This window comes from Paracoccus laeviglucosivorans (assembly GCF_900182695.1).
GTDB classification, from domain to species: domain Bacteria; phylum Pseudomonadota; class Alphaproteobacteria; order Rhodobacterales; family Rhodobacteraceae; genus Paracoccus; species Paracoccus laeviglucosivorans.
This window is the reverse complement of the sequence record NZ_FXTK01000013.1, coordinates 1-55,019: the sequence shown is the minus strand read 5'-3', so window position 1 is coordinate 55,019 and position 55,019 is coordinate 1. Positions and strand designations below refer to the sequence as shown.

59 protein-coding genes and 1 pseudogene (1 of these 60 running past the window's edge) are annotated in these 55,019 nt (G+C 64.4%); 28 read left to right on the top strand and 32 right to left on the bottom strand.

Annotated elements, in window-relative coordinates:
* The 8 genes from FN835_RS13795 to FN835_RS13760 all read left to right on the top strand — a co-directional run.
* Positions 1 to 33, top strand: the final stretch of a protein-coding gene (locus tag FN835_RS13795; RefSeq protein WP_142663814.1) for a ribonuclease D. It extends 582 nt beyond the left edge of the window; the window shows 33 of its 615 coding nt (coding positions 583-615); the start codon falls outside the window, past its left edge; it ends in the stop codon at positions 31 to 33.
* Between the two features lie 9 nt (positions 34 to 42).
* Positions 43 to 987 (top strand): KpsF/GutQ family sugar-phosphate isomerase, encoded by a 945-nt coding sequence (locus FN835_RS13790; RefSeq protein WP_142663813.1) that lies wholly within the window; start codon positions 43 to 45, stop codon positions 985 to 987.
* 3 nt (positions 988 to 990) lie between these two features.
* Positions 991 to 1,569 carry an LPS export ABC transporter periplasmic protein LptC gene (locus FN835_RS13785; RefSeq protein WP_142663812.1) on the top strand — a complete coding sequence of 193 codons (579 nt, stop codon included), beginning with the start codon at positions 991 to 993 and terminating at the stop codon, positions 1,567 to 1,569.
* A 58-nt stretch (positions 1,570 to 1,627) separates the two neighbouring features.
* Positions 1,628 to 2,113 carry a lipopolysaccharide transport periplasmic protein LptA gene (gene lptA, locus FN835_RS13780; protein ID WP_142663811.1) on the top strand — a complete coding sequence of 162 codons (486 nt, stop codon included), beginning with the start codon at positions 1,628 to 1,630 and terminating at the stop codon, positions 2,111 to 2,113.
* Entirely contained in the window at positions 2,113 to 2,856 is a 744-nt protein-coding gene (gene lptB, locus FN835_RS13775; protein WP_142663810.1) for an LPS export ABC transporter ATP-binding protein, read from the top strand. Before lptA ends, lptB begins: the two co-directional genes overlap by 1 nt.
* A gap of 150 nt (positions 2,857 to 3,006) precedes the next feature.
* Positions 3,007 to 3,582, top strand: a complete 576-nt coding sequence (hpf, locus tag FN835_RS13770; RefSeq protein WP_142663809.1) for a ribosome hibernation-promoting factor, HPF/YfiA family — start codon at positions 3,007 to 3,009, stop codon at positions 3,580 to 3,582.
* A gap of 80 nt (positions 3,583 to 3,662) precedes the next feature.
* A complete protein-coding gene (locus tag FN835_RS13765; protein WP_142663808.1) occupies positions 3,663 to 4,127 on the top strand; it encodes a PTS sugar transporter subunit IIA in 465 nt (154 codons plus the stop codon).
* 58 nt (positions 4,128 to 4,185) lie between these two features.
* Positions 4,186 to 4,374, top strand: coding sequence for a hypothetical protein (locus FN835_RS13760; protein ID WP_142663807.1), 189 nt, complete (start codon positions 4,186 to 4,188; stop codon positions 4,372 to 4,374).
* Between the two features lie 73 nt (positions 4,375 to 4,447).
* On the opposite strand, the gene FN835_RS13755 is transcribed toward FN835_RS13760, so the two are convergent.
* Positions 4,448 to 5,320 carry a branched-chain amino acid aminotransferase gene (locus FN835_RS13755; protein WP_142663806.1) on the bottom strand — a complete coding sequence of 291 codons (873 nt, stop codon included), beginning with the start codon at positions 5,318 to 5,320 and terminating at the stop codon, positions 4,448 to 4,450.
* 151 nt (positions 5,321 to 5,471) lie between these two features.
* On the opposite strand from FN835_RS13755, the gene FN835_RS13750 reads away from it, so the two are divergent.
* Both FN835_RS13750 and FN835_RS13745 read left to right on the top strand, forming a co-directional pair.
* On the top strand, positions 5,472 to 5,990 hold the full coding sequence (locus FN835_RS13750) for a MarR family winged helix-turn-helix transcriptional regulator (protein ID WP_142663805.1): 519 nt from the start codon (positions 5,472 to 5,474) through the stop codon (positions 5,988 to 5,990).
* Positions 5,987 to 6,700 (top strand): response regulator, encoded by a 714-nt coding sequence (locus FN835_RS13745; RefSeq protein ID WP_142663804.1) that lies wholly within the window; start codon positions 5,987 to 5,989, stop codon positions 6,698 to 6,700. Before FN835_RS13750 ends, FN835_RS13745 begins: the two co-directional genes overlap by 4 nt.
* Positions 6,701 to 6,839: 139 nt before the next feature.
* Here FN835_RS13745 and secA read toward each other — a convergent pair whose 3' ends face one another.
* On the bottom strand, positions 6,840 to 9,545 hold the full coding sequence (gene secA, locus FN835_RS13740; protein ID WP_142663803.1) for a preprotein translocase subunit SecA: 2,706 nt from the start codon (positions 9,543 to 9,545) through the stop codon (positions 6,840 to 6,842).
* Positions 9,546 to 9,761: 216 nt separating this feature from the next.
* Between secA and FN835_RS13735 the strand changes: the two genes are divergently transcribed.
* The 4 genes from FN835_RS13735 (at position 9,762) to FN835_RS21775 (ending at position 12,653) form a co-directional block, all read left to right on the top strand.
* Positions 9,762 to 10,598, top strand: coding sequence for a peptidylprolyl isomerase (locus FN835_RS13735; RefSeq protein WP_142663802.1), 837 nt, complete (start codon positions 9,762 to 9,764; stop codon positions 10,596 to 10,598).
* A 2-nt stretch (positions 10,599 to 10,600) separates the two neighbouring features.
* Positions 10,601 to 12,007 carry a bifunctional glutamate N-acetyltransferase/amino-acid acetyltransferase ArgJ gene (gene argJ, locus FN835_RS13730; RefSeq protein WP_142663801.1) on the top strand — a complete coding sequence of 469 codons (1,407 nt, stop codon included), beginning with the start codon at positions 10,601 to 10,603 and terminating at the stop codon, positions 12,005 to 12,007.
* Complete coding sequence (gene mutT, locus FN835_RS13725) at positions 12,004 to 12,402, top strand: 8-oxo-dGTP diphosphatase MutT (RefSeq protein ID WP_142663800.1); 399 nt, start codon at positions 12,004 to 12,006, stop codon at positions 12,400 to 12,402. The genes argJ and mutT overlap by 4 nt, the downstream gene beginning before the upstream one ends.
* Before the next feature lie 119 nt (positions 12,403 to 12,521).
* Positions 12,522 to 12,653, top strand: a complete 132-nt coding sequence (locus FN835_RS21775) for a hypothetical protein (RefSeq protein WP_281285411.1) — start codon at positions 12,522 to 12,524, stop codon at positions 12,651 to 12,653.
* 153 nt (positions 12,654 to 12,806) lie between these two features.
* On the opposite strand, the gene infB is transcribed toward FN835_RS21775, so the two are convergent.
* The 6 genes from infB to pip form a co-directional block, all read right to left on the bottom strand.
* Positions 12,807 to 15,344, bottom strand: a complete 2,538-nt coding sequence (infB, locus tag FN835_RS13720; protein ID WP_142663799.1) for a translation initiation factor IF-2 — start codon at positions 15,342 to 15,344, stop codon at positions 12,807 to 12,809.
* Positions 15,345 to 15,352: 8 nt separating this feature from the next.
* On the bottom strand, positions 15,353 to 15,970 hold the full coding sequence (locus tag FN835_RS13715) for an RNA-binding protein (protein WP_142663798.1): 618 nt from the start codon (positions 15,968 to 15,970) through the stop codon (positions 15,353 to 15,355).
* 15 nt (positions 15,971 to 15,985) lie between these two features.
* Complete coding sequence (nusA, locus tag FN835_RS13710; protein WP_142663797.1) at positions 15,986 to 17,635, bottom strand: transcription termination factor NusA; 1,650 nt, start codon at positions 17,633 to 17,635, stop codon at positions 15,986 to 15,988.
* A 3-nt stretch (positions 17,636 to 17,638) separates the two neighbouring features.
* Complete coding sequence (gene rimP / locus FN835_RS13705; protein ID WP_246098743.1) at positions 17,639 to 18,247, bottom strand: ribosome maturation factor RimP; 609 nt, start codon at positions 18,245 to 18,247, stop codon at positions 17,639 to 17,641.
* 133 nt (positions 18,248 to 18,380) lie between these two features.
* A complete protein-coding gene (gene tspO, locus FN835_RS13700) occupies positions 18,381 to 18,833 on the bottom strand; it encodes a tryptophan-rich sensory protein TspO (RefSeq protein ID WP_142663796.1) in 453 nt (150 codons plus the stop codon).
* A 22-nt stretch (positions 18,834 to 18,855) separates the two neighbouring features.
* Positions 18,856 to 19,839, bottom strand: a complete 984-nt coding sequence (gene pip, locus FN835_RS13695; RefSeq protein WP_142663795.1) for a prolyl aminopeptidase — start codon at positions 19,837 to 19,839, stop codon at positions 18,856 to 18,858.
* Positions 19,840 to 19,891: 52 nt separating this feature from the next.
* Between pip and ubiG the strand changes: the two genes are divergently transcribed.
* The gene (ubiG, locus tag FN835_RS13690; RefSeq protein WP_142663794.1) at positions 19,892 to 20,644 is read left to right on the top strand and encodes a bifunctional 2-polyprenyl-6-hydroxyphenol methylase/3-demethylubiquinol 3-O-methyltransferase UbiG; all 753 of its coding nucleotides are present in this window, start codon (positions 19,892 to 19,894) and stop codon (positions 20,642 to 20,644) included.
* Positions 20,645 to 20,689: 45 nt separating this feature from the next.
* On the opposite strand, the gene FN835_RS13685 is transcribed toward ubiG, so the two are convergent.
* The 4 genes from FN835_RS13685 to FN835_RS13670 are packed head-to-tail and all read right to left on the bottom strand — an operon-like array spanning position 20,690 to position 23,098.
* Positions 20,690 to 21,184: a MarR family winged helix-turn-helix transcriptional regulator gene (locus tag FN835_RS13685; RefSeq protein ID WP_142663793.1), complete on the bottom strand. Its 495-nt coding sequence runs from the start codon at positions 21,182 to 21,184 to the stop codon at positions 20,690 to 20,692.
* Between the two features lie 7 nt (positions 21,185 to 21,191).
* The gene (locus tag FN835_RS13680) at positions 21,192 to 22,031 is read right to left on the bottom strand and encodes a carbon-nitrogen hydrolase family protein (RefSeq protein ID WP_142663870.1); all 840 of its coding nucleotides are present in this window, start codon (positions 22,029 to 22,031) and stop codon (positions 21,192 to 21,194) included.
* A 5-nt stretch (positions 22,032 to 22,036) separates the two neighbouring features.
* The gene (grxC, locus tag FN835_RS13675; protein ID WP_142663792.1) at positions 22,037 to 22,300 is read right to left on the bottom strand and encodes a glutaredoxin 3; all 264 of its coding nucleotides are present in this window, start codon (positions 22,298 to 22,300) and stop codon (positions 22,037 to 22,039) included.
* Positions 22,301 to 22,333: 33 nt separating this feature from the next.
* Complete coding sequence (locus tag FN835_RS13670; protein WP_246098742.1) at positions 22,334 to 23,098, bottom strand: double zinc ribbon domain-containing protein; 765 nt, start codon at positions 23,096 to 23,098, stop codon at positions 22,334 to 22,336.
* On the opposite strand from FN835_RS13670, the gene FN835_RS13665 reads away from it, so the two are divergent.
* Positions 23,097 to 23,936: a methyltransferase domain-containing protein gene (locus tag FN835_RS13665; protein ID WP_142663791.1), complete on the top strand. Its 840-nt coding sequence runs from the start codon at positions 23,097 to 23,099 to the stop codon at positions 23,934 to 23,936. The genes FN835_RS13670 and FN835_RS13665 overlap by 2 nt on opposite strands.
* Complete coding sequence (hemH, locus tag FN835_RS13660) at positions 23,933 to 24,955, top strand: ferrochelatase (protein WP_142663790.1); 1,023 nt, start codon at positions 23,933 to 23,935, stop codon at positions 24,953 to 24,955. The genes FN835_RS13665 and hemH overlap by 4 nt, the downstream gene beginning before the upstream one ends.
* A gap of 1 nt (position 24,956) precedes the next feature.
* Here the strand turns inward: hemH and FN835_RS13655 are convergent, their stop codons facing one another.
* Both FN835_RS13655 and FN835_RS13650 read right to left on the bottom strand, forming a co-directional pair.
* Positions 24,957 to 25,406 (bottom strand): SRPBCC domain-containing protein, encoded by a 450-nt coding sequence (locus FN835_RS13655; RefSeq protein ID WP_221930426.1) that lies wholly within the window; start codon positions 25,404 to 25,406, stop codon positions 24,957 to 24,959.
* A gap of 52 nt (positions 25,407 to 25,458) precedes the next feature.
* Complete coding sequence (locus tag FN835_RS13650; RefSeq protein ID WP_142663788.1) at positions 25,459 to 26,115, bottom strand: L,D-transpeptidase; 657 nt, start codon at positions 26,113 to 26,115, stop codon at positions 25,459 to 25,461.
* A gap of 224 nt (positions 26,116 to 26,339) precedes the next feature.
* On the opposite strand from FN835_RS13650, the gene dalA reads away from it, so the two are divergent.
* Positions 26,340 to 26,927 carry a divisome-associated lipoprotein DalA gene (gene dalA, locus FN835_RS13645; RefSeq protein ID WP_142663787.1) on the top strand — a complete coding sequence of 196 codons (588 nt, stop codon included), beginning with the start codon at positions 26,340 to 26,342 and terminating at the stop codon, positions 26,925 to 26,927.
* 146 nt (positions 26,928 to 27,073) lie between these two features.
* On the opposite strand, the gene FN835_RS13640 is transcribed toward dalA, so the two are convergent.
* From FN835_RS13640 to cbbR, 7 genes are all read right to left on the bottom strand, one after another.
* Positions 27,074 to 27,601: a L,D-transpeptidase family protein gene (locus tag FN835_RS13640; protein ID WP_142663786.1), complete on the bottom strand. Its 528-nt coding sequence runs from the start codon at positions 27,599 to 27,601 to the stop codon at positions 27,074 to 27,076.
* Between the two features lie 66 nt (positions 27,602 to 27,667).
* Positions 27,668 to 28,885: a class I SAM-dependent RNA methyltransferase gene (locus FN835_RS13635; protein ID WP_142663785.1), complete on the bottom strand. Its 1,218-nt coding sequence runs from the start codon at positions 28,883 to 28,885 to the stop codon at positions 27,668 to 27,670.
* Positions 28,882 to 30,735, bottom strand: a complete 1,854-nt coding sequence (locus tag FN835_RS13630; RefSeq protein ID WP_142663784.1) for an ABC transporter ATP-binding protein — start codon at positions 30,733 to 30,735, stop codon at positions 28,882 to 28,884. The genes FN835_RS13635 and FN835_RS13630 overlap by 4 nt, the downstream gene beginning before the upstream one ends.
* Positions 30,736 to 30,740: 5 nt before the next feature.
* Entirely contained in the window at positions 30,741 to 31,919 is a 1,179-nt protein-coding gene (locus FN835_RS13625) for a CCA tRNA nucleotidyltransferase (RefSeq protein WP_142663783.1), read from the bottom strand.
* Complete coding sequence (locus FN835_RS13620; protein ID WP_142663782.1) at positions 31,916 to 32,512, bottom strand: NUDIX hydrolase; 597 nt, start codon at positions 32,510 to 32,512, stop codon at positions 31,916 to 31,918. The genes FN835_RS13625 and FN835_RS13620 overlap by 4 nt, the downstream gene beginning before the upstream one ends.
* Position 32,513: 1 nt before the next feature.
* On the bottom strand, positions 32,514 to 33,518 hold the full coding sequence (gene hslO / locus FN835_RS13615) for an Hsp33 family molecular chaperone HslO (RefSeq protein WP_142663781.1): 1,005 nt from the start codon (positions 33,516 to 33,518) through the stop codon (positions 32,514 to 32,516).
* 93 nt (positions 33,519 to 33,611) lie between these two features.
* Positions 33,612 to 34,535 (bottom strand): LysR family regulator CbbR, encoded by a 924-nt coding sequence (gene cbbR, locus FN835_RS13610; protein ID WP_142663780.1) that lies wholly within the window; start codon positions 34,533 to 34,535, stop codon positions 33,612 to 33,614.
* Between the two features lie 214 nt (positions 34,536 to 34,749).
* Between cbbR and FN835_RS13605 the strand changes: the two genes are divergently transcribed.
* The 4 genes from FN835_RS13605 (at position 34,750) to FN835_RS13590 (ending at position 38,091) form a co-directional block, all read left to right on the top strand.
* Positions 34,750 to 35,619, top strand: a complete 870-nt coding sequence (locus tag FN835_RS13605; protein WP_142663779.1) for a phosphoribulokinase — start codon at positions 34,750 to 34,752, stop codon at positions 35,617 to 35,619.
* Positions 35,620 to 35,686: 67 nt separating this feature from the next.
* Entirely contained in the window at positions 35,687 to 36,379 is a 693-nt protein-coding gene (gene rpe, locus FN835_RS13600) for a ribulose-phosphate 3-epimerase (RefSeq protein WP_142663778.1), read from the top strand.
* Positions 36,380 to 36,449: 70 nt separating this feature from the next.
* Positions 36,450 to 37,643 carry a 3-deoxy-D-manno-octulosonic acid transferase gene (locus tag FN835_RS13595; RefSeq protein WP_142663777.1) on the top strand — a complete coding sequence of 398 codons (1,194 nt, stop codon included), beginning with the start codon at positions 36,450 to 36,452 and terminating at the stop codon, positions 37,641 to 37,643.
* 43 nt (positions 37,644 to 37,686) lie between these two features.
* Positions 37,687 to 38,091, top strand: a complete 405-nt coding sequence (locus FN835_RS13590; RefSeq protein ID WP_142663776.1) for a DUF1178 family protein — start codon at positions 37,687 to 37,689, stop codon at positions 38,089 to 38,091.
* Here the strand turns inward: FN835_RS13590 and FN835_RS13585 are convergent.
* The 4 genes from FN835_RS13585 to FN835_RS13570 are packed head-to-tail and all read right to left on the bottom strand — an operon-like array spanning position 38,076 to position 42,404.
* On the bottom strand, positions 38,076 to 38,852 hold the full coding sequence (locus FN835_RS13585; RefSeq protein WP_142663775.1) for an ABC transporter ATP-binding protein: 777 nt from the start codon (positions 38,850 to 38,852) through the stop codon (positions 38,076 to 38,078). The genes FN835_RS13590 and FN835_RS13585 overlap by 16 nt on opposite strands.
* A complete protein-coding gene (locus FN835_RS13580; RefSeq protein WP_142663774.1) occupies positions 38,849 to 39,880 on the bottom strand; it encodes a FecCD family ABC transporter permease in 1,032 nt (343 codons plus the stop codon). The genes FN835_RS13585 and FN835_RS13580 overlap by 4 nt, the downstream gene beginning before the upstream one ends.
* Positions 39,877 to 40,962, bottom strand: a complete 1,086-nt coding sequence (locus FN835_RS13575) for an ABC transporter substrate-binding protein (RefSeq protein ID WP_142663773.1) — start codon at positions 40,960 to 40,962, stop codon at positions 39,877 to 39,879. The genes FN835_RS13580 and FN835_RS13575 overlap by 4 nt, the downstream gene beginning before the upstream one ends.
* Before the next feature lie 47 nt (positions 40,963 to 41,009).
* Positions 41,010 to 42,404, bottom strand: coding sequence for a Vgb family protein (locus tag FN835_RS13570; protein WP_142663772.1), 1,395 nt, complete (start codon positions 42,402 to 42,404; stop codon positions 41,010 to 41,012).
* 115 nt (positions 42,405 to 42,519) lie between these two features.
* Between FN835_RS13570 and FN835_RS13565 the strand changes: the two genes are divergently transcribed.
* Entirely contained in the window at positions 42,520 to 43,365 is an 846-nt protein-coding gene (locus FN835_RS13565) for an alpha/beta hydrolase (protein ID WP_142663771.1), read from the top strand.
* Here the strand turns inward: FN835_RS13565 and FN835_RS13560 are convergent.
* Positions 43,358 to 47,215, bottom strand: a complete 3,858-nt coding sequence (locus FN835_RS13560; RefSeq protein WP_246098741.1) for an amino acid adenylation domain-containing protein — start codon at positions 47,213 to 47,215, stop codon at positions 43,358 to 43,360. The two genes, FN835_RS13565 and FN835_RS13560, sit on opposite strands and share 8 nt — an antisense overlap.
* Positions 47,216 to 47,429: 214 nt before the next feature.
* Between FN835_RS13560 and FN835_RS13555 the strand changes: the two genes are divergently transcribed.
* Entirely contained in the window at positions 47,430 to 48,005 is a 576-nt protein-coding gene (locus tag FN835_RS13555; RefSeq protein WP_246098740.1) for a cytochrome b, read from the top strand.
* A gap of 58 nt (positions 48,006 to 48,063) precedes the next feature.
* Positions 48,064 to 48,393 carry a DUF2794 domain-containing protein gene (locus tag FN835_RS13550; protein ID WP_142663769.1) on the top strand — a complete coding sequence of 110 codons (330 nt, stop codon included), beginning with the start codon at positions 48,064 to 48,066 and terminating at the stop codon, positions 48,391 to 48,393.
* 8 nt (positions 48,394 to 48,401) lie between these two features.
* Here FN835_RS13550 and FN835_RS13545 read toward each other — a convergent pair whose 3' ends face one another.
* From FN835_RS13545 to cobA, 4 genes are all read right to left on the bottom strand, one after another.
* Positions 48,402 to 49,331 carry an AEC family transporter gene (locus tag FN835_RS13545; protein ID WP_142663768.1) on the bottom strand — a complete coding sequence of 310 codons (930 nt, stop codon included), beginning with the start codon at positions 49,329 to 49,331 and terminating at the stop codon, positions 48,402 to 48,404.
* Entirely contained in the window at positions 49,324 to 49,557 is a 234-nt protein-coding gene (locus tag FN835_RS13540; protein ID WP_142663767.1) for a sulfurtransferase TusA family protein, read from the bottom strand. Before FN835_RS13540 ends, FN835_RS13545 begins: the two co-directional genes overlap by 8 nt.
* Entirely contained in the window at positions 49,554 to 50,063 is a 510-nt protein-coding gene (locus FN835_RS13535; RefSeq protein WP_142663766.1) for a DUF2478 domain-containing protein, read from the bottom strand. The genes FN835_RS13540 and FN835_RS13535 overlap by 4 nt, the downstream gene beginning before the upstream one ends.
* 79 nt (positions 50,064 to 50,142) lie before the next feature.
* The gene (gene cobA / locus FN835_RS13530) at positions 50,143 to 50,877 is read right to left on the bottom strand and encodes a uroporphyrinogen-III C-methyltransferase (RefSeq protein WP_142663765.1); all 735 of its coding nucleotides are present in this window, start codon (positions 50,875 to 50,877) and stop codon (positions 50,143 to 50,145) included.
* Between the two features lie 105 nt (positions 50,878 to 50,982).
* On the opposite strand from cobA, the gene FN835_RS13525 reads away from it, so the two are divergent.
* From FN835_RS13525 to plsY, 3 genes are read left to right on the top strand one after another with little or no spacing between them, the layout of a single operon-like run.
* A complete protein-coding gene (locus FN835_RS13525; protein WP_142663764.1) occupies positions 50,983 to 51,942 on the top strand; it encodes an aspartate carbamoyltransferase catalytic subunit in 960 nt (319 codons plus the stop codon).
* Positions 51,939 to 53,210, top strand: a complete 1,272-nt coding sequence (pyrC, locus tag FN835_RS13520) for a dihydroorotase (protein ID WP_142663763.1) — start codon at positions 51,939 to 51,941, stop codon at positions 53,208 to 53,210. Before FN835_RS13525 ends, pyrC begins: the two co-directional genes overlap by 4 nt.
* Positions 53,207 to 53,788 (top strand): glycerol-3-phosphate 1-O-acyltransferase PlsY, encoded by a 582-nt coding sequence (plsY, locus tag FN835_RS13515; protein WP_142663762.1) that lies wholly within the window; start codon positions 53,207 to 53,209, stop codon positions 53,786 to 53,788. Before pyrC ends, plsY begins: the two co-directional genes overlap by 4 nt.
* A gap of 56 nt (positions 53,789 to 53,844) precedes the next feature.
* Here the strand turns inward: plsY and FN835_RS13510 are convergent, their stop codons facing one another.
* A complete protein-coding gene (locus FN835_RS13510; RefSeq protein WP_142663761.1) occupies positions 53,845 to 54,720 on the bottom strand; it encodes a 3-hydroxybutyryl-CoA dehydrogenase in 876 nt (291 codons plus the stop codon).
* A gap of 186 nt (positions 54,721 to 54,906) precedes the next feature.
* A pseudogene (locus tag FN835_RS13505) lies at positions 54,907 to 55,019 on the bottom strand (electron transfer flavoprotein subunit alpha/FixB family protein); the annotation flags it as partial.

The window sequence follows — 55,019 nt, the reverse complement described above, 5'->3', positions numbered from 1 at the left end:
TGGGGGGATGAAAACGACATCTATCGCCACTAAGTGACCGGGATGAGCGCATATCTTGATACCGCCCGTCGGGTGATCCTGACCGAGATCGATGGCCTGACGCAGCTTGCGGCCGGGCTGGACGACAGTTTCGAACGTGCCATCCGCACGATCCTTGATGCCAAGGGGCGTGTCGTCGTCTCGGGCATGGGGAAATCTGGCCATGTGGGCCGCAAGATCGCGGCGACGCTGGCCTCGACCGGAACGCCCGCGCAATTCGTCCATCCTGCCGAGGCCAGCCATGGCGATCTGGGCATGGTCACGGAAAACGACGTGGCGCTGGTTCTGTCGAATTCCGGCGAAACGCCCGAACTGGCCGATCTGATCGCCCATACCCGGCGTTTCAGCATCCCGCTGATCGGCGTGGCCAGCCGTCCGCAATCGACGCTGCTGCGGCAGGCGGATGTGGCGCTGGTGCTGCCCGCCGCCGCCGAGGCTTGCGGCACGGGCATCGTGCCCACCACCTCGACGACCATGACGCTGGCGCTTGGCGATGCGCTGGCCGTCGCGCTGATGGAGCACCGCAAGTTCACGCCCGAACATTTCCGCACCTTCCATCCCGGCGGCAAGCTGGGCGCGAAACTGTCGCGGGTTGAGGATCTGATGCACCGCGACATTCCGCTGGTCGATGAAAACGCGCCGATGTCAGATGCGCTGCTGGTCATCAGCCAAAAGGGTTTCGGCGTCACTGGCGTCACCGACGGCGCGGGCAATCTGACCGGCATCATCACCGACGGCGACTTGCGCCGCCACATGGACGGACTGCTGGGTCACAAGGCCGGCGAGGTGATGACCCGCAACCCGCGCAGCATCGGCCCCGAAAAGCTGGCCGAGCAGGCCCTGGCTGAAATGCAGGCCCGCAAGATCACCAGCCTGTTCGTGCTGGATGGGACGCAGCCTGTGGGCCTGCTGCATATCCACGACTTTTTGCGCACCGGGATGGTCTAGGTCATGCTGCGTTCGCGGATCGTCGCATGGCTACGGGTGATCCTGCCGCTGACGGCGCTGGCGCTTTTGTCGGTGCTGTTTCTGCTGGGTCGCAAGCCCGAACCCGATGCGACGATCCCCTATGCCAATGTCGATCCGCAGGAACTTGCGGAACGTCAGGCGGTGACCAATCCGACCTATACCGGCGTCACCAGCAACGGCTCAGAACTGACGATCTCGGGGGCCGAGGCCGTGCCGGGCAAGAATTCCGGCGAAGGCAGCGTGTCCACCGTGCGCCTGACCCTGCGTGCACAGGACGGACGCGCAGCGGATGTCAGCGCCGGCAGCGCCGAGTTGAAGGACGATCAGGTGACGCTGGGCGATGGCGTGCGGATGACCACCGCCGATGGCTGGGTGGTGACCGCGCCGCAATTCGACGCCTCGATCGCCGAAGGCACGCTGCGCGCCGACCGCGAGGTGAATGTTCGCGCCCCCTTTGGCGATCTGACGGCAGGACAGATGGAATTGCGCCCTACTGAGCCGGGAAATCCCGATCACATTCTTGATTTGAAGGGCGGAGTCCGGTTGATATACCGCCCATGATCCGCCCGGTTATTCCCCCGGAAATCCGGCGGGTCCACAGCGGCTGAAAGGAAGCAACATGATCCGCACCGGACTTCTGTCCCTTTCGCTGTCGCTTGCGCTGGCCATAACGGCCCATGCGCAGACCCAGACCGGCTTCGGTTCCGCGCAGGACGTCAGCGCCCCGGTCGAGGTGACGGCGGATTCGCTGCAGGTCGATCAAAAGACCGGGCTTGCGACATTCTCGGGCAATGTCCTGATCGGGCAGGGCGCGATGCGCCTGTCCGCCGACCGTGTGACCGTGACCTATGCACAGGGCAACGCGCAAAAGATCAGCAACCTGCGCGCCGAGGGCAACGTGACCCTTGCCAGCGGTCAGGACGCGGCCGAGGCGAAGGCCGCCGATTACGACGTCGCTTCGGGGAATGTCGTGCTGACGGGCGATGTGCTGCTGACACAGGGCCGCAACGTGCTGGCGGGCGAAAAGGTGACGGTCAATCTGGAAAGCGGCACGGCCAACGCCTCGGGGCGGGTGCGCAGCGTGTTGCAGCCGGGGGCGAACTGATGGCCGCTGATTCGCCGCAGACCGGCCTGCGCGTGCGCGGTCTGCGCAAATCCTATCGCAATCGTCCGGTCATCCGCGAAGTCGGCCTGACGCTGGACCGGGGCGAAGTGGTGGCGCTGCTGGGTCCGAACGGATCGGGCAAGACCACCTGCTTTTACTGCGTTGCAGGACTTGTCGCGCCCGATAGCGGTCAGGTGATGATCGACGGGCAGGACGCCACGGCCTTGCCGATGTATCGCCGCGCCCAAATGGGAATCGGCTATCTGCCGCAGGAAATGTCGATCTTTCGCGGACTGACGGTCGAACAGAACATCACCGCCGTGCTGGAACTGGTCTGCCGCGATGCCCATCACCGACGTGAGCGTCTGGAAAAGCTGCTGGGCGAATTTTCCATCGAACATCTGCGCAATGCATCCGCCATGGCGCTGTCGGGCGGTGAACGTCGCCGGGTCGAAATCGCGCGCTGCCTTGCCTCGAATCCGTCATATTTGCTGCTGGACGAACCTTTTGCAGGCGTCGATCCGATCGCGGTCGGTGAGATTCGCGGACTGGTCCATGATCTGAAAAGCCGCGGCATCGGCGTGCTGATCACCGATCACAATGTGCGCGAGACGCTGGAAATCGTTGATCGCGCTTACATTCTTCATGATGGCCACGTTCTGAAATCCGGCACCACCGCCGAGATCGTCGAAGATGCGCAGGTCCGCCGCGTCTATTTGGGCGAAACCTTCCGAATGAACTGACCGCGAGCGATTGGCTCGGGGGCGTTGACAGACGGCCAACCCTGTCACCAAATGTATATATGGCGGGCAGATAACAGCCCGTCGATGACCCCGGCTTCGCCGCCAGGGCGGTGTCGAGTCAAGGCCGGGCAACCGAAAGGACGGACCAACATGCGCTACCAGATCAGTGGAAAACAGATCGACATCGGCGAGGCTCTTTCCACCCATGTCCAGACAGAGATCGGGACGACGGTGGATAAGTATTCCCAGCGCCCGACCGATGCGACCGTGATATTTTCCCGCAATGCGCATGAATTCATCTGCGATGCCGTCGTGCATCTGTCCACCGGACTGAACGTGCAGGCCAAGGGTGCCTCGACCGAGGTCTATGCCGCCTTTGAGCAGTGCAAGGAACGGATGGACAAGCAGCTGCGCCGTTACAAGCGCCGCCTGAAGGATCACCACAAGGACCGGGTCGAGCCGGTTGCCTTTGAACAGGCGGGCATGTATGTGCTGGCCGCCGACGAAGATGAATGGGAAACGCAGGACGACGGCCTGCAACCCATGATCATCGCCGAGATGGAGACCCGCGTGCCCACCCTGTCGGTGGGCGAGGCGGTGATGCAGATGGAACTGTCCGGCAGCCCGCTGCTGGTCTTCCGCAATGAGAAACATGGGGGCGTCAACGTCGTCCATCGTCGCGACGATGGCAACGTGGGCTGGATTGATCCCCGCAACTTGAGCTAGGCTGCATTACGGACAGTCTGGTTGAATGAAATGTCCCGGTCACGCTTTGCGCGGCCGGGGCTTGGATAATTTCGGGCGACATGCAGATCAGCGATATTCTATCACCCTCCGCCGTGCGGACGATGACGCAAAGCACCAGCAAAAAGCGGTTGTTTCAGGAAATCGCTGAACAGGCCCGCAGCGTCTATGGCGTCGATGCGACGCAGACGCTGGACGCGCTTCAGGAACGGGAATCGCTGGGTCCGACGGGCGTGGGCCATGGTGTGGCGCTGCCCCATGCCCGGCTGCACGGGCTGGACCGCGTGGTCGGCCTGTTTCTGCGTCTGGAAAAACCACTGGATTTCGACGCAGTGGACCGCCAGCCTGTCGATCTGATCTTTGCCCTGCTTGCCCCCAAGAATTCCGGCGTCGATCACCTCAAGGCGCTGGCGCTGGTGTCGCGGACGCTGCGCGATCAGGAATTGCGCGGCAAGCTGCGCGCGAACGAAGACCCGGTGACGCTGCACGCGATCCTGTCCGCCGCTCCGGGGATCAAGGCCGCCTGAAGGGGTGAAATCCGCGCCGCGGGATGCTATAACTGCCTCTCGGTTGGGAGGAACCGTTATGGCAAAGCATATTATCGACAGCACGCATCAGACCGGCCAGGGCCGAGTCGAGAATTTTACCCGGCAGGAACGCGAGGAAGGGCTGCACCCCGCCATCGTGACGCTGCATTCCCGCCCCAAGGATCGGGGCGAAACAGACCGCCGGGTCACAGAATTCACCCGCATCGAGCGCGGCCGGACCACCTGACCCGGCTTTGAAATGCGAACCGGCCGCACCCGTGATGGGCGCGGCCGGTTTTTTCATTCGGGGTGGGCTTGGGTCAGGCGCGGACCAGCGTTTCGTAATCGGCGGCGATGTCGCGCGTCACCTGACCGATCTGGAAATGCCAGTCGTCACCGATCTGCGCCACCGGCGTCACTTCGGCGGCGGTGCCGGTCAGGAAGCATTCCTGAAAGGCCGACACCTCCTCCGGCAGGATGTGGCGTTCATGGACGGTGACGCCCTTGTCGCGCAGCAGCTGGATGATGGTCTGACGGGTGATGCCGTTCAGGAAGGCATCGGCCAGCGGGGTATGCACTTCGCCGTCTTTGACAAAGAAGACGTTGGCGCCGGTCGCCTCGGCCACATAGCCGCGATAATCCATGAACAGCGCGTCCGAGCAGCCCTTGGCTTCGGCGGCATGCTTGGACATGGTGCAGATCATGTAAAGGCCCGCAGCCTTTGCGGCGGTCGGAATGGTCATCGGGCTGGGACGCTGCCATTTGGCGATGTCCAGTTTCGCGCCCTGCCATTTGGCATCGCCGTAATAGCTGCCCCATTCCCAGGCCGCGACAGCCATGCGGACCGGGTTGCGCGCTGCGGACACGCCCATATCCTCGCCCGAGCCGCGCCACATCACGGCGCGGACATAGGCGTCCTTGAAGCCATTGGCGTTCAGCACCGCTTCCTTGGCTGCGTCGATTTCTTCGGCGGTATAGGGCGACTGCATGTCCAGCAGACGTGCCGATTCGATCAGACGCAGCGAATGTTCGTGACCCTTGAAGATCTTGCCGCTGTAGCAGCGCTCGCCCTCGAATACCGAGCTTGCGTAATGCAGGGCATGGGTCAGAATGTGGATATTGGCATCGCGCCAGTCCACAAGCTTCCCATCCATCCAGATTTTGCCATCACGATCGTCGTAAGCGCCTGCCATGTTTCCCTCCGGCCGGTCTGTTTTTCGGATTGTTGCGCAGGATCGTTAGCTTCCGCAAATAAAATTGCGCAACTTGGTGCCACGGCTATCTATTAATGATTGGAAAGTCAACAAGCCTGACGTAATAAGAATTAGGCATCACGGGGAAATCATGCAAAACAAGATCGGCATAGCACCCAGCGGCGGCGAAAACCTGCTTTTTCTGACCGATGACCAGTTGCGTCGGGGGATCGAGGCGATGTTTTTTGCCTATCGCGCCTTTACCGCCGATCCCGATCTTATCCTTGCGGAAATGGATTATGGCCGCGCCCATCACCGGGCGCTGCATTTCGTCAATCGCGAACCCGGCCTGACCGTCACCGCGCTTCTGGATGTGCTGGGCGTGACCAAGCAATCGCTGAACCGCGTGCTGCGCACGCTGATTGATGACGGGCTGGTGGAAAGCCGCGTGGGTCGTCGCGACCGCCGCGAACGCCAGCTTTTTCTGACGGACAAGGGCAGCGCGCTGGAACGCCGCCTGTCGGAAACCCAGCGTGCCCGGATGCGCGCGGCTTACCGCACGGCGGGGCCGCAGGCGGTGGCGGGTTTCCGTCAGGTGCTTGAGGCGATGATGGACCGTGATACTCTGCGTCAATACAAGGCGTTGAAGGATTTGACGGAACCCAAATGACCGAAGCCCAGCCGCTGGCCCACATCCTCGTCGTCGATGATGATGAACGTATCCGCACGCTGCTGCGCCGCTTTCTGATGCGCAGCGATTTTCTGGTGACGACGGCGCGGGACGCAGCCCATGCGCGGCGGCTGCTGTCGGGGCTGGATTTCGACCTGATCGTGCTGGACGTGATGATGCCGGGCGAAGACGGGTTTTCACTGACCCGCGATCTGCGCAAACGCATGACGACGCCGATCCTGCTGCTGACCGCCAAAGGCGAGACGCAGGACCGCATCACCGGCCTTGAAAACGGCGCCGACGACTATCTGGCGAAACCGTTCGAGCCGCGCGAGCTTTTACTGCGCATCTCGGCCATTCTGCGGCGTGTGCCGGCGGCTGAAAATCGTGGCCCGAAATTTCTGTCCATCGGTCATCTGCGCTATGACGCCGACAAGGGTGAGCTTTGGCAGGGCGATGTGCCCCTGCGGCTGACGGGGACAGAACAGGCGCTGCTGAAACGTCTGGCCGATACACCGCGCCAGCCTGTCAGCCGCACCGAGCTGATCGAGGATCTGGGCCGCAGCCCCGCTGAGGAACCCGGCGAGAATTCTGAACGCGCTATCGATGTTCAGATCACCCGCCTGCGCCGCAAGATCGAACCCGACCCCAAGGAGCCGCGCTATCTGCAGACGGTGCGTGGCACGGGTTACATGCTGGTCCCGGACTAGGGGCGCCGCGCGGGTTGCAAGCTTGCATTTGGGTATTTGCAGAACTGAGAAGCCCGCAAATGTCCCGCTTGATTGAAGGATACGCGCATAGCTTATGGCGCTGGACGCATGAAAAAGGGGCCCGAGGGCCCCTTATCCGTTATGCCAGTGCGCCGTGGCAATGCTTGAACTTTTGCCCCGAACCGCAGGGGCAGGGGTCGTTGCGCGATGGGTTGCCCCAGGTGGTCGGGTCGGTTTCGTCGAAACCATGCACGCGGCTGGAAACCTCGCCGCCCTCGGCCTCTTCGTGTTCGGGCTGCATATGGGCTTCGGTATCGGCTTGCTGCTGCTGATACTGGCGCATCATGTCTTCGCGTTCGGCATCGGTCAGCGGGCGGATGCGGGCAAGTTGCTGCGTCACATCGAAGCGCAGGCCGTCCAGCATCGATTCGAAAAGCTGGAAGCCTTCGGTCTTGTATTCTGACAGCGGGTCGCGCTGCGCATAGCCGCGGAAGCCCACGACCGAACGCAGATGTTCCAGCGTGATCAGATGTTCGCGCCACTTGGCGTCGATCTGTTGCAGCAGCACCTGTTTTTCGATCTGGCGCATGTTTTCATCGCCGAACTGTTCGGCCTTTTGCGACATGTAGGTATCGACCGATTGCTGGATGCGTTCGCGCATGGCGTCCTGATCCACCCCGTCCTCGGCGGCCCATTCGGCAAGAGGCAGGTCCATGTTCAGCCGATCGATCACCGCAGCCTTCAGGCCGTCGGTGTCCCACTGTTCGGCATAGGTGCGGGGCGGCAGGTATTCATCGACCAGATCGTCCACGACCTGCGCGCGCATGTCGCCCGCGACCTCGGCCACTTCCTCGGTATGCATGATTTCCAGACGCTGGCTGAAGATCGCCTTGCGCTGGTCATTCATCACATCGTCGAATTTCAGCAATTGCTTGCGGATGTCGAAGTTGCGGCCTTCGACCTTAGCCTGCGCGCGTTCCAGCGATTTGTTGACCCACGGGTGAACGATCGCCTCGCCGTCTTTCATGCCCAGCGTGGACAGAACCTTGTCCAGACGTTCCGAACCGAAGATCCGCATCAGGTCATCTTCCAGCGACAGGAAGAACAGCGAACGGCCGGGGTCGCCCTGACGGCCCGAACGGCCGCGCAGCTGGTTGTCGATCCGGCGCGATTCGTGGCGTTCGGTCGCCAGCACGAACAGGCCACCCGCATCCAGCACTTCCTGCTTGGTGGTGGCGTGCTCGGCCTCGATCCGGCTGCGCAGGTCGTCGGGATGGGCGTCGGGATCGGCGGCCAAAGCCTCCATCACCTTCATTTCGACATTGCCGCCCAACTGGATGTCGGTGCCGCGACCGGCCATGTTGGTGGCGATGGTGACGGCGCCCAGCTTGCCGGCCTCGGCGACGATATAGGCTTCGCGTTCGTGTTCGCGGGCGTTCAGGACGTTGTGCGGGATGCTGGCCTGATTCAGCAACTGCGACAGCATTTCCGATTTTTCGATGCTGGTGGTGCCGACCAGAATCGGCTGGCCCTTGGCATGGGCTTCCTTGATCGCTTCGATCACGGCGGCATATTTCTCGGCTGCCGTGCGGTAGACGCGGTCGTGTTCGTCGATGCGCTGGATCGGGCGGTTGGTCGGAACCTCGACCACGCCCAGCTTGTAGATTTCCGCAAATTCCTCGGCCTCGGTCGCGGCAGTGCCGGTCATGCCGCCCAGTTTCGCGTAAAGGCGGAAATAGTTCTGGAACGTGACCGAGGCCAGCGTCACGTTTTCGGGCTGGATCGTCACGCCCTCTTTCGCCTCGATGGCCTGATGCAGGCCATCGGAAAGGCGGCGGCCCTTCATCATGCGGCCGGTGAATTCGTCGATCAGCACGATTTCGTCGTCGCGGACGATGTAATGCTGGTCGCGCATGAACAGCTTATGCGCGCGCATCGCCTGATTGACGTGGTGCACGATGGTAGTCGATTCCGGGTCGTAAAGCGTCTGGTCGTTGGGCAGGATGCCGGCCGCTTGCAGACGCTTTTCAAGGAATTCGTTGCCTTCCTCGGTAAAGGTGGCGTTGCGGGACTTTTCGTCCAGCTTGTAATGCTCGGGGACCAGTTCGGGCATGAAGGCGTCGATGGTCTTGTAAAGTTCCGACCGGTCCTGTGACGGACCCGAGATGATCAGCGGCGTGCGCGCCTCATCGACCAGAATGCTGTCCACCTCATCGACGATGGCGAAGAAATGACCGCGCTGGACCATCTGGTCGATCGAGCCCTTCATGTTGTCGCGAAGGTAGTCGAAGCCCAGTTCGTTATTCGTCGCATAGGTCACGTCGGCCTGATAGGCGTTCCGCTTTTCCAGATCGTCCTGAAACGGATAGACGACGCCCGTGGTCATGCCCAGATGGGCGAAGACCTTGCTCATCCAATCGGCGTCGCGCTTGGCCAGATAGTCGTTGACCGTGACGACATGCACGCCCTTGCCTGCAAGCGCGTTCAGATAGGCCGGGAAGGTCGCGACCAGTGTCTTGCCTTCGCCGGTCTTCATTTCGGCGATATTGCCCTGATGCAGGAATATCCCGCCCATCAGCTGCGTGTCGAAGGCGCGCAGACCCAGCGCACGGCGCGCACCTTCGCGGCAATTCGCAAAGGCTTCCGGCAGCAGCTTGTCCAAGCTTTCGCCGCCCTGCGCACGACCCTGCAGTTCGCGCGTCTTGTCGATCTGCTCTGCGTCGGACATGGCGCGGAACTTTTCTTCCAGCGCGTTGATCTGGGCCACCAGCGGGCGGACCGATTTCACCTTGCGGTCGTTGGGCGTGCCAAAGACCAGTTTAGCCAAATTTCCGATGCCGAGCATTTGAGCCTTTATCGCGTATCTGTGGGCGCGCAGGACAATCCGCCCACTTGCCGCCACCATTCGCCTTGCCCTATCAAAAGGGCCGGAAAACGGCGACGGGCGCGCATTTTCGGTTGGGCCGGATGTATGCCCCGGATGCTTGCCTGTCAATGTTTACGCCAGTTCACCCTTGCGTGGACGCGCCTTTAACGAACCAGTCCCAGGAAGGGGAAAACCATGCTGAAACCGCTTCTCGCCGCTACGGCGCTGGCCGCCGCTTTGTCCGGCACGGCATTCGCGCAGGACGCCGATACGGTCGTTGCCACGGTGAACGGTGAAACCATCACGCTGGGCCAGCTGATCGCCATGCGTCAGGGGCTGGACCCGCAGACCACGCAGGGGCTTCCCGACACCGCGCTGTGGGATCTGATGCTGGACCAGATGGTGCGCCAGACCGCCGTGGCGCAGGCCGCCCAGCCGCTGAGCAAACGCGACACCGCCGCGCTGGAAATCGAAAAGCGCGCCTATCTGGCGGGTTCGGTTCTGGAAAAGGTCGCCGGTGCCGAACCGACCGAGGCAGAGCTGAAGGCCGCATATGATCAGGCATTCGGCGGTCAGGCAGAACCCAAGATCGAATACAACGCCGCCCATATCCTTGTGAAAACCAAGGAAGAGGCCGAGGCGATCGAGAAGCAGCTGAAAGACGGCGGCGATTTCGGTGCCATCGCGGCCGAGAAATCGACCGATCCCACCACTGGCCCGAACAAGGGCGATCTGGGCTGGTTCCAGCCCGATCAGATGGTCGCTCCCTTTGCGGATGCCGTGAAGGCGCTGAAAAAAGACGAGGTTTCCGCCCCGGTCGAAACCCAGTTCGGCTGGCATGTCATCAAACTGATCGACCAGCGTGAGACACAACCCCCGAAATTCGATGAAATCAAGGATCAGCTTGCAGTTCAGGTCCGCCGTGACAAAGTGCAGGCGGAAATCGAAAAGCGCGTGGCCGAAGCCAAGGTCGAAAAGACCGAGGGCCTCAGCCCCGACCTGTTGGGCAAGACCGAGCTTCTGGGGGAATGATCATGCCGAAGTCCGACAAGAAGGATAAGCTCTCGGATGCCGAGAAGCTGAAGTCCCTGAAAAAGAAAATGAAAAAGCTGAAGGCTGCCGCGGATGCAGCCGCAGCCCCCATCGGCACGCGCGTCGAGGCGGTGACCAAGGCGGTCGTCGCCAAGACGACCAAGAAAGCCAAGGCGGTGTCGCCGCTGGCCCCGGAAAGTTTCCCGGAACTGCCGGTCATCGCGGGCGCGGAATTCGCCGCCGGTGCGGCGGGCGTCAAATATCAGGGCCGCACCGATGTGATGCTGGTGCGTTTGGCGGCAGGCACGGCGATTGCCGGGGCCTTCACCAAATCCTCGACCCGCGCGGCCAGCATTCTGGATTGTCAGGCCAAGCTGTCGGGCAAGCAGGAAACCGGGCAGGGCGCGGCGATCATCGTGAACTCGGGCAATGCCAACGCATTCACCGGCAAGAACGGCCAGGAATCGGTGGACAAGGTGACTGGCGGCGTCGCATCTGCGCTGTCGATTCCGCGTGACCGCGTGTTTTCGTCCTCGACCGGCGTTATCGGTGAGCCTCTGCCTGCCGAGCGGATCACTGCGGTGATTGGTCAGCTGGCCGGGAAGCTGGATGCGGGCGGCGCTGCCGATGCGGCGCAGGCCATCATGACCACCGATACCTTCCCCAAAGGCGCCACCGCTAGCTTCGAAGCCGAGGGCGGCACGATCAATATCGTCGGCATCGCCAAGGGGTCGGGCATGATCGCGCCCGACATGGCGACGATGCTGGTCTATATCTTCACCGACGCCAAGATTGCGCCCGAGATGCTGCAAAAGCTGCTGAACGGCCAGCTTGCCAGCACCTTCAACGCGATCACGGTGGACAGCGACACCTCGACCTCGGATGCGCTGATCCTTGCGGCGACGGGGAAAACGACGGCCCAGCCGATCACCGATATGCGTTCCGCGCCCGCCCGCCGCTTTGGCAAGGCGCTGGGTCAGGTGATGATGGATCTGGCGCATCAGGTCGTCCGCGACGGCGAAGGCGCGACCAAGTTCGTCGAGGTGCAGGTCACCGGCGCGGCCAACAACAACGACGCGCATCGCGTGGCCATGGCGATTGCGAATTCGCCGCTGGTCAAGACCGCCATCGCAGGCGAGGACGCGAATTGGGGCCGCGTGGTCATGGCGGTCGGCAAGTCCGGCGCGCAGGCCGATCGCGACCTGCTGACCATCCGCTTTGGCGATATGGTGCTTGCCGAAAACGGCTGGCGCGCGCCCAGCTATGATGAAGCCGCAGCCAGCGCCTATATGAAGCGCGACCATCTGGTCGTGGGCGTCGATCTGGGGCTGGGCCGTGGCAAGCGCACGGTTTGGACCTGCGACCTGACGCATGGCTATATCGACATCAACGCGGATTATCGCTCGTGAAGATGGTTCTGGTCGCGGCCGTCGCGTTGGTTGATAAGGATGGCCGCATCCTGCTGGCACAGCGCCCCGAGGGGAAATCCCTTGCGGGCCTGTGGGAATTTCCCGGTGGCAAGGTCGAGCCCGGCGAGACGCCCGAGGCCGCTCTGATCCGCGAATTGCACGAAGAACTGGGGATCGAAACCTGGTCGTCGTGCCTGGCACCCCTTACTTTCGCCAGCCACGCCTATGAAAACTTTCATCTTTTGATGCCGCTATATGTCTGCCGGAAATGGGACGGCATCCCGACTCCGCAAGAGGGGCAGACCCTGACATGGGCAGATGCATCAAATTTGAGCAATTACCCTATGCCGCCTGCCGATCTGCCCTTGATCCCGATCCTCCGACAGTGGATATGAGGCTTATCCACCACAGAACCGCGCCCTAATTCACATTCTGCCGGTCTGTTACACATTCTTAGTTAACTTTTAACGATTTTGTGGCAATTCTGAAATCCTGTAGAGGAGGAGATCCGGACATGATTCGCACGATTACGATCGGTAGCTGTATTTCTGTCCAGGGTGTTTTCGAGCGTCAGGTGTCGAACGGCAATATCGTTGTCCGCGTCGGCTCCAAGACCTACGAAGGCAAGCCCGTGGTCATGGCCTGAAAAGGCCGGAAACAGTGCCAGCAAGAACTTAGGCGGGGCTTCTGAAAAGAAGCCCCGCCTTGTTTTTGTAAATTCCGATAACAGCAGAACATGCGAATTCTGCGGATAAAAAAACCGGCCCAAAGGCCGGTTTTTGCGTTCATGTCGTCGGGATTACAGCTGGCGCTGCACTTCCTCACGCTCAAAGATCTCGATGACGTCGCCCTTGCGGATGTCGTCATAGTTTTCAAAGGCCATACCGCATTCCTGACCGGACTGCACTTCCTTGACCTCGTCCTTGTAGCGTTTCAGCGTCTTCAGCGTGCCTTCATGGACCACAACGTTGTCGCGCAGCAGGCGCACGCCCGCCGAGCGGCGCGCCACGCCTTCGGTCACCAGACAGCCTGCGACATTGCCGACGCCGGTGACGCGGAACACTTCGCGGATTTCGGCATAGCCGATGAAGTTTTCGCGCACTTCGGCCGACAGCAGACCCGAGGCCGCCGCTTTGATGTCGTCCACCAGATCGTAGATGATCGAGTAGTAACGTATCTCGACACCCTTCTGGTTGGCGCTGTTACGCGCCGGGGCGTTCGCACGGACGTTGAAGCCGATGACCGGCGCCTGGCTTGCTTCGGCCAGACCAATATCGGATTCGGTGATCGCGCCGACGCCGTAATGCAGCACGCGGACGCGCACTTCGTCGTTGCCGATCTTTTCCAGCGCCTGAACGATGGCTTCGGCCGAACCCTGCACGTCGGCTTTGACCACGACCGGCAGTTCCGCGACGTTCTGGTCAGCTTTCGCCTTGGCCAGCATCTGGTCCAGCGTGATCGCAGCACCGGCTGCGGCGCGTTTGTCCTTGGCGGCCTTGATGCGGTAATCCGCAATCTCGCGCGCCTGCGCTTCGGTTGACACCACGTTCAGCACGTCGCCAGCGGCGGGCGTGCCGTCCAGACCCAGAACCTCGACCGGAACCGAGGGGCCGGCTTCATCGACCCGCTCGCCCTTGTCGTTGATCAGCGCGCGAACCTTGCCCCACTGTTCGCCGACGACGAAGATGTCGCCGCGTTTCAGCGTGCCGTTCTGAACCAGAACCGTCGCGACGGGGCCGCGGCCCACGTCCAGCTTCGCCTCGATCACGGCACCAAGGGCGGCGCGGTCGGGGTTCGAACGCAGCTCAAGGATTTCCGACTGCAGCGCAATGGCTTCCAGCAGGTTGTCCAGACCTTTGCCGGTCTTGGCCGAAACCTCGACATCCTGAACTTCGCCCGACATCGCCTCGACGACGACTTCGTGCTGCAGCAGGTCGGTGCGGACCTTTTGCGGATCCGCGCCGTGCTTGTCGATCTTGTTGATCGCCACGATCATCGGCACCTTGGCCGCTTTCGCGTGGTTGATCGCCTCGACCGTCTGCGGCATCACGGCGTCATCCGCCGCAACGACCAGCACGACAATATCCGTCACATGCGCGCCACGGGCACGCATCGAGGTGAACGCGGCGTGGCCGGGCGTATCAAGGAAGGTCAGCAGCGCGCCGGATTCGGTTTTCACCTGATAGGCGCCGATATGCTGCGTGATGCCGCCCGCTTCGCCGGAAACGACGTTGGCCTTGCGGATCGCGTCCAGAAGCGAGGTCTTGCCGTGGTCCACGTGACCCATGATCGTGATGATCGGGGCGCGGGGCCGCAGATCCTCGGCCTTGTCCTGAACCTGATCGATGACCTGTTCCACGTCGGAATCCGACACGCGCACGGCGCGGTGGCCGAATTCGTCGATCACCAGTTCGGCGGTGTCTGCGTCAACCGCCTGGTTGCCGGTGACCATCAGACCCATGCGCATCAGCGATTTGATGACGTCGGGCGTGCGTTCGGCCATCCGGTTCGCCAGTTCCGACACCAGAATGGTTTCGGGCAACTGCACGTCGCGGACCTGCTTTTCGGCGCGCTGGCTGAAGCCCATGGCTTTCTGCCGGGCTTTTTCCTGCTTGCGCTTCATCGCGGCCAGCGAACGCTGCCGCCCGCCTTCACCGTCCATCGCCTGCGAAAGCGACAGCTTGCCGGTGCGACGGTTGTCGTCGCGGTTCTTGTTGCGGTCGTTGTTGCGGTCGTCCGCAGGGCGCTCACGTTCGGTCTTGCGCGGAGCGGTCGCGGTCACGCCCTTGGTTTCCGCGCGTGCGGCAGCCGCTTCGGCCGCTGCACGATCGGCAGGGGCGGCAGGACGGGCTTCCGGTGCCTTGGGCTTGGTGACCTCGGCTTTTTTCTGGGCGCGCAGTTCGGCTTCGCGGGCGCGACGCTGATCTTCCTCGGCCTTCAGGCGCAGGGCTTCTTCGCGTTCGCGTTCTTCGCGCTCCTTGGCCTCGGCCTCAAGGCGACGGCGCTCGCGCTCTTCTTCGCGGGCCTTTTCCTCGGCCTCACGCTGGGCTTTCTCCTCGACCTCGCGGGCCTTGGCGGCTTTCAGCGCGGCCAGACGGCGCTCCATCTCGGCATCCGAGATGCCTGCGGGACGCCGGGAGGGGTCGCTGGAAACAGCCGAAGGGGAACGCCCGCCGCCCGACGCAGCACCGGGCTTGGCCGGCACGACGACGCGCTTGCGCTTGGTCTCGACGACCACGTTATGGGTCCGACCGTGGCTGAAGCTTTGCTTCACCTGGCCCGAACGACCAGCACCACCGCCAACACCCAAGGGTTTCTTTCCGTCCGTATCGCTCATTCCGCTTTTCATTCCTTCCCGGCGGATGCACCGCCGTCATGCCCGCGCAGACCTGCAAGTCTGCTCGCGTCCCTGATCAATTTGACGGTCAGGCCCCCCGGCGCAAGCGCGCTGTGTATGACATGATCGCGTCCAAAGGACAAACCCAATTCTGAAGCGGTCATGCAGCCGAACCAGCGCCCGCCTTCGGGCGTCCACAGCTTGCCTTTCCCGCGATCGGACCCATCGCTGGCCTGCAAAAGCACTTTCGCCCTGCCAGCCGCCAGCCAGTCCTTGGTCTTTTCGAAACCGGCCACGGCCAGTCCCGCCTTTCTGGCAAGCGACAGCGTGTCGGTGACGCGCTTTGCCAGCCCTTCTTCGATCATCGACATGAGTTCGGGCGGGACCGAGACTTGCGCCTTGGCCCCGCGTGAAAACATGCCTTTCGATGCGGCGCGATCCAGCGCCGTGCGATCAGCCACGACCCAGAAGCCGCGTCCGGGCAGCTTCTCGGCCAAATCTGGCACGACCTCTGCATCGGGGCCCGCGACAAAGCGGATCAACCCAGCCTTGGGCTGGGTTTCGCCCGTGACGATGCAGCGTCGCTCGGGCGTCTCGCGGTCCTTCGTCCGGCCCCCGCGTGTCATCCGGCTCCCGGGGCGTTACACCCCGGCCTCCTTGTCTTCGGCCACGGCATTGTCGCCTTCGCCTTCAACTTCGTCATCGGCTGCCTCGGTTTCCTCGGCCTCCATCTCGGTCGGATCGACCCAGCCCAGCATCACGCGGGCGGTCATCACCATGTTCTGCGCCTCCTCCAACGAGACGTCATAGGGTTCCAGCAGACCTTCGTCCTTGAGGCGGGCACCGTTCACCGTGGTCCAGCCGCCAGCCAGTTCCCAGTCGGCGCAGGTCGCAAAGTCTTCCAGCGTCTTCACGCCGTCCTTGGCCAAAGCCTCGACCATCTGCGGGGTCAGGCCCTCGAACTCGATCAGGCTGTCTTCGGCACCCAGTGCACGGGCGTTTTCCAGCGCGGCCTTGTTTGCCGCCTCCAGATGCTCGCGGGCGCGGGTTTGCAGCTCCGATGCCGTGCCTTCGTCCACGCCGTCGATGGACAGCAGCTCGTCCAGATCGACATAGGCGACTTCTTCCAGATTGGTGAAGCCTTCGGCAACCAGAAGCTGGGCAAAGAATTCGTCCAGATCCAGCGCATCCATGAACAGCTTGGTGCGGGCGTTGAACTCGGCCTGACGGCGCTTGGATTCCTCTTCCTCGGTCAGGATGTCGATGTCCAGACCGGTCAGCTGGCTGGCCAGACGCACGTTCTGGCCACGACGACCGATCGCAAGGCTAAGTTGTTCATCGGGGACGACGACTTCAATACGTGCGGCGTCCTCATCGAACACGACTTTCGCCACTTCGGCAGGTTGCAGCGCGTTCACAAGGAACGTCGCCTGATCGTCCGACCACGGAATGATGTCGATCTTTTCGCCCTGCAATTCGCCGACGACGGCCTGAACGCGGCTGCCGCGCATACCGACGCAGGCACCGACCGGATCGATCGAGTTGTCATAGGAAATCACGGCGATCTTGGCGCGCGACCCCGGATCGCGGGCGCAGGCCTTGATCTCGATCACGCCGTCATAGATTTCCGGCACTTCCATCTTGAACAGTTCCGCCATGAACTGCGGATCTGTGCGCGACAGGAAAATCTGCGGACCACGGGTTTCGCGGCGCACGTCTTTCACATAGGCGCGGATGCGGTCGTTCGGGCGATAGCTTTCGCGGCCGATCTTTTCGTTCCGGCGCAGAATCGCCTCGCCACGGCCCACATCGACGATGATGTTGCCATATTCCTCGCGCTTGACGACGCCGTTGATGATGGTGCCGGCGCGGTCTTTGAACTCTTCATACTGGCGGTCACGCTCGGCTTCGCGGACGCGCTGCAGGATGACCTGCTTCGCGGATTGCGCGGCGATGCGGCCCAGTTCGACCGGCGGCACTTCGTCCACGATCTCATCACCGACCTGCGGGTTCGCCAGATAGGGCTCGGCCTGCTTGACGGTCAGTTGCGCCTGGTAATTCTCGACGGCCTCGTCTTCGACGACGGTGCGGACGCGGGTGAACGTCGCGTTGCCGGTCTTGCGGTCGATCTTGACCCGGATGTCCATTTCGCTGCCATAGCGCGACTTTGCGGCACGGGCGAGGCTGTCCTCCATCGCCTCGATCACCAGATCGGGGTCGATCATCTTCTCGCGCGCGACGGCCTCGGCGGTCTGAAGCAGCTCAAGCTGGTTAGCAGAGGTGATGGCCATTCCTCACTCCTTCGCAGCGGCGTTGTCATCGCCGGCTTCTGTTTCAATCTCGTCAAAGGCGGATTCGTCCAGATTTTCGATCTGCACGCCCGCTTCCTTTTTCTGCCGCAGCATTTCGGCGATCAGGTCGTCGGTCAGGACCAGCTTCGCATCCGAAAGCCAGTCGAAATTCAGGCCGATGGTGTGGGTTTCACCGGCTTCTTCGATGTTCAGCAGCACCTCGTCGCCTTCGGTGCCAGCCAGCGTGCCCTTGAACCGCTTGCGCCCGTCGATGGGCTGGTTCGTTTCCAGCCGCGCCTCGTAGCCTTCGAAGGTCGCGAAGTCCTTCATCCGGGTCAGCGGGCGGTCGATGCCGGGGCTGGAAACTTCAAGGTGGTAATTGTCCTCGATCGGGTCTTCCACGTCCAGAACGGCGCTGACCGCGGTCGAGATGTCGCCACAATCATCGACGTTGATGCCGCCTTCGGGGCGGTCGGCCATGATCTGCAGGGTCGCGGTCTTGCCACCTTGCAGGCGGATGCGCACCAGTTCGAACCCCAGATCCTCAATGACCGGAGAGATGATTTCGGCCAGACGCCGGTCGATGGCGGTCTTCGCGATAAGGTCGGACATGATCGCTATCCCAAAAATGCAAAAACGGGCCTGAAGGCGGCCCGTGCGTGATCCCGGTGGGCAGGTTTTGGACACCTGCGCCGCTGTTGAGCGTGGATATAGGCGCGATTTGCCGCGAATGCAAGAAAAACCGCTACTGCCCCGCGCCGGGGTTCATCCGCCATATGCTGAAGTTCAGCGCCGAGGCGACGGAAAGCCATGCCAGATAGGGTAAAAGCATCAGCCCCGTCCACAAATCCAGCCTGAACGCCATGACCATCATCACCGCGACGACCAGCCACAGCAGCGCGATCACCGCCATCCCAAGCCCCATGCGATGCGCCCCGAAAAAGACCGGAGTCCACAGCGTATTCAGCGCGATCTGTGCGCCCCACAGCGCCAGCACCATGCCCGATCCGGGCAGCACGGCCAGACGCGCGCCCGCCCATGCCATCAGGATGTAAAGCAAGGTCCATGCCACGGGAAACGCCCACCGCGGCGGGGTGAAGCCGGGCTTGCGCAGGGCGTCATACCAGGCGCCGGGCTGAAAGATGATGCCGGTCGCGGCGGCCGCAGCGCAGGCCAGCAGAAAGGTCAGAAAGATCATTGGGCGGTTCCCCTAGGGGCGGCTAGAACGCCGCATCATCGCGAAAACCATCCATGACCCGCACAAGTTCCGCAGCGATTCGCGGCTCGCTCAGCGCGTGGCCCGAGGCGGGGACAAGCCGCAATTCCGCCTTGTGCCAGCCATCGGCCAGTTCCCACGCGGTATGGGGCGGGCATACCATGTCATAGCGGCCCTGCACGATCACGGCGGGCAGATGCTCGATCCGGTGGCGGTCGCGCAAAAGCTGGTTTTCCTCAAGGAAGCAGCCATTGACGAAATAATGGTTCTCAAGCCGGGCAAAGGCGCGGGCATAATCGGGCGGCGCATGGCCCGGACCGCTGATTTCCAGCCCTGCCAGCGCGTTTTCCCACATGACCCAGGGCTGGGCGTGGCGCACTTCCTGCGCACGATCCCCGCTGAACAGGCGGCGGTGATAGGCAGCGATCAGATCGCCGCGCTCGGCCTCGGGGATGGGCGCCAGAAAATCGGCCCAGCGGTCGGGAAAAAACCGCGCGGCCCCTCCGCCATAGAACCAGTCCAATTCTTCGCGGCGGCCCAGGAAAACGCCGCGCAGCACCAGCGCCAGAACTGATTCGGGATGCGCCTCGGCATAGGCGACAGCCAGCGTCGCGCCCCAGCTTCCGCCGAACAGAACCGCCCGTTCGATCTCCAGATCCTGACGGATGACCTGAATGTCGTGGATCAGATGCTGGGTGGTGTTCTTGTCGACCTCGGCATGGGGGCGCGAACGTCCGCAGCCGCGCTGGTCGAACAGAATGGTGCGGTAATGCGCAGGATCAAAAAACCGTCGCATGTAGGGGCTACAACCGCCGCCAGGGCCACCATGCAGCACGATGACGGGGACACCCTCGGGATTGCCGCTTTGTTCCAGATAGATGACATGGCCATCGCCCATGTCGATACGGCGCTGGTCGAACGGCTCGACCATCGGATGCAGCCTGCCATGCGACGGGGTGCCGCCGATTTGCCCTGCCAATCTGTCCATCCGGTCACTATATAACGCCCCGCGCGCGCCCGCCATAAGAAGGACGGCCAGAATGACCGAAAGACCGCAGACCAGCAGCATCGACCCCGCCGAGGTCGCCAAGTTTCAGGCCATGGCCGCCGAATGGTGGGATCCGCAGGGCAAGTTCAAACCGTTGCACATGCTGAACCCGACGCGGCTGGAATACGTCACGACCCAGATCGCGGCGCAGTTCGGGCGCAACCGCGACGATGCCCGCCCGTTCGAAGGGCTGACCATTCTGGACATCGGCTGTGGCGGCGGGCTGATGGCCGAACCCATGGCACGCCTTGGCGCCCGCGTCACCGGCGCAGATGCGGCCACCGGAAATATCTTGGTCGCCAGCCTCCACGCCGAGGCGCAAGGGCTTGAGATCGACTACCGCGCCACCACGTCCGAGGCGCTGGCCGCCGAAGGTCAAAGCTATGACGTGGTCATGGCGCTGGAAATCGTCGAACACGTGGCAGACCCCGCTGATTTCATCGCCACCTGCCGCGATCTGGTGAAACCGGGCGGATTGCTGATCCAGTCCACGCTGAACCGCAATCCGAAAAGCTTTCTGATGGGCATCATCGGCGCAGAGTGGGTGATGCGCTGGCTGCCCAAGGGCACGCATGACTGGCGCCGCTTCATCACCCCGGACGAGCTGGCCGCGATGACCACGGCGACCGGGCTGAATGTGGTGGACCGTTGCGGCATGGTCTTCAACCCGCTGGGTTGGAGCTGGTCGCTGTCGCATCGCGACCTGTCCGTGAACTATGCCATGACCGCGGTGCGCGACGCCTGATTTCTCAGTTCTTCAAATACCCATGCGGCGGTGCAACCGGCACCGTCAGCGGGTATCTTGCCGCAGCGCCTCGGCCAGTTCCTTGCGCAACAGGCGCAGAACGGGCAGGGCGGCGCGCACACGTTCCGCGCCGACATCTCGCACCACATCCGCAATACGCGGCATGAACGCCGCCAGTGCCGCGTCCCGTGCCGCGCGGCCTGCCGGGCTGATCGACACGAATTTGCGCCGCGCATCATCCCAATCGGGGCGGATATGGATATGCCCGGCCCATTCCAGCCGCGACAAGGTATTGGTCATGGCTCCGCGCGTCACATGAAACGCCTCGGCAAGCTCGGCGGGGCTGCGTTCCGTGCCGACATGGGCCAGCAGATTCAGCACCGAGAAATGCGAAATCTGCATCCCCTTGGGAAGCGATTTGCCGATCAGGTCGCGGGCAAGCTGATCGGCGATGAATACTTCGGAAAACAGGCTTGCAGCCAGCGAATCCGCCGAAAGTTCAGCAGAGACAGGCTGATTTTCCAAGGTCTTGTCAGGCATCGCTCTCTCAGGGTGCCGAATAGTCTCGGTCATGGGTCAGGGACGGGATGCGGGACCGTGCCCCAGCAACGGCGCTGGGGTCAAGCGTTACCATACTGACGCAAGGCTGTTCCCCAGCGTCGATCAAGACCTTGCCCCATGGATCGACGGCCAGTGAATGGCCGTGACTGCGGCGCGGCTTGCGATCCGGGCACAGGTGGTTTTCGTGCAGCCCGCATTGCGCGGGGGCCAGAACATAGCACCCTGTCTCGATCGCGCGTGCGCGGATCAGCACCTCCCAATGGGCTGCGCCGGTCGTGTCGTTGAAGGCGGCGGGGATGGTCAGCACCTGCGCACCGGCCTTGGCCAGATCACGATACAGATGCGGAAACCGCAGATCATAGCAAACCGTCATCCCCACGGGCCAAGGCCCATCCGCCAGAACCGCCCGATCGCCGGGGCGAAAGGCTGCGGATTCGCGATAGGACTCGGTTTCGGAAACCGTCACGTCGAACATGTGCAGCTTGTCGTAACGCGCATGGATTTCGCCATCCGGCGCGATCAGAAAGCTGCGATTGGCAAAGCGGCTGTCGGTCGAATCGTCCGTCTTCAGCGACAGCGACCCGATCAGCAGCCATATCCCCAATTCGCGCGCGTCAGAACGCAGCGCGGCCAGCGTTTCGTCCCGATCCTCGGGGCGCAGAACACGGTCCTGCGTGGCGCGGTCGGCGTTCAGCAGGTTCGTTGCCTCGGGTGTCAGAACCCATGCCGCGCCGCGCTCCGCCGCTTCGCGCACCAGCGCGCGCGTCTGGGGCAGGTTGCGTTCCGGGTCGTCCGAAACGCTGAGCTGCACCAGACCCGCGGTCAGGACTGTCATGCGGTGATGCCCAGCATCGGGTCCAGCTTGCCTTCGCGGTCCAGCAGGTGGATGTCGTCACTGCCGCCGACATGCTGACCGTCGATGAAGATCTGCGGCACGCTGCGGCGGCCGCCCGCGCGTTGGGTCATCGCCACGCGCAGGTCGGGATCGCGGCTGACATCGGTTTCGTCATAGGCGACGCCCTTTTTGCGCAGCAGCGCCTTGGCCGCGATGCAATAGGGGCAGGTGGGGGTGGTATAGATTTCGACCTTGGCCATTCCGGGACGTCCTTGGATTGCTTTAGCCCTTACTTAGGTATCCTTGACGGCGCGCGCCAGCACCACGACCGAAACCGGCCCCGATCCCGCATCCCGCAGCGCCGTGGCTGCCGCAGCCAGCGTCGCCCCCGAGGCCATGACGTCATCGACCAGCAGCACCGCGCGGCCCTGAATGCGTCCCGCGACGCGGCGATGGACGGCGATGGCATCGTGCAGATTGGCGAAACGCTGGGCGAATGTGCCGTGATCCTGCATCGGCGTGTGGCGCAGGCGGCGCAGGGCATGGGGCAGATGTTCCAGGCCATGAACCTGCGCCACGCGCTGCGACAGCAAGGCGGCCTGATTGTATTTGCGCTTGGCAAGCCTGCGCAGATGCAGCGGCACGGGCATCACCAACATATCGCGCCTGACCAGCGGCCCCGCTGCCCGCGCCACCCAGTCCCCCAAAGGCGGCGCAAGATCCAGCCGGTCGCCATGTTTCAGCATCAGCGCCAGTTTCCGCCCCGTGCCGCGATAGACCAGCGCCGCCCGTCCCCGGTTCCACGGGCGCGACACGCGCAGGCAATCGTCGCAGACCAGCAGGCCAATATCCTCATGCTCCTCGGGGCCGCCGCCGGGCAGGGGGGCTGCGCAGCGGGTGCAGCAAAGTCCCGCGATGAATTCCGCCGCAGCCCAGCAGGTCGGGCATAGCGCCCCTTCTTCGGCGACGGGGGCATCGCAGCCGATGCATTGCGGCGGATAGATCAGCCGCAATGCGCCTTTCATCAGGCCGCGAAGGCCCTTATTGTCCACGCCCATGACGCCTCACCAAAGCCCCGTTCCGAAGCTGACCGACCGTTCTGCCCTGACGCGCAACCGCGCCCGCGCAAACCGCATCGGCCCCGTCGATTTCCTGCATCGAATCGTCGCCGACGAGATCGAGTTTAGGCGGGCAGAGGTTAACAGAGCCTTTACCGACATCGCCGTCGTGACCGGCCACCCGGAATTCTGGGCCAGGGCCATTCCGGGCGCGACCGTCGTCACCGACGCGCCTACGCTGGATCTGCGCCCCGGCGCGCATGATCTGGTCGTTCACGCCATGTCGCTGCACTGGTCCGAAGACCCGGTGGGCCAGATCGCGCAGGCGACACGTGCGCTGCGCCCGGACGGCCTGTTCATCGCGGCCTTTCCCGCAGGTCGCACCCTGCACGAATTGCGCGACGCCCTGACCCGTGCCGAGGCGCAGGTGGCGGGCGGCCTGTCGCCCCGCGTGCTGCCGATGGGCGAGATCCGCGATCTTGGCGCGCTTCTGGGCCGTGCCGGTCTGGCGCTGCCGGTGGCCGATCAGATCAGCCAGAATGTCAGCTATCGCAACCTGTTCCATCTGGCCCGCGATCTGCGCGGCATGGGCGAAGGCAATGCGCTGGCCGCCCGCCTGCGCCATCCGACGCGCCGCGACGTGCTGATGCGCGCCGCCGAGATCTATGCCGAAAGCCATGCCGACCCGGATAACGCCGACCGTATCCGCGCGACGTTCGAACTGGTTTTCCTGACGGGTTGGGCACCCGATGACAGTCAGCAAAAACCGCTCCGCCCCGGTTCGGCCAAGATGTCCTTGGCGGATGCGCTTGCAAGCATAAGGAAGCCGCAGGCATGAGCCATCTCTCCGCTGACCATCCCAAGGTTGCCGCCCCGCGTATCGGCGTGCTGATCGCCAATCTGGGCACGCCGGATGCCACCGACTACTGGTCGATGCGCCGTTACCTGTCGGAATTTCTGTCGGACAAGCGCGTCATCGACCTGCCGCGCTGGAAATGGCAGCCGATCCTACAGGGGATCATCCTGTCCAAGCGGCCCTTCACCTCGGGGGCGAATTACAAGACCATCTGGAACAACGAGGCGAATGAAAGCCCGTTGATGACCATCACCAAGGAACAGGTGGCGGCGCTACGCGACCGCGCGGCGACGCTTTGGGGCGATCGGGTGATGGTCGATTTCTGCATGCGTTACGGCAACCCCTCGACCGCGTCGGCGGTGGACCGGATGGTCAAGGCGGGCTGCGACAAGATCCTGTTCCTGCCGCTTTATCCGCAATACGCGGGCGCGACCTCGGCCACGGCCAATGACCAATTCTTTCGCGCCTTGATGCAGCAGACGTGGCAACCCGCCGCCCGCACCGTTGCGCCCTATTTCGACCGCGCCGACTATATCGACGCGCTGGCAGGCTCGGTCGAGCGTGCCTTGGGCGGGCGCGTGCCGAAAAAGCTGGTCGCCAGCTATCACGGGATGCCGAAACGCTATCTGATGCAGGGCGACCCCTATCATTGCCACTGCCAAAAGACCTCACGTCTGCTGCGTGAACGGTTGGGCTGGGACAAGGGTGTCATCGACACCACCTTTCAATCGGTGTTCGGACGCGAGGAGTGGCTGAAACCCTATACCGTCGAACATGTCGCTGAACTGGCGCGTCAGGGGATCACGGAAATCGCCGTGATCTCGCCCGCTTTCTCCTCGGATTGCATCGAGACGCTGGAGGAAATTCAGGGCGAAATCCGCGAGGCGTTCGAACATGCGGGCGGCAAGGAATTCACCTATATCCCCTGCCTGAACGCCGATGCCGCGCATATCGACGTGCTGACAACGATCATCGGCGAAAACCTGACGGGGTGGATCTAGGTCACTCGACCAGCCGCGCCAGATTTTCCAGCGACGACGCCATGGCGGCGCGGTGATCTTCGGCGCCGATCCCCGCAGGGACATTTTCGGCGGTGACGGTCAGCGTCGTGCCCGTCTGCATGGGCGTGATCGCCCATGACATGACCATTACCCCGGCAAAGGCCGGATCGTCGGACTGAAAGGTGAAACGCTGCCGCACCAGCCGGTCGGGGACCAATTCCAGAAATTCGCCCGCGACGGCATCCGTATCGTCCGAAGTTTTGCCGCTGCCCGCCTGATCGAAAATCAGCGTCATCACGAACCTGCCGCCGGGCCATGGCTCGAACAGATCGACCTGCCCGCGCGCGCCTTGGGGCGGCAACCAGTTCTGGATCATGTCGCGATCGGTCAGCGCGCAATAGACAACCTTGGGGCTGGCCGCGATATGGCGTTCCGCGTGGTCGGTGCGCATGATTGCCCCCGTATCACGTAATGAAAAAGGCCCCCGAAGGGGCCTTTTTGGATCACAGCACCAGAACCTGCGTGCCGACTTTGGTCAGGTCATACATCTGCTTGATGTGTTCGTTATACATCCCGATGCAGCCGTTCGACGATTTGCGGCCGATCTTGCGCGTGTCATGCGTGCCGTGGATGCGGTAATACTGCCAGCTCAGCCACAGGGCATGGGTGCCCATCGGGTTCAGTGGGTCGCCGGCAGGCACGAAATCCGGCCATTCGGGGTTCCGCTTCTTCATCTCGGGCGTGGGGGCCCAGGTCGGGCCAAGCACTTTCTTGATGATCTCGGTCCGGCCGGTGCGGGTCAGGTCAGGGCTGACCGGGACCGAGGTCGGGAACAGTTTGTAAACCGTCTGATCTTCGGACCAGAAATGCAGCGCGCGCGAATTCAGGTCGACCAGAATCGCGCCGTTGGTCAGGTTCGAGAAATAGGGCTGCCAGTCCTGCGCGTGGAAGCTGGAGATGTTGCGGCGCGAATCCTGACTGTTGTCATACTGCACCCGGCCCGCATCCGGCGTCGCGCCACCTGCCGCGCCGATGATCGGCTGGCCGGTATAGGGGTCGATCTGCTGCGCGATGGCGGGTGCCGCCAGCGCCGCTGCCCCGACTGCAACCGAGGTCGTCAGAAAGGTCCGGCGCGAGACCGGGTTGTTCGGCGTCTTCATGTGTCGCTCCTGATGTGCGGACCGCCTGACCGCGGTCTTCTTTTTCCGTATTGGAATGAGATTTTGCTATGCGCGGGATTACGCCTGTTCGTTGAACCGCGCAATTCAAACAAGCGTCATTGTCGCAACAGCGTCGCACCCTGTTGCGCTCACGCAATCTTGGGTTTGAAGCGGGCGGGACGCTTTTGTAAAGCTGTCGCAAAATATCTCGGGACAGGTCCATCATGTTTAAAATCTCAACCCTTGTGCTGTGCGCGGCGCTGGCCTTGACGGCCTGCACCCGGCCGCAGGTGCAACTCGGCCCCGACGGTCAGCCGCTGCCCGTCGCCTATAAGATCACTCCCAAGGAAGAGGCGCAGATCGCGCCGCGTCTTGGCGGCCAGATGAACATGCTGCGCGCCAATGTCGGCGCAGGGCCGCTGACCGAAAACCCGATGCTGACCATCGCCGCCAAGGCACATGCCCGTGATATGTCGGCACAAAACCGGGCGTGGCATTTCGGGTCGGACGGTTCGTCGCCGCTGGACCGTATCCGTCGTCAGGGCTTCATGGGCCACCTGATCGGTGAGAACATCTCGGAAACCTACGAAAATGACATCACCACGCTGAACGCATGGATGCAGACCCGCGACACGCGCGATGTGGTCATGGACCCCCGCGCGACCGAATTCGGCGTGGGCTGGTATCAGGAACCCTCGGGCAAGGTCTGGTGGGTGTTGCTGACCGCGGGCGGTTCGGCCACGGGCGCTGCGCCGGGCGGTGGTTTTGCTGCGGCTGCTGCGGGCTATATGCCGACCAATCCGGGTTTCTAAGCGATCCGCACCAAGATCAGGGCCGGGGATTTCCCCGGCCTTTGCCATTTCTGGTCCCTTGCGGCGGACGACGTTTGGGCCATGAAACGAAAACAGTCCGGCCTTGGCCGGACTGCGTATCAGATCACCGCTGCAAGACTGCGGGTTCAGGGATAGATGAACACCGCGACGCCGGGGTTGAGCAACGAGAAGATCTCTTCGATCTCATCGTCGTTCACCGCGATGCAGCCCGCGGTCCAGTCGCGGCGCTGCTTGATCAGGTTTTTTCCCTCCGGTCCAAGGCCATGGATCATGATGTCGCCGCCGGGGCGCTGACCCATTTGCGTCGCATGGGCGATGTCGCGGGCCGAGGGATACGAGATGCCCAGCGACAGGTGATAGCGGCTGTAAGGGTTCTTGCGGTCGATGAAATACATCCCTTCGGGGGTCTTTCCATCGCCTTCGTATTGCTTTGCGCCCATGGGTTGGCTGCCAAGGCCGATGTCATAGCTGCGCACGACATTCTTGCCTGCGACCAGATACATCTTCCGCTCGGTCTTCTTGACGATGACCTGCGTGACCGGCGGCCCCGAATAGGGCTGCGGTTTACTGGGGAGTTGACTGTCCCCGCCGCCGCAACTTGCCACAAGCGCAACTGCGACCACCGCGATCAATGCGCGAAATGCCCGTATCATCACTGCCCTCTGCGTGCTGATGCACTGTTTCTTTGGGCATCAGATACCACGGGGGTTAAAATTTCGCTAGTTTCGGCGAATTTCCGCCACGGTTTCCACATGGGGCGACCAGCGGAACTGATCGACAACGTAAAGGCGCACAATATCTAGCTTTCTTTCGGCCAGAATCCGCGCATCCCTTGCGAAAGTGACCGGATCGCAGCTAACCCAAGCCAGCGTTTCGACCCCTGAATTGGCGATTTCGCGGGCCTGAGCTTCGGCCCCGGCGCGTGGAGGGTCGATCACGATCGCGTGATATTTCAGCTCATCCGGCAGTAACGGGCGCCGCGCAAGGTCACGCGTCTCGGTCGTGATTCGCTTCAGCGATGCCATGCGCGCCGCGCGGTCCAATGCCTGAAGGGGGGCGGTCAGCCCTTCGACGGCGTGAACCTCGGCCCCTTCGGCCAAGGGTAGGGTGAATGTGCCGCAGCCCGAAAACAGGTCCAGCACCCGACCTGCGCCGCGGGTGATGTCGCGCACTGCGCCGACCAGTGCCGCCTCGCCCTCCTGCGTGGCTTGCAGGAACCCTCCGGCAGGCGGCACGACCTGCGCGCGGCCAAAGGGGATCGCGGGCGGGCGGCGGGTGATCGACTGCCCGTCCCATGTCAGCCGCGCCAGATCGCCTTCGTCCGCCAGCGCGGCAAGGGTCTGGAACAGCGCAGGCTCCATCGGTTTTCCGCCTGTCGCGGTCACGTCCAGACCGGCAGGCGTATCGACGACGACCAGCGACACCTCGGCCGAACGCGATGCGCCTGCGACGACAATCCGACGCAGCAGCGGCAGCGCGTCCTGAATGGCGGGACGCAGGATGTGGCAATCGGCAATGTCCACGATCACATCCGAGGCGCGGGCGTGAAAGCCCAGAAGCGCGCCTTTCTTGGTGCGCCGTCCCGACAGGACCGCGCGCCGTCGCGACCGGGGCGGCGAGACGTGGACCCCCGCAATCGGCGCAGCCAGCCCTTGCGCGCGCAACGCCTGTTCAACCACGCCGACTTTCCAGCCCTTCACGAAATCCTCGGACCCGTGCATCAGCGAACAGCCACCGCAGGCGCGATAATGCTGGCAGGCGGGCCTGACCCGCTGGTCCGAGGGGGCAAGGATGCGCGGCGCGGCGATGCGACCCTCTGCCGCCTCGCCCTCGATCTGTTCGCCGGGCAGGGTCAGCGGGGCCAGGGCGCGCGCGTCGCCGGAAATGGCGACGCCGTCGCCTTTGCGGCCCAGCCGCTCAACAGTCCAGATGGTCACTCGGCAGCCTCGGTCGTGTCGTCATCGTCGGTGCCAAGAAAGCCGCCCGACTGGCGGTTCCAGTAGCGCGCATAAGTGCCGTTGCGGGTCAGCAGTTCGGCATGGGTGCCTTGTTCGACGATGCGCCCGGCCTCCAGCACGATGATGCGGTCCAGTTCGGCGATGGTGGAAAGGCGGTGGGCGATGGCCAGCACGGTCTTGCCCCGCATGGCGCGGTGCAAGGCGTCCTGCACCTGCGCCTCGACCTCGCTGTCCAGCGCGCTCGTCGCCTCGTCCATGATCAGGATCGGGGCGTCCTTCAGCAGCGCACGGGCCAAGGCGATGCGCTGGCGCTGGCCGCCGGACAGCTTCACCCCGCGTTCGCCCAGATGTGCGTCATAGCCCGTGCGGCCCGCATGGTCCTGCAATGTCAGGATAAACTCATGCGCTTCGGCGGCGCGGGCGGCGGCAAAGATTTTGTCATCCGTGGCGTCGGGGCGGCCATAAAGGATGTTCTCACGCGCCGAGCGGTTGAACATCGCGGTTTCCTGCGTGACCATCGCGATATTGCGGCGCAGGCTTTCCTGCGTCACCTGCCGCACGTCATGGCCATCGACCCGGACCGCGCCGCGTTCGACATCGTAAAGTCGCAACAGCAGCGAAACCATCGTGGATTTGCCCGCGCCCGAGGCGCCGACGATCCCCAGCTTTTCCCCCGCCGCGATATGCAGATCCATGTCGCGGATGCCGCCGCCTTCGCGGCCATAGGCGAAATCCACATGGTCAAAGTCGATCCGGCCCAAGGCACGGCCCAGCACCAGCGCATCGGGTGCATCGGTCAGGCTGTGCGGGGGCGACAGGGTCTGCATCCCGTCCTCGACCTCGCCGATCGAGCCCCAGACGCCCATCAACGCCATGCTGACCCAGCCGGTCATCTGTGCCAGCCGCATCGCGATGGCACCCGATGCTGCAATGTCGCCCGCCGTGGCCATGCCGTGATGCCACAGATACATCGTGCCACCGACAAGGATCACCGGCAGCGCGCCCGCAATGGTCATCAGCGACAGGCGGAACCATGTGCTGACGCGCCCGAAATCCAGCGCGCGTTCGCGAAAACCGGCCATCGCGCCAAGTGCGGTGCGGTCTTCATGCGCGGCGTTGGCGAACAGCTTGACGGTCTTGATATTGGTGATCGTATCGACGACCTGCCCCGTCACCATCGCGCGGGCCGATGCCCGGCTGGCCGAGCGGGTGCGGATACGCGGCAGGAAATAGCGGATCAGCGCGACATAGGACACAAGCCAGACCAGCAGCGCCAGCGCGCCGAAAGCATCGACGCCGATCAGAAACGCCGCCGACCCAAGGACCGAGGCCAGCGCGAAAGCCACCACGTTCACCATCTCGGACGCGACATCGGTGACGGCCCGCGCGGTCTGCATCTGCTTTTGCGCGATGCGTCCGGCAAAGTCGTTGTCGAAGAAGGTGACGGAATGACCCATCGTCCAGCGATGCAGCCTCGACAGCACCAGGGGCAGCACGTTCGGCCCGATCATCACGCTGGAACTGGCCGTGGACAGCCCAAAGACGGCAGGACGCACGACAAGGAAGAACGCGACGAAGGTAAAGACCAGCCAGCCCTGCTGGCTCCAGAACTGATCGGCGGGGGTGGATACCACCGCGTCGATCACCCAGCCCAGCAGCACCGCCGAGATCACATCGGCCACGCCGCCCAATGCGGATGCAATGGCTGCCAGCGTCAGACCGGGCCACGCGCCCGCAAGGCACCAGCGAAAGAACGCAAACAGCGTGCGCGGCGGTGGGCCGTCGGCAGGCCGGAATGCGTCGATCATGCGGGCAAAGAAATTGTGCATGACGATCAACCCTGATCCGTGGCGGGGCGTTCCAGCGCAAGGCTGCGCAATTCGTCCCGCGACAAAGCGAAACCGCTGGCGATAAAGGCATCCTCGGCCCTGCGCAACGCCTGACCAAGCGCAGGCCCGGACAGCCGGTCCATCAGATCCTGTGCGCTCAGCGGGAATTTCGCGTCCGCCGCATGGGCCACCGCATGGCACCAGCCAAAAGGCGGCACGTCGCCGCGCGCCGCGCGCACCAGCACCGATTGCGCGGCTATTGCGCGGCCAAAGCGATAGGCGGCCTCGGGCGCGGCGAGGCGTGTCGCCTGCGCGATCTGGTCCTGCATCCGCGCCTCGTCCCGCGACAGGCGCAAGTCGTGCGCAACATCGCTGGCCCCCAGCACGGCCAGCCTGCGCGGCCAACCGGGCAGGGCGCCATGGCCGAAATCCTGTTCCGCCTCGATCAATGCGGGGAAATCTGCGATGTCGGCACCGGGCAGCGCCAGGGCCAGCACGCCTGCCTTGTCCATCAGGGCCAGCGCCTCGGACGGATCGGGGGCGGTCAGCAGCTTGCGCATTTCGGCGCCCACCCGCTCACGCGAGATCAGGGCAAGGCCGTCTGCCGCATCGGCGCAAGCGGCCAAGGCGTCGGGATCGGCCTGACCGGGCGCGCCATACCATGCGTGAAAGCGGAAAAAGCGCAGGATGCGCAGGTAATCCTCGGCGATCCGTTCGCGCGGCTCTCCGACGAAACGCAGCCTGCGCGCGGCCAGATCGGGCAACCCGCCGACCGGATCCAGCACCACGCCGTCCAGACCGCAATAAAGCGCGTTCATGGTGAAATCGCGGCGCTGTGCGTCTTCGGCGATGTCGTCGGAAAAAGCCACGACCGCGCGCCGCCCATCGGTTTCGACATCGCGGCGCAATGTCGTCACCTCATAGCCCTTGCCATCTGCGACGACGGTGATCGTGCCATGTTCGATGCCGGTGGGCACGGCGCGCAGGCCGGCCGCCTCGGTCAGTTCGATCACGCGGTCAGGATGGGCCGAGGTCGCGATGTCGGTATCCGATACCGGCGCACCCATCAGCGCATTGCGCACCGCGCCGCCCACGACCAATGCCTGATGGCCATCCCCCGTCAGCGCCGAAAGCACGCGGCGCAAACCGGGATCGGCCAGAAAAGGGGCGTCGATACGGGTCATGGGTTCAACCTCAGCGCAAGGGCGTGCAGCACGCGGGCCGTCGCGCCCCAGATATAATAGGGACCATAGGGTGCTACGTAATAGGATCGCCAGTCCCCGCGCCAGCGCCGCTTTTCGACGCGGTAATTCGCCGGGTCCGCGATATGGGCAAAGGGGACGGTAAACACCTCCTCGACTTCGCCCGCTTCGGGGCGCGGGGTGAATTCGCCCCGGATCAGGCCCAGCACCGGGGTCATGGCGAAATCGGTCACGGTGCGATGCGCGGGCAAAGTGCCAAGGATTTCCACCTGTGCGGGGTCCAGCCCGACTTCCTCATGGGCTTCGCGAAGGGCCGCGGCGGTTTCGTCGGCATCGGTGGGATCCACCTTACCGCCGGGCAGCGCGATCTGGCCGGGGTGATGGCGCAGCCCGCTGGCGCGTTTGGTCATCACCAGCCGTCCGCGCCCGTCGAACGCGGCCAGCACGCCCGCCGGGCGCAAGGCCCGTTCGCCCGGTGCGGTCTTGTCGAAATCATAGTCGGACGAGGGCTTTGACGCGGTGGTCAAAGCCCTGAGCAATCGGTCGCGCAGCAGGGATTGCGGCGCGCCCGTCATGTCACTGCGCCGCCTGTTGCGGCACGGGATTGCCGTGTTCGTCGATCGTCGCCTCGAAGCCAAGGCTGCGCGGGTCGAATTCGTAATGCGCACCGCAGAACTGGCAATCGGCGGTGACGATGCCCTCGGGCGTCGTCATGTGGCCAATGTCCTTCTGGCTATAGATCGACAGGGTGCCGCGCACTTTTTCCGAGCTGCACGAGCAGCCGAAATGCAGGTCCTGACGCCCGAAAGCCACCGGCTCCTCTTCGTGGAACAGGCGGAAGGTCAGGTTGGGCAGCGGCAGGGCTGCATCGACCAGTTCGATCCCTTCGACCGTGGACATCAGCATGGTGGCGCGGGTCCAGTCCTCGGACTCGGCGCCCTGCAGGATGTCGGCGGCCTCGATCTCCTCGTCCTCGCTGATGATCTGGGGCTGGGCGGGCAGGGTTTGCAGCATGATGCCGCCCGCACGCCAATGCTGCGTGCTGTCGCCTGCCAGACGTGACTGGCCCACCGTCAGCTCGAACCTGGTCGGCAGCTGTTCGGATTGCGCGAAATAGGTCTGCGCACAGGCCGCCAGCGATCCGCCCGCCAAGGGGGTCAGACCCTGATAGGGGGTATTGCCTTCGCCCTGATCGATCAGCATGGCGAAATAGCCCTGACCGATCTGGTCAAAGCCGGGCGCATCCCCAAGCCGGTCAGCGTCGAAGCTGGCCCATGCGCGGATGCGGGCCGGGGCTCCTTCGGTTTCCGGCGCATAGTAATCGGTCGCGATGGTGCGGATCGGGCCGTTGCCGCGCACCTGCAGCGACAGTTTCCAGCGCAGCTTGATCGTCGGGCCGATCAGCGCGGTCAGCGTCACAAGCTCGGCCACCATCGCACTGACGGCCACGGGATAGTCGTGCCGCGACAGGATATGTTCCAGCAGCGGCCCAAGCCGCGTAGCGCGCCCACGCACGCCCGAGCGTTCCAGTTGAAAGGGCAACACGCTGTCGTCCCAGGAAATGTCCTTTGTGCTTGCCATCTTGCGTCCTTCGGATTGGCTGCGCGCAAATCGGGCCATGCGGCCGCGCGCCTTGCCCCCAATATAGGCGGTGCAGCGAAAACCCCAAGGGGGTCAGACGGTCGGAAGAAAACCGCCCTGCATGTCGCGGATCAGGTCATGCACCCGCTGTCCCGCAGGTGACAGCGCGGTGTCCTGCAGTTTCAGCAGGAACCAGTTGCGCTGGATGGGCAGACCGGTGGCGCGCAAGGCCACCAACCGGCCTGAACGCAACTCCTCGGTCACGGTGTGCTGTGAAATCAGCGCGATGCCCAGGCCCGCGATGACGGCCTGCTTGATCGTCTCATTCGTGCCCATTTCGATCATGCGCCACGCGATGCCGTCACCGATGCGGTCCAGAAAGCGCGTCATCAGGATGCGGGTTCCCGATCCGGGTTCGCGTGCCAGAAAGGTTTCAGCCAGCAGATCCTGCGGCATGGCGGGATCGGCCTGGGCCAGCGGGTGGTCGGGCGGGGCCACGATCACATGGGGATGCGGCCCCACCGGCTCGGCCGATACTGCGGGCATAAGCGGCGGCCGCCCCATGATCGCCAGATCCAAAGCGCGGGCGTTCAGCCAGCCGATCACCGTGTCGCGATTGCCAATGCGCAGCGTCACCTCGACCTCGGGCAGCAGGCGGCGCAGATCGGCGACAAGGCGCGGCGCGAAATACTTGCCTGTCGAAACCACCCCCAGCGCCACGTTCCCGGTATGCCCGCTTTGCAGCGCGCTCACCCGTCTGGCGCAGGTTTCCAGCGCGACGGCGATCTGCGCCTCGGCCTCCAGCACGGCGCGTCCTTCGTGCGTTGGCACAAAGGCACCGTGTTCGCCACGGATGACCAAGGGTGCCGAAAGCAGATTTTCCAGCGCCCTGATCTGGCTGTGAATCGCCGGAGGGCTAAGACCAAGGTCGCCCGCCGCCGCCTTGAGCGATCCGGTCTGGATCACGGCGCGCAGCGCGCGAAGCTGGCGCAGGGTCATGGCATCAAGGCGGATCATTCAGAATTTCTGAATCCAGGTTCCGTTTAATTAAATGTTCCTGAAAATCCTGCCATGTCAACAACTCGCCCAATGACGCCGCGCCATGGGAGGGGGGCGATGACCGACATATGCCGCTGCCGGCCAGACCGCTTTGCCCGTTGCCGGCGGCGATTGAACGACGCCGCAGCCAGGTTCGGCCATCGCCATCCCTGTCGCGCCTGAAGGAAGGACCATGAGCAAGAAGCATCCGATCATCTCTGTCACCGGCTCGTCGGGCGCGGGCACCACGACGATCAAGAACACGTTCGACCAGATATTCCGGCGCGAGGGGATCAGGGCGGCCAGCATCGAAGGCGACGCATTCCACCGCTTTGACCGCGCGGCGATGCAGGCGGAACTGGCGCGGCGCAGCGCGGCGGGGGACCACACCTTCAGCCATTTCAGCATCGCGGCGAATGAGCTGTCGCGGCTGGAACAGGTCTTTCGCGACTATGGCGCGACAGGGACCGGAAAGACGCGCCACTATGTCCATGACGACGCCGAGGCGCGGATTTACGGTGTGGCCCCCGGCACGTTCACCGAATGGGACGATCTGCCGCCATCCGATCTGCTGTTTTACGAAGGGCTGCACGGAGCGGTCAAAGCGGACGGCATCGACATTGCCGGGCAGGCCGATCTTAAGGTCGGGGTGGTCCCGGTCATCAATGTCGAATGGATCCAGAAAATTCACCGCGACAGGGCCAGCCGGGGCTATTCGACCGAGGCGGTGACCGATGTGATCCTGCGCCGGATGCACGCCTATGTGCATGTGATCTGTCCGCAATTCACCCAGACAGACATCAACTTTCAGCGCGTGCCGGTGGTCGATACCTCGAACCCATTCATCGCGCGCTGGATACCTACGCCGGATGAAAGCCTTGTGGTGATCCGGTTCAAGAACCCGCGCGGCGTTGATTTCCCCTATCTGACCCAGATGATCCAGGGCTCATGGATGAGCCGGGCGAATTCGATCGTCGTGCCCGGACCGCGCATGGATCTGGCGATGCAGCTGATCCTGACCCCCATGCTGCTGCGCATGTTCGACGAATCCAAGCGCGCCTGATCGGGGCTTGACGTGGATCGCCCGACAGGGCAGGCCGCTGCCGAATGATCCCCGAAAGGACCGCGCCATGAGCTTTGACCGCAAGATCAAGATCGCCCCTTCGATCCTGTCCGCCGATTTCGCCAATTTCGGGGCTGAAATCCGCGCGGTCGAAGATCAGGGCGCCGACTGGGTGCATGTCGATGTGATGGACGGGCATTTCGTGCCGAACATCACCTTTGGTCCCCAGACCTGCAAAGCGATCCGCCCGCATATCCGGGGTGTGATGGACGTGCATCTGATGATCTCTCCGGTCGATCAATATATCGATGCCTTTGCGGAATCGGGTGCCGATTTCATCACCGCGCATTACGAAGCCGGGCCGCATATCCACCGCACGCTGCAGGCGATCCGAGGGGCGGGGGCCAAGGCGGGCCTTGCGCTGAACCCCGGCACCCCGGCCGAGGTGGCGGCGGGCCTGATCGACGATGTGGACCTGATCTGCGTGATGACCGTGAACCCCGGCTTTGGTGGGCAGAAATTCATCCGCAGCCAGATCGAAAAGGTCCGCACCCTGCGCGCGCTGATCGGCGACCGTCCGGTGCATATCGAAATCGACGGCGGCGTCGATCCGACCACCGCGCCCTTGGTGGCTGCGGCGGGGGCGGATGTGCTGGTCGCGGGTTCTGCGGTCTTCAAGGGCGGCTCGGTGTCAAACAGCGCGCCTTACGGCGAAAACATCCGCGCGATCCGGGCCGCTGCCGAAGCCGCGTTGCGTTGATCCCGTCACGGCACCCCGCTAGGCTAACCTGAAAAGGGGGAGGCGGGGCACTGACATCCCGATTGGCATATTGATCTGGTCCGGCGCGACGACCCTGCTGGGTTCGGCGTTTCGCCTGTCTGCGCCCTTTACCGGCGCGGACTGGCGCGAGCGTCTGGCCCTGACCGGACCCGAGGTGATCCCCGGTGGCATCTGGCTGCACGCGGCCAGCGTGGGCGAGCTGACCTCGGCCCGCGTGCTGGCCGAGGCACTGGCCGCCGAATTCCCCCTGACCGTCACCACCAACAGCCTGACTGGGCGTGCGCTGGCCCGCAAGCTGGGCTGGAACGCCGCGCTGGCCCCCTTGGACGTGCCGCAGGCCGTGGCGCGGTTTCTGGACCGCGTTGAGCCTGCGGTGCTGGTCACCGTGGAAAACGAACTATGGCCCAATCGCTCGCGCATGGCGGATGATCTGGGCGTGGCGCAGGTCGTCGTCGGCGCGCGCATCTCGCAACGCTCGGCGGATCGCTGGGCGCGGCTGCCCGCGCTGATCCGGCCCATGCTGCGCCGCATCGATGCGCTGTCCGCCCAAGACGCCGGCAGCGAGGAGCGGCTGCTGCGTCTGGGCCTGCCCGCCAAGGCGCTTGGCACGCGGCTGAACATGAAACTGCTTGGTCCCGCACAGATCCACCCGCCCGAGGATGGGCCCGACCGCGCCCGCACCGTTCTGGCCGCATCCACCCACGAAGGCGAGGATGAGGCAGTGCTGGACGCCTATGCGGCCGCCCGCGAACAGGTTCCCGATCTGCGGATGATCCTTGCGCCGCGCCATCCCGAACGCGGCGATGCGGTGGCGCAGGTCATGGAACAGCGCGGCCTGCATTTTGCACGCCGCAGTCGGGGCGGCGATCTGGATGCGCAGGTCTTGCTGGCCGACACTTTGGGCGAGATGGGCGACTGGTATCGCGCGGCGGGTATCTGCATCACCTGCGGCTCGTTCACCGACCGGGGCGGCCATACGCCGTGGGAACCTGCGGCATGGCGCTGTGCCATCTTGCACGGCCCCAGCGTGTCGAACCATGCCGGGGACTATGCCGATCTGGATGGCGCGGAGGCGGCGGAACTGGCGCCCGATCTGCCCGTCGCGCTGACCGCGTTGGCACAGGACAAGCCGCGCCAGCGCCGCATGGGCAAAGCCGCGCGGGACATGCTGCTGACCCGCGCGGGCGACCCTGCACCGCTGATCGCAAGGATACTCGACCTGGCCCGTGGCGGTCTTGTATAAGCCCGATCCAGTCCTGATATTCATGGGACGAAAAGGGGCTGACATGATCCGCTATGACCTGCGCTGTGACCAAGGCCACGACTTCGATGGCTGGTTTCGGAATTCCGAGGGATTCGAGGGCTTGCGCAAGGCCGGACAGGTCACCTGCACCCATTGCGGCAGCCCATCGGTCGAAAAGGCGCTGATGGCGCCGGGCGTGTCCACCCGTGACCTGCATACTCCGCGCACCCCGCAGGAAACCGCGCTGGAAAAGCTGCGCGAGCAGGTCGAGGCGAATTCCGATTACGTCGGCATGTCCTTTGCCGCCGAAGCCCGCGCGATGCACGAAGGCGATGCACCCACCCGCGCGATCCATGGCGAGGCGCGGCTGGAAGACGCGAAAAAGCTGCTGGAGGACGGTATTCCCGTCGCCCCCTTGCCCTTCCGTTCGCGTCAGCGCGCCAACTGACGTTCCCCGTCGATCAGCACCATCAGCCGACCGCGTGAACACCGCTCGATGCGGGCTTCGACGCCATAGATCTCGGCCAGCAGGGCGGGGGTCAGCACGTCTTGGGGGCGGCCATGGGCATGGACGCGGCCCGCATGGATCAGCACGATCCGGTCGGCCCATTGCGCGGCCAGTGCCAGATCATGCAGCACGGCGGCGACCACCCGCCCCTCGGCCGCAAGGCGGCGCAATTCCGACAGCAACCGCACCTGACGCGCCAGATCCAATGCGCTTGTCGGCTCGTCCAGCAGCAGCAGACTCGGATCGCGCACGATGGCCTGGGCCAGCGCAACCATTTGCCGCTGCCCGCCCGACAGCGCGTCCAGCGGCTCAAGCGCCAGTGACGCGATGCCCAATTTCTCCATCACCGCCATTGCGGCGGCATCGGCCTGATGCGCGGGCAGGGTCTTGCCCGCCCGCAGCGCCGCGATCACGGTTTCCAGCGCGATCAGCGACGACCCGGAGGGCAGGCTTTGCGGCATGAAGCCCACCAAACGCGCGCGTTCGGTGGCGGGCATCTGGCGCAGGTCTTGCCCGTCCAGCGCGACCTGCCCCTGATGCGGCAACAGCTGGGCGATGGCGCGCAGCAGCGTGGATTTCCCGGCGGCATTGGGACCGGCCAGGACCGTCACCTCTCCGGCGTGCATTTCCGGCAGGGTCAGCGCGTCCAGCACCTGACGCCTGCCGAAGCGGACCGAGATGTCGCGGACCTGCACGCTCATCTGCGGCGCCCGCGCAGGATCAGGGCGAAGAAAATCGGCAACCCGATCAGTGACGTGACAAGCCCGATCGGCAGCAGCACGCCCGGCACGACGGTCTTGGACAGGGTTGAGGCCAGCGACATGACCAGCGCCCCCGTCAGCAGGCTGGCGGGCAGAAAGACGCGGTGGTTTTCGCCGACCAGCAGCCGCGCGATATGCGGCCCGGCAAGGCCCACGAAGCCGATGACGCCGACCATCGACACGGCCGCGGCAGACAGCACCCCCACGCGCAGCAGGGTCCAGCGCCGCAAGGCGGCCACATCGACGCCGAAGCTTTGCGCCTGATCCTGCCCCAGCCGCAGGGCAGTCAGCTTCCACGAGGCGCGAAGCGAAAACGGCACCGCCAGCGCCAGCACGACGGCGACCATCGCGACACCCGGCCATTGCGTCGCGGCCAGACTGCCCATCGACCAGAAGACCAGTTGCTGCAGCGCATCGGCGGATGCCACGAATTGCACCAGCGACAGCAAAGCGGCGGCGGTAAAGTTCAGCGCGACGCCGAACAGGATCAGCACCTCGGGTCCGCCGCCGCGTATCCGGCCCAGCAGTTGCAGCAGCATCAGCGCGCCGACCGCAAAGACGAATGCATTGGCCGACACGCCCCAGACCGGCGGCAGGCCCGGAACGGTCAGGCCCAGCACGATGGCGACCGCCGCCCCCAAAGCGGCGGATGCGGATACGCCCAGTGTGAACGGCTCGGCCAGCGGGTTTTCCAGCACGGTCTGCATTTCCGCCCCGGCCAGCGCCAGCGCGGCACCGACCAACAGCGCCATGCAGGCCACGGGCAGGCGCACGTCCCAGACGATGACCTGCGCACCGCGCGACACCTGCCCCCCCGTCAGTGCCCGCAGCGTGTCGCCCAAGGGCAGGCCCGCAGGCCCGGTGGTCAGGTCCAGCACCAGCGCGGCCAGCGCGGCCAGGGCCAGCAGCCCGACCAAGGCGGCATGACGTCGGCCCTGCGCCTGATAGCGGTGAAGGATGTCGTTCATTGCTGCGGCGTCACCCACCACGAACCCGGCACCTCGACGGGGGAAAACGTCGCCTCGATCTGGCGCATCGTGGCCATGGGGTCCAGATCCTCGAACAGGTCGGGATGGAAGGTCTTGGCCAGATATTCGATCAGCACGATATGGATGGGCGAGTCGTTGAACAAATGCCAGACCCCTGCCGCATGACCGTCCTGCACGGCCCGCAGCGACGAAATGCCCGGCGCGGCGATCAGCTTGTCAAAGCTCGCTTGCGCGTCCTCGGCATCGACCTGCGGCCCCAGCACCAGACCGCCACGTGCCGCCATATGCGTGCCGCCGGTCGCAATGTAGAAATCGGGATCGGCCCCGATCAGGTATTCCAGGCTGACATTGCCCAAGACGCCCTGCACGGCCTCGGCCCCGATATTCTGGCCGCCCGCCGTGGTCACGAAATCATGGAATACCCCCGGCCCGACGGTCGAACAGCAATTCACCGGCGCGGCATGGACATGCATGAACACGCGCGGGCGCGGCGCGTCCGCCAGCCGTTCGCGGATGCGGTTCATGTGGGATTCGTAGAATTTCACGAATTCATCCGCGCGGGCATCCGCGCCGGTCAGAGCGCCAAGGATGCGCAGGCTGGGCACGGTGTTTTCCTGCGGATGGGAAAAGAAATCGACAAAGGCCACCGGAATGCCCGCGGCTTCCAGCTGCTGGCGGGCCACGGTCATCTTGGGGTCGTTCTGGTCGATCACGGTCAGCACGACCAGATCGGGTTGCAGCGCGATCACCGCCTCGACCGACAGATCGCGATTGCCCGCGCCGACCGATTTGATCGCATCAATGGCGGGGAATTTCGCGCGGTAAGCGTCCAGCGTCGGCGGGTCCAATGGCTTGTCCAGCCGCCAGCCCGCGACCAGCGCCACCGGGTCGTCATGCATCAGGCCCAGCACGGACAGATGCCGCCCTTCGCCCAGCACGATGCGGTGTGCGGGTTCGGGCAAGGTCACCTGACGCCCCAGAATATCGGTCGCGGTGACATCGGCCTGCGCGGTTCCGGCAAGCGCGATCAGCACAGCGGCAAGGATGGGGCGAAGAAACATCGGAGCCTCATGTGGTTGGGCCGGGGTGTTGCCCCGGCCCGCTGGTCTTAGTTGGTGGCAGGCGCGATGCGCCAGATGCGGTCACCCGCCTCGTCGTTTTCGCCGCGCGACTTGTTCACCGCCCAGACATTGCCCTTGCCATCGGCGCGCAATTGGTTCGGGAAGCTGCCGGCATCAAGGTTGGCGACGATCTTGCCCTGCGTATCGACCGCCGTGATCGTGCCCGAGCCGCGGTTGGCCACGAATGCCAGACGGCTTTTCGGCTCGAACGTGACGTTCAGGGGTGTTGCGCCGACATAGACGTCATGCACCGTTTCGCCGGTTTCCACGTTCACGATCAGCAGGTTGTCGCTTTCCTGCGAGACCACGAAGATCAGACCGTCCTGCGCGTCGAAAGCCACGCCCGATCCGGTTTTCGAATTGGGCAGTTCGAAGACCTTCACATCGCCCGACTTCAGATCGACGATCGCCGCTTCGGGGGTGTTGATGCTGACGGTGGCCAGCTTGCCATGTTCTTCGTCGATATCCAGCGCCATGGCGCCAAAGGCGCTGCCGCGTTCGTTCGACGGGATGACGATCGGGTCCAGCTCCTCAAGCGTTTTGGTGTCGAAGACCTTGATTTCGTTTCCGAAGCTGGTCGAGGCATAGGCGCGGCCATTGGCTTCGTCCACCACCACGTCGCGGCCATGCGGGACCGTGCCGGGGTCGAACTGCTTGACCAGCGACAGGTCGGATTGCTTATAGACGGCCACGGTGTCCTGACGAGTGTTCGTGACCCACACGGTGTCGTTCGCGTCATCGACCTCGACCCCGTAAACGGCGAACAGACCGCCGGGTTTGCCATCCTTGCCGGGCGCTTCGGCGGGCGAGGCTTTGGCCACGACTTCCAGCGTTTCCGGGTTCAGCTTGACCAGCGCCGATTCCTTGACCGGGGGGCGACCCACGGCGGAACCCACGAAGACCGCATCCGATTTCGGGCTGTAGATCACCTGATACAGGCCCGGATTGACCGGCTGGCTGGTGGCGGTGAACTTGTCATCGCCCGACAGCGGCAGCTTTTCCGAGATCTTCAGTTCTACCACCTCGGCGGATGCCGGGTTCTGCGTGCTGATCACGATGGGTTGGTTGCCGGCGATCGCCGTATCGTCGATGGCGATTTCATATTTGAAGCCGCCTTCGGCATCGACGGTGATGGGCTGGTCGTTCAGCACCGTGCCGCCATGCAGCAGCGTGACGGTCTGGCCGGGAACCAGACGCGCGCCGGTGACGATCGCCTTGCCGCCCTTATAGATCGGATCGCCGCGCACTTCGCCGGTGATGCGGACCTGACCGTCGAAATCCTTGGCGGGCTGGCTGAACAGCGCATCCGCAAAGCTGGGCGCAGCCAGCATCGAAAGCGTCAAGGCCGAGGCTGCAAGCAGCCGGAAACGGGTCATTGCCATTATTCTCTCCTGAAATATGTCAGAGGCGGGTGGATGGCTGACCCTTGGGGCTGGCTTCGTTCTGCGCGCAACCTATAATCCTGACTGTCACTGTCAACTAAGGACATCATGGAAGATGACCGTTTCCCAAAGCCGTGATTTCGGTCATGTTGGTCCCGACCATGCGCGTGCCCAAACGCGGCTGCGTATTTTCGATGACGACGTGCCGACGCATGATCTGTCGCAAAAGGTGGTGCGGGTGGGGCCGGGTTATCGGTTGTTTCTGGCCGTGCCCAAGGGGCAGCCGCCCGCGGCGGGATGGCCGGTCATCTATATGCTGGACGGAAACGCGGCCTTCGACTTCCTGACGGCGGATCATCTGGCACAGGCGGCGGGGCTGGTCGTGGTCGGCGTCGGCTATGACACCGAACGCCAGTTCGCGCGCGAATTGCGGACGCTGGATTTCACTGCGCCGGATGGTCCGGGCGACGGGTTGCGGCCCGATCATGTGCATGACGGGCGCATGGCGGGCGGGGCGGGGATGTTCCACGACCGCCTGACCGGCCCGCTGCGCGCTGCGGCCGAGGCAGGGCTGCCCATCGACCCCGCCCGCCGCACGCTATGGGGCCACAGTTTCGGCGGGTTGTTCACGCTTTATGCGCTGTTGGCGCATCCGGCGGGCTTTGCGCGTCATGCGGCGATCAGCCCCTCGATCTGGTGGGACGAGGATCTGATGCGTCGCATCGCTGCGCAGGCGGATCAGGCCAGCCTGCCCCTGCTGGTTGCCCTGGGGGACCGCGAGAAACGCTCGGGCAGCGATGGGCCACCGCCCGACGGCCCCGCCCCCGCGACGATGCAGTTCGTGGCCGATCTGGCGCGGCATCCGGGTCATGCGGCGCAAATCCATGTGCTGCCGGGCCATGTCCATATCCAGACATTGGCCGGGTCTTTCGCGCTGGCCTTTCCCTTCGCCCTTAGCTGAGGCGCTGGATCAGCGCGGGCGCGATCAGCGCCACCGCCTCGGCCGAGGTCATCTCGGCATGCAGCAGCGGCAGGTCGATGACCTCGATCCCGGCGCTATAGGGCTGCCACATGGCAGGGGACAGGTCGCTGTCCTGATGGTCGTTGGCTGCGCGGAAATGCGTGATCCTGCCCGGATAGGCGCGATGGCTGTGGCCGCGGATCAGGCGGTTGGTCTGCGTGACCGCACGCACCACGCCGTCCAGCACGCGGCGCGGCAAAGCCCCCAGCGCGCTGTCGCCGCGCCGCAGGAACGCCACCACCTTGTCGCGCGTGTCCAGATCGCGATGCGCCTCGGGGTCATATCCCGCGATGGCCAGAAGCGCGCGCAGCGCCTGAACCGGGTCTGGTTCCGGCTCATTGCGCCACGCATCGGCGGGGTAGCTGTCCAGCATGGCGACCAGCCCCGGCGCGCGGCCCATCCGGGTCAGCACCCATGCCACCTCATGCGCAAGGATGCCGCCGACCGACCAGCCCGCCAGATGGATGGTGCCATGGGGCACCAGCGCCGCGATGCGCTGCGCGTAACCTTCGGCCATGTCGGCCAGACTGTCGGGCATCGGCAGATCGGGATTCAGGCCCGGATGCTGCAAACCCCAGACCTTGCGCGCGGGCGCGACGCGCCGCGCCAGGCCGCGATAGCCCCATGACAGACCGCCCGCCGGATGGATCAGGAACAGGGGTGCGGCATCGGCATCGCCATCGGCCAGCAGGATCAGCGGGCCAAGCCCATCATCCTGCGGTGCCTGCGCGTCCAGCGCGGCGGCAAGCGTGGACAGCAGCGGATGTTCGAAGATCGTGCCAAGGCCGGGGTCGCGGCCCGTCTCGGCCTCCAACGCCTGCACCAGACGCACTGCGGACAGCGAATCGCCACCAAGGGCAAAGAAATCCGCTTCGGCAGAGGCGGGGTCGGTCAGGTGCAGCACCTGCTGGAACAGGCGCGCCAGCAGGGTTTCCGTGGGCGTCCGGGCAGCGCGGCCCTGCGCCGAAAAAGCAGGGGCGGGCAGGGCCTTGCGGTCCAGCTTGCCGTTCGAGGTGACGGGCAGGGCATCCAGCACCACCTCGGCCGCCGGGATCATATAGGCGGGCAGGCTGATCGCCAGCCGTTCGGCCAGCAGCCCCGTCTGCCACGCGCCATTGGGCACCACATAGGCCACCAGCCGCTTTTCCGCGTGATCTTCTCGTGCAACGACGACGCATTGACGCGCGATGCCTGCGGCCATGATGGCGGCCTCGATCTCGCCCAGCTCGATGCGCAGACCGCGGATTTTCACCTGATGGTCCGAGCGGCCCAGATAGATTACCGCCCCATCCGCCCGCAACCGCGCCAGATCGCCCGTCGCGTAAAGGCGGCCCTGCGGCGCGTCCACGAACCGATCCGCCGTCAGATCGGGACGGCCCAGATAGCCGCGCGCCAGCTGCACGCCGCCCAGATACAGATGTCCCGGCAGACCGGGCGGCACCGGACGCATCCGGTCGTCCAGCACATGCAGCGCGGTGTTCCAGACCGGCCAGCCGATGGGAATGGGGTTTTCGCGGTCGTTGGGCGAAGCGGGCCAGAAACTTACATCCACCGCCGCCTCGGTCGGGCCGTAAAGATTGTGCAGTTCCGCCGTTATCCGCGCGTGGAACCGGTCGCGCTGATCGGCGGTCAATTCCTCGCCCGAACAGAACACCCGCCGCATCACCAGCCCGTCCGAGACGGGCGCGGCCAGAAACGCCGACAGCATGGACGGCACGAAATGGCAGGTCGTGATGCCGCGTTCCCGGATCAGCCGGGCGATGGCCGCAGGGTCGCGATGCGCGTCGGGCGGCGCCATGACCAGTTCCGCCCCCGAGATCATGGGCAGGAAGAATTCCCACACCGACACGTCAAAGGTCGCGGGGGTCTTTTGCAGGATGCGTTCGCTGGCGTCGATGCCGTAATGGGTCTGCATCCACAGCAGGCGGTTGACGATGGCGCGATGTTCGATGGCCACGCCCTTGGGTTCCCCCGTGGATCCCGAGGTGAAGATGACATAGGCCAGATCGCCCGGCTGCGCGGCAGGCCCGCTGCCGGGGTCCATCGGCATCATCAGCGACGCGACACCTTCCAGCACAAGCGCGGGTTCGGGCTGGGTCCGCCAATCTGCCGGGGCCAGCAGCGGGGTTGCCGCCGGAAACAATGCGGTCAGGTCCGACAGCACCGCGACGGGCTGTGACAGATGCAGGATGCGCGCGATGCGTTCGGGCGGATGCGACGGGTCCAGCGGCAGATAGGCCGCGCCTGCACGCAGACAGGCCAGCAGCGCGACGGGCAGTTCCAGCGAACGCTCCAGCGCGACGGCGACGATGGCGTCGGGGCCTGCGCCCATCTGACGCAATTGCGCGGCCAGCGCGGCGCTGCGGCGGTCCAGATCGGCGAATGTCAGGGTCGCGCCACCAAAGCTGATGGCGGGGGCGTCGGGGGTGGCGGCCAGCTGCCGTTGGATCAACGCGGTCAGGGTGGTGTCGGGCAGGGGGCGATGCGTGGCCTCGGCGCGGGTTCGGGCGAGGGCGATTTCGACGGGGCTGGCGGTCGGGACACTGGCCAGCGTGGGCGCTGCAAGGGCGGCCAGCAGAAACGCCTGAAGCCGGTCGCCATGGGCGCGGGTTTCGTCTGCGGAATACAGCGCAGGGTTCGCGTCCACCTCGAAGACCATGCCCGCAGGATCGCCGCGGAATGTCAGCGTCAGGTCATCGACCGCGCCCGCCCCAAGGATATGCAGCCTGCAGTCCAGACCGGCAAAGACCGGAGGCTTGTCAAAGGGCTGCACGTTGACCAGCGGCCCGTAAAGACGGCGCGTGCCGCCGACCAGACCCAGTTCGCGGCGCAGCAGTTCGCTGCGATACAGTCCACGGCGGCGGGCCTGCGCCATGCGTCTGGACTGGGCGGCCAGCCATTCTGGCAGCGGCGCGTCTTCGTCAGGGCGCAGGCGGAACGGCAGCACGTTCATCGCCATGCAGGGCACCTCGGCGATCTTGCGGCCCATGCGCGCCATGAAGGGCAGGCCCACCACGACCTCTCCCTGCGTCCAGCGGGCCAGATAGGCGGCGCTTAGCGCATTCAGAATATCGGGCCAGCCAAGGCGATGGGTCTGGGCGTAAGTCCCAAGCGCCGCCAGCAGATCGAGCGGCAATTCGCGGCTGTCGCGGATAAAGCTGTGCCCGCTGACCGCGCGTCCCGGCGCGGGGCCGGTCACCTCGGGCAGGTCGGCAAGCTCGGTATGCCACCAGTCGCGGTCGTCCTTGCGCCGAGGGGCGTCGCGATAGGCCAGATCCTCGGACCGGGCCAGACCCAGCGGACCAAGGGGCGCGGGTGCGGGCGCGCCGGTCGTCAGGGTCGCGTAATGCGCGGCGATGCGGTTCGTGACCAGCACCATGCCATAGCCGTCGATCGCCAGATGGTGGATGCGTTCGTAAAGGAAGTGGCGTTCGGGACCGATGACGAACAGGGTGAATGCCGCAGCGGGTTCGCGCGCCAGCGCCACGGGTCGGTCGCTGTCGGCGCGCATCAGCGCCAGGGCCTGCCCCACGGGATCGGGCTGCGCGGACAGATCGGCGAAACCCAGCATCGGCGGCACGCCCTGCGCCTGACGCGGGATGCCGCCCGGATCGGCAAAGCGCAGCGACAGGGCGGGCGCTTCGGCCACCGTCAGCGCCACGGCCTGCGCCAGGGCATCGCGGTCCAAAGGTCCAAGAAGTTCAAGATATTGCCCGGTGTTCAGGATCGGGCTGCCGGGGTCCAGTGCCTGCGCGAACCAAAGCCCCTCCTGTGCCTCGGTCAGAGGCATTGATGACACTGTAACGGGGCTTGCGCTTGCACTCATCTCAGCACAGATCACAGCCGGTTGAGAGGAAAGACAAGCTGTTATGCACATCGGCTGACGACCATGTTATCGGAACGGAACTTTGGGGCGCTTGTCCCCGGTGGGCCTTGCGGCCATAGTCTTACCAAGAAAATTAGTCAACTTTAGCTCGGCCCCGATGTCAGGACAGGATCAAGGGATGACCCAGACCCAGATGAAAACCGCCTTGCCCCTGCGCGACACGCCGCAGCTTTACGGTCGCATCACGCGGTTGCTGCATTGGTCCATTGCGGCGCTGATGCTGTGGCAGTTCGTGGGCATGGGGCTGAAACTGGCGCTTGGTCGCCAGCCCATCGTGGCGTTTTTCGTAGGCTCGCATCAAAAGGTCGGCACGGTGCTGTTCGTGCTGATCGTGCTGCGCGTGGTCTGGGCACTGACGAACCGCCGAAATCGCCCGCATCACGGCGATGGCGTGGTGGGCCTTGCCGCGCGGCTGGGCCATCTGGCGCTGTATGGGGCGATGATCCTTGTGCCGCTGTCGGCGCTGATGCGTGCCTATGGCGGCGAGCGGGGCTTTGCCCCCTTCGGGTTCCCGATCTTTGCGCCGCAGCAACCGCCGATCGGCTGGATGGTGCAGTTCGGAGAGTTGCTTCATGGCGAGCTGGCATGGGTCACGCTGGCGCTGATCGCAGGTCATGTGCTGATGGTCGGCGTTCACGAAGGCATGTGGCGCGACGGGACGCTGACAAGGATGGCGGGGCGGCGCCGGGCCTGAAGGGCGCGCGCCCTTTTTCATTGATCGCTGCCCGTTTGGGTGTCACCATTCAGTCATGATGAACGCGCCCTTTGGTTTTCCCGAACAGGATCGCATCGCCTTTGACCGGGCCGAGCTTGGGGCCATTCTATCCGTCTATGGGCGCATGGTGGCTGCGGGTGAATGGCGCGACTATGCCATGTCTTTCCTGCGCGAGGTCGCGGTGTTTTCCGTCTTTCGCCGCGCGACCGAACATCCGCTGTATCGCATCGAAAAGCGGCCCCGGATGCGCAATGCTCAGGGTCAATATGCCGTGATCGGGATGGACGGTCGCATTCTGAAACGCGGGCACGATCTGCCGACCGTGCTGCGCGTTCTGGAAAAGAAGCTGATCCGCCCCGTCGATTGATGCGCCGTTCAGCGCGTCGTGATCCAGTGGATCACCACCGGGACCGAGGCGATGCTGGCTGCCGTCGATACCAGAATCGCCGTCGAAACCCGCTGCACCGCCACCCCGAAATGCTGCGCAAGGATATAGACGTTGCCGGCCACCGGCAGGCTTGCCGCCGCAATCATCACCCCTGCCGCATAGGGATGGACGTCAAAGATCATCAGCGCGGTGATGCCCACCGCCAGCGGATGCAGCACCAGCTTGACCACGCTGATCCACAGGGCCGGGGCCATGCGCTGTGCCGAACGGCCCGCAAGGCTGGCCCCGATGGCGAAAAGTGCGCCCGGCGTTGCGGCAGCGCCCAGCAATTGCAGGAACTCGGCCGCAGGTGCTGGCATGGGCAGGCGGAACGCAGCCCAGGCCAGCCCCGCCACCATCGAGACGATCATCGGATTGCCGACGATGCCCATGATCAACGGCCCCAGCGCCGCAAACGCCCCGCGTCCCTGCCGTGAGGCGGTGACAAGCAGCGTCAGCAGCGCGGAAAAGATCACCAGATCGATGGTCAGCACCATCATCACCGGACCGATCGCGGCCTGACCCAGCAGCACGACCAGCATCGGCACGCCCAGAAAGCCGGTATTGCCGGTGATTGCGGTATGTGCCTCCATCGCGGCCTCGCCCAAGGGCAGTTGCCGCCAGCGGGCGACCGCCATGGCGACGACCCAGATCGCGCCGGTGCCGCACAGATAGGCAAGGCAGAATTGCGGATCGAACAGCCGCCGCACGTCCAGCGTGGCGGCAAAGCGGAACAGCATGGCCGACAGCGCGAAGTAAAAGACGAACTTCGTCAGCCATTGCGTCGCCTCGGGCGGGAAGAAACGGCTATGGGCCGCAGCCCAGCCCGTGCCGATCAGCATGAAAAACGGCAGGGTCTTGAGGAAAATTTCAAGCATCGGGTCCGCGTTCTACGGTGTACTCGGTTTCGCCCGGCGCGATATTTTGCGTGGCAATCAGGCGATGACCGCTTTCAGCGCAGAAATGCGGCACGTCAAGGATGGCGGCGCGGTCGGTCGCGATCAGCGCGACCCGTGTTCCCGGCGGCAGAGCCAGCAGATGTTTGCGCAGGCGCAGGACCGGCAGGGGGCAAAGCAGGCCGCGCGCGTCGATCCGTTCGGTCATGCGGCGCGCCGGCCCCATGCCTGACACCATGCCAGCGCCTGATCGGCATCGACCGGCTGGGCCAGATCACCTGCGAATTCATGAAATCCCGGCAATTGCTCGACAGGGACCGACAGCAGGACCGGGACGCCCTGCGCCAGAGCCTCGGCGATGAAATCGCGAAAGCCGCGCCCGAAACATTCCTGTTTGCCGAATTTGTTGACGATGACCAGATCGGCACCCTTGGCCAACACCGCTTCGGCGCGCGCGACCGCGGTGGCCAATGCGCCGGTATCCAGACGGCACCCCTCGGCGCAGGTGCCCAGATTTTGCGAGATGCGGATCGGTGGGGCCGCATCGCCAAGGATGCGCAGGTCCATGTCGCAATCCTGCCCCGGCCCACGGTCCAGATTGTGCTGGACAGCCCCGGCAAGCCGCAGCCCGCGCGCGATCAGCGCATCGGCGGTTTCGGTCAACAGGCGGTCGGCGCCGCCCATATTTTCGCGGATGGTGACGAATCCCAGCATCGTGACTCTCCTGTCAGGGGGTCAGAATAGTCCCGGCTGCGACGGGCGCAACATGGGTATTTGAAGAACTAAGAAGTGCTTAGTCGCCTTGCGCCAGCGGACCGTAAAGGATCAGGGCGGGATGCGGGCTGGGCCCTTCGGCTTCCAGAAGGGCTGCGAGCGTTTCCACGGTCATGCGCAAAAGGCGCTGATGCGGGTGGCCCACGGCCTCGGCCAGCAGGGCGGGGGTGTCGGGGGGCAGGCCGTTCGCGATCAGGCCTTGCGCCATTTTCGGGAAGGTGCGCTGACCCATGAAGACGACCGTTGTGGCATGGGCATCGGCCAGCGCCGCCCAGTTCTGGTCCTGCGGCAGGCCGCCCGTCACATCGGCGCCGGTCACGAATTGCAGCCGTCGCGCCGTGAGCCGCCGCGTCAGGGGCAGACCCGCCACCGCCGCTGCCGCCATGGCCGAGGGCACGCCGGGCACGATTTCATATGCGATGCCCGCCTGACGAAGTGCGGTCATCTCCTCCTCGAGCCGTCCGAAGATGCCGGAATCGCCGGATTTCAGTCGCACGACATGTTTGCCCGCCTGCGCGTGTTCGACCAGCAGCGCGTTGACGTATTCCTGTTTGGCCGAGGGACGGCCCGCGCGTTTGCCGACCGCGATGCGTTCGGCCTGCGGCCCCGCCTGATCCAGCACCGGGCCGGATGCAAGGTCGTCAAACAGCACCACATCGCAGGCCTGCAGTCGCTTGATGGCGCGCAAGGTCAGAAGCTCGGGATCACCCGGCCCCGAGGATACGAAACTGACCTTGCCCTTATTCTGGTTCATATCTTGGCGATTGCGGCAAAATCCGCGCCAAGGCAAGGGGGCGTATGACTTGCCGCATGGCAAAGCATTTGCGATAGAGGGCGCGACCGAGATCCGGGGGTATCCATGTTCCGCGCGCGCCATCTTCTGGGGATCGAGCCTTTGGCCCCAGCCGAAATCACTACGCTGCTTGATCTGGCCGAAACCTATGTCGATCTGAACAAGCGCACCGTCAAGCATTCCGACGCGCTGGAGGGGATGACGCAGATCAACATGTTCTTTGAAAACTCGACCCGCACGCAGGCCAGTTTCGAACTGGCGGGCAAGCGTCTGGGGGCGGATGTGATGAACATGTCTGTGGCACATTCGTCGGTGAAAAAGGGCGAGACGCTGATCGACACGGCGCTGACGCTGAATGCCATGCATCCCGACCTTCTGGTGGTGCGCCATCCGCAATCGGGGGCCGTGGATCTGCTGGCGCAAAAGGTGAACTGCGCCGTGCTGAATGCGGGCGACGGGCGCCACGAGCATCCGACGCAGGCGCTGCTGGACGCGCTGACCATCCGTCGCGCCAAGGGGCGGCTGCACCGCCTGACCGTGGCGATCTGCGGCGACATCGCGCATAGCCGCGTCGCGCGCTCGAACCTGTTTTTGCTGGGCAAGATGGAGAACCGGCTGCGTCTGGTCGGGCCTTCGACCCTGATGCCCGCCGGTGCCGCCGACTGGGGCGTTGAGGTCTATGAAGACATGCGCGAGGGGCTGAAGGGCGCCGATGTCGTGATGATGCTGCGCCTGCAGAAGGAACGCATGGATGGGGGCTTCATCCCGTCCGAGCGGGAATATTACCATCGCTGGGGGCTGGACCACGAAAAGCTGGCGCTTGCCGCGCCTGATGCCATCGTGATGCATCCCGGCCCGATGAACCGCGGGGTCGAGATCGACGGAACCATCGCCGACGACATCAACCGCAGCGTGATTCAGGATCAGGTGGAAATGGGCGTCGCCGTTCGTATGGCCGCGATGGACCTGCTGGCGCGCAATCTGCGTGCCGAACGCGGCCGCGCCGCGACGGAGTTGATGGCATGATCCAGCATTTTCAGAACGCCCGTCTGATCGACCCCGAGGCGCTGACCGAAGACATGGGCAGCCTGACCCTGCGCGATGGCCAGATCGAGGCCGTGAATGCCGACGCGCCCGAAGGGGCCGAGCTGATCGATTGCAACGGCAAATGCCTTGCACCCGGTCTGGTCGATTGGGGTGTCAAGATCGGTGAGCCGGGCGAGCGTCACAAGGAATCCTTTCGCAGCGCCGGGCTTGCGGCGGCGGCGGGTGGGGTGACGACGATCATCGCGCGTCCCGATACGCTGCCGCCGATCGACAATCCCGAATCACTGGAATTCGCCAGCCGCCGCGCGGCGGATGTGCCGGTCAATATCCGCCACATGGCCGCGCTGACCCGTGGCCGCGACGGCCGCGAGATGGTCGAGATGGGCTTTCTGAAGGATGCGGGCGCGGTCGCCTTTACCGATGGCGTGCGCGTCGTGTCCGACACCCGGCTGTTGTCGCGCTGCATGACCTATGCGCGCGGTCTTGATGCGCTGATCGTGGGGCATCCGCAGGAACCGGGTCTGTCCAAGGGGGCTGCGGCGACCTCGGGCAAGTTCGCCTCGCTTTACGGGTTGCCTGCGGTGTCGCCCATGGCCGAGGTGATGGGTCTGGACCGCGACCTTGCGCTGGTTGCCATGACCCGCGCGCGTTACCATGCCGATCAGATCACCGTTGCGGCCAGCCTGCCCGCACTGCGGCGCGCGCGCGATGCGGGGTTGGATGTGACCGCCGGAATCTCGATCCACCATTTGACGCTTAACGAATTCGACGTCGGTGATTACCGGACGTTCTTCCGATTCACCCCGCCCTTGCGGGCCGAAGACGACCGGCTGGCGATGATCGAGGCGGTGGCCGAGGGCGTTATCGACGTGATCGCCAGCTTTCACACCCCGCAGGACGAAGAATCGAAGCGCCTGCCCTTTGCCGAGGCCGCGCCGGGGGCTGTGGGGCTGCAGACGCTGCTGCCTGCCGCGATGCGCCTGACCCATTCGGGCGGGCTGAGCCTGTCGCAATTGTGGCGCGCCATGTCGCTGAACCCGGCGAAACGGCTGGGTCTGGATGCCGGGCGGCTGACTGTCGGCGCACCTGCCGATCTGGTGCTGTTCGACCCGGACGCGCCCTTTATCATGGACCGTTTCAAGCTGTTGTCGAAATCCAAGAACACGCCCTTTGATGAGGCGCGGATGCAGGGCCGCGTGCTGGGCACATGGGTCGCGGGCAAGCGCGTCTTCGGAGAAGCGGCATGAGCCTGATCCTGTGGGCCGCGATCGGCTATCTGCTGGGTTCGATCCCGTTCGGCATCGTCATCACCCGCGCCTTTGGCTTGGGCGATCTGCGCAAGATCGGTTCGGGCAATATCGGGGCGACGAACGTGCTGCGCACCGGCAACAAGCCTGCCGCATTGGCGACCCTGTTGCTGGACAGCGGCAAGGGGGCGATCGCCGTTCTGCTGGCGCGCTGGCTTGCCGGGCCTGACGCGGCGCTGGTCGCGGGCGCAGCAGCGTTTCTGGGTCACCTGTTCCCGGTCTGGCTGAGCTTCAAGGGCGGCAAGGGGGTCGCGACCTTCCTTGGGACGCTTTTGGCGCTGGACTGGCGGCTTGGCCTGACGGCCTGCGGGCTGTGGCTGCTGACGGCGCTGATCGGGCGGATTTCGTCGCTGTCGGCGCTGGTCGCGGCAGCGCTGACGCCTTTCGTCGCGCTGTGGCTGGATGGTTGGGCCATGGCTGTGGTGACGGCTTTCATGGCCGTGCTGATCTTTGTGCGACACCACGCGAACATCAGCCGAATCATGGCGGGAACCGAGCCGAAGATCGGCAAGAAGTGACGCCCCGCAGGGCGCCATTGAGGCGCCTGCGGTTCGGGGGACATGCCCCCTTGCGCCTAGCGGGTGGGGACGGGCGTTTCGCCTGAATAGTCGTAAAAGCCGCGCCCGGTCTTGCGGCCCAGCCAGCCAGCCTCGACATATTTGACCAGCAGCGGGCAGGGGCGATATTTGGTATCGGCCAGCCCGTCATGCAGCACGCCCATGATGGCAAGGCATGTATCCAGTCCGATGAAATCGGCCAGTTCCAGCGGGCCCATGGGCCAGTTCGCGCCCAGCTTCATCGATTCGTCGATGGATTTGACGTTCCCGACGCCTTCGTAAAGCGTATAGACCGCCTCGTTGATCATCGGCATCAGGATGCGGTTGACGATGAAGGCCGGAAAATCCTCGGCGCTGGCGGCGGTCTTGCCGATCTTTTCGACGACCGCGACCAGCTTTTGATACGTCTCCTGATCGGTGGCGATGCCGCGGATCAGTTCGACCAGCTGCATGACCGGGACCGGGTTCATGAAATGGACGCCCATGAACCGTTCGGGGCGGTCGGTGCGGCTGGCAAGCCGCGTGATCGAGATCGAAGACGTGTTCGAAGCAAGGATCGTTTCCGGCTTCAAGTGCGGCAGAAGATCCTCAAAAATCGCCTGCTTGACGGTCTCGCGCTCGGTTGCGGCCTCGATCACCAGATCGCATTGGCCCAGATCGGAAAGCTGCGAGGTGGTCTTGATGCGGCCCAGTGCGGCGTCCTTGTCGGCGGTGCTGATCTTGTCGCGGCTGATCTGGCGATCGAGGTTCTTCCCGATCAGGGCAAGCGCCTTGTCCATCGCCTCGCGCGAGATGTCGGTCAGCAGAACGTCAAACCCGGCCAGCGCGAAGACATGCGCGATGCCATTGCCCATCTGTCCGGCGCCGATCACGCCCACCGATTGAATCGTCATGCCTTGATCCTTTCACCTTGCGCGGGGGACGATAGGCGCAAGGGCTGGTCGCGTTCAATGCAAAAACCGCCCGGCGGCCGGGCGGTTTTCTGGTTGATGCGACGGGGGGCGCTGCCCCCCGCCCCAGTCGCCCCTTGATGGGGCGTCTGGGGCGTCCCCCGGGGTATTTCGGGAACCGAGAATCGATCACACCTTCCCGGTCAGTTCCGGGACGGTTGTGAAGAGGTCACCGACCAGGCCGTAATCGGCGATCTGGAAGATGGGGGCTTCCTCGTCCTTGTTGATGGCGACGATGACCT

Coding starts and splice junctions, on each gene's coding strand:
- FN835_RS13790 (WP_142663813.1), top strand. CDS start 43: ATGAGCGCATATCTTGATACCGCCCGTCGGGTGATCCTGACCGAGATC.
- FN835_RS13785 (WP_142663812.1), top strand. CDS start 991: ATGCTGCGTTCGCGGATCGTCGCATGGCTACGGGTGATCCTGCCGCTG.
- lptA (WP_142663811.1), top strand. CDS start 1,628: ATGATCCGCACCGGACTTCTGTCCCTTTCGCTGTCGCTTGCGCTGGCC.
- lptB (WP_142663810.1), top strand. CDS start 2,113: ATGGCCGCTGATTCGCCGCAGACCGGCCTGCGCGTGCGCGGTCTGCGC.
- hpf (WP_142663809.1), top strand. CDS start 3,007: ATGCGCTACCAGATCAGTGGAAAACAGATCGACATCGGCGAGGCTCTT.
- FN835_RS13765 (WP_142663808.1), top strand. CDS start 3,663: ATGCAGATCAGCGATATTCTATCACCCTCCGCCGTGCGGACGATGACG.
- FN835_RS13760 (WP_142663807.1), top strand. CDS start 4,186: ATGGCAAAGCATATTATCGACAGCACGCATCAGACCGGCCAGGGCCGA.
- FN835_RS13755 (WP_142663806.1), bottom strand. CDS start 5,320: ATGGCAGGCGCTTACGACGATCGTGATGGCAAAATCTGGATGGATGGG.
- FN835_RS13750 (WP_142663805.1), top strand. CDS start 5,472: ATGCAAAACAAGATCGGCATAGCACCCAGCGGCGGCGAAAACCTGCTT.
- FN835_RS13745 (WP_142663804.1), top strand. CDS start 5,987: ATGACCGAAGCCCAGCCGCTGGCCCACATCCTCGTCGTCGATGATGAT.
- secA (WP_142663803.1), bottom strand. CDS start 9,545: ATGCTCGGCATCGGAAATTTGGCTAAACTGGTCTTTGGCACGCCCAAC.
- FN835_RS13735 (WP_142663802.1), top strand. CDS start 9,762: ATGCTGAAACCGCTTCTCGCCGCTACGGCGCTGGCCGCCGCTTTGTCC.
- argJ (WP_142663801.1), top strand. CDS start 10,601: ATGCCGAAGTCCGACAAGAAGGATAAGCTCTCGGATGCCGAGAAGCTG.
- FN835_RS21775 (WP_281285411.1), top strand. CDS start 12,522: ATGATTCGCACGATTACGATCGGTAGCTGTATTTCTGTCCAGGGTGTT.
- infB (WP_142663799.1), bottom strand. CDS start 15,344: ATGAGCGATACGGACGGAAAGAAACCCTTGGGTGTTGGCGGTGGTGCT.
- FN835_RS13715 (WP_142663798.1), bottom strand. CDS start 15,970: ATGACACGCGGGGGCCGGACGAAGGACCGCGAGACGCCCGAGCGACGC.
- nusA (WP_142663797.1), bottom strand. CDS start 17,635: ATGGCCATCACCTCTGCTAACCAGCTTGAGCTGCTTCAGACCGCCGAG.
- rimP (WP_246098743.1), bottom strand. CDS start 18,247: ATGTCCGACCTTATCGCGAAGACCGCCATCGACCGGCGTCTGGCCGAA.
- tspO (WP_142663796.1), bottom strand. CDS start 18,833: ATGATCTTTCTGACCTTTCTGCTGGCCTGCGCTGCGGCCGCCGCGACC.
- pip (WP_142663795.1), bottom strand. CDS start 19,839: ATGGACAGATTGGCAGGGCAAATCGGCGGCACCCCGTCGCATGGCAGG.
- ubiG (WP_142663794.1), top strand. CDS start 19,892: ATGACCGAAAGACCGCAGACCAGCAGCATCGACCCCGCCGAGGTCGCC.
- FN835_RS13685 (WP_142663793.1), bottom strand. CDS start 21,184: ATGCCTGACAAGACCTTGGAAAATCAGCCTGTCTCTGCTGAACTTTCG.
- grxC (WP_142663792.1), bottom strand. CDS start 22,300: ATGGCCAAGGTCGAAATCTATACCACCCCCACCTGCCCCTATTGCATC.
- FN835_RS13665 (WP_142663791.1), top strand. CDS start 23,097: ATGACGCCTCACCAAAGCCCCGTTCCGAAGCTGACCGACCGTTCTGCC.
- FN835_RS13670 (WP_246098742.1), bottom strand. CDS start 23,098: ATGGGCGTGGACAATAAGGGCCTTCGCGGCCTGATGAAAGGCGCATTG.
- hemH (WP_142663790.1), top strand. CDS start 23,933: ATGAGCCATCTCTCCGCTGACCATCCCAAGGTTGCCGCCCCGCGTATC.
- FN835_RS13655 (WP_221930426.1), bottom strand. CDS start 25,406: ATGCGCACCGACCACGCGGAACGCCATATCGCGGCCAGCCCCAAGGTT.
- FN835_RS13650 (WP_142663788.1), bottom strand. CDS start 26,115: ATGAAGACGCCGAACAACCCGGTCTCGCGCCGGACCTTTCTGACGACC.
- dalA (WP_142663787.1), top strand. CDS start 26,340: ATGTTTAAAATCTCAACCCTTGTGCTGTGCGCGGCGCTGGCCTTGACG.
- FN835_RS13640 (WP_142663786.1), bottom strand. CDS start 27,601: ATGATACGGGCATTTCGCGCATTGATCGCGGTGGTCGCAGTTGCGCTT.
- FN835_RS13630 (WP_142663784.1), bottom strand. CDS start 30,735: ATGCACAATTTCTTTGCCCGCATGATCGACGCATTCCGGCCTGCCGAC.
- FN835_RS13625 (WP_142663783.1), bottom strand. CDS start 31,919: ATGACCCGTATCGACGCCCCTTTTCTGGCCGATCCCGGTTTGCGCCGC.
- FN835_RS13620 (WP_142663782.1), bottom strand. CDS start 32,512: ATGACGGGCGCGCCGCAATCCCTGCTGCGCGACCGATTGCTCAGGGCT.
- hslO (WP_142663781.1), bottom strand. CDS start 33,518: ATGGCAAGCACAAAGGACATTTCCTGGGACGACAGCGTGTTGCCCTTT.
- cbbR (WP_142663780.1), bottom strand. CDS start 34,535: ATGATCCGCCTTGATGCCATGACCCTGCGCCAGCTTCGCGCGCTGCGC.
- FN835_RS13605 (WP_142663779.1), top strand. CDS start 34,750: ATGAGCAAGAAGCATCCGATCATCTCTGTCACCGGCTCGTCGGGCGCG.
- rpe (WP_142663778.1), top strand. CDS start 35,687: ATGAGCTTTGACCGCAAGATCAAGATCGCCCCTTCGATCCTGTCCGCC.
- FN835_RS13590 (WP_142663776.1), top strand. CDS start 37,687: ATGATCCGCTATGACCTGCGCTGTGACCAAGGCCACGACTTCGATGGC.
- FN835_RS13585 (WP_142663775.1), bottom strand. CDS start 38,852: ATGAGCGTGCAGGTCCGCGACATCTCGGTCCGCTTCGGCAGGCGTCAG.
- FN835_RS13580 (WP_142663774.1), bottom strand. CDS start 39,880: ATGAACGACATCCTTCACCGCTATCAGGCGCAGGGCCGACGTCATGCC.
- FN835_RS13575 (WP_142663773.1), bottom strand. CDS start 40,962: ATGTTTCTTCGCCCCATCCTTGCCGCTGTGCTGATCGCGCTTGCCGGA.
- FN835_RS13570 (WP_142663772.1), bottom strand. CDS start 42,404: ATGGCAATGACCCGTTTCCGGCTGCTTGCAGCCTCGGCCTTGACGCTT.
- FN835_RS13565 (WP_142663771.1), top strand. CDS start 42,520: ATGACCGTTTCCCAAAGCCGTGATTTCGGTCATGTTGGTCCCGACCAT.
- FN835_RS13560 (WP_246098741.1), bottom strand. CDS start 47,215: ATGCCTCTGACCGAGGCACAGGAGGGGCTTTGGTTCGCGCAGGCACTG.
- FN835_RS13555 (WP_246098740.1), top strand. CDS start 47,430: ATGACCCAGACCCAGATGAAAACCGCCTTGCCCCTGCGCGACACGCCG.
- FN835_RS13550 (WP_142663769.1), top strand. CDS start 48,064: ATGAACGCGCCCTTTGGTTTTCCCGAACAGGATCGCATCGCCTTTGAC.
- FN835_RS13545 (WP_142663768.1), bottom strand. CDS start 49,331: ATGCTTGAAATTTTCCTCAAGACCCTGCCGTTTTTCATGCTGATCGGC.
- FN835_RS13540 (WP_142663767.1), bottom strand. CDS start 49,557: ATGACCGAACGGATCGACGCGCGCGGCCTGCTTTGCCCCCTGCCGGTC.
- FN835_RS13535 (WP_142663766.1), bottom strand. CDS start 50,063: ATGCTGGGATTCGTCACCATCCGCGAAAATATGGGCGGCGCCGACCGC.
- cobA (WP_142663765.1), bottom strand. CDS start 50,877: ATGAACCAGAATAAGGGCAAGGTCAGTTTCGTATCCTCGGGGCCGGGT.
- FN835_RS13525 (WP_142663764.1), top strand. CDS start 50,983: ATGTTCCGCGCGCGCCATCTTCTGGGGATCGAGCCTTTGGCCCCAGCC.
- pyrC (WP_142663763.1), top strand. CDS start 51,939: ATGATCCAGCATTTTCAGAACGCCCGTCTGATCGACCCCGAGGCGCTG.
- plsY (WP_142663762.1), top strand. CDS start 53,207: ATGAGCCTGATCCTGTGGGCCGCGATCGGCTATCTGCTGGGTTCGATC.
- FN835_RS13510 (WP_142663761.1), bottom strand. CDS start 54,720: ATGACGATTCAATCGGTGGGCGTGATCGGCGCCGGACAGATGGGCAAT.